The organism is Microvirga subterranea (genome assembly GCF_003350535.1).
In the GTDB taxonomy this organism is placed as follows: Bacteria; Pseudomonadota; Alphaproteobacteria; order Rhizobiales; family Beijerinckiaceae; genus Microvirga; species Microvirga subterranea.
In genome coordinates, this window is sequence record NZ_QQBB01000001.1 from 629942 (window position 1) to 685197 (window position 55256).

The 55256-nt window shown below is 68.7% G+C and carries 58 protein-coding genes and 1 tRNA gene (2 of these 59 running past the window's edge); 26 read left to right on the top strand and 33 right to left on the bottom strand.

Annotated elements, in window-relative coordinates:
* The 4 genes from DES45_RS02955 to DES45_RS02970 all read right to left on the bottom strand — a co-directional run.
* A protein-coding gene (locus DES45_RS02955) for a carbonic anhydrase (protein ID WP_114768461.1) crosses the window boundary here: on the bottom strand, positions 1–368 show its 5' portion. It extends 313 nt beyond the left edge of the window; only the first 368 of its 681 coding nucleotides appear in the window; the start codon lies at positions 366–368; its stop codon lies off the left edge, out of view.
* A gap of 78 nt (positions 369–446) precedes the next feature.
* Positions 447–944: an NUDIX hydrolase gene (locus DES45_RS02960; RefSeq protein WP_245429706.1), complete on the bottom strand. Its 498-nt coding sequence runs from the start codon at positions 942–944 to the stop codon at positions 447–449.
* Complete coding sequence (locus DES45_RS02965; protein WP_114768462.1) at positions 941–1879, bottom strand: threonine/serine dehydratase; 939 nt, start codon at positions 1877–1879, stop codon at positions 941–943. Before DES45_RS02965 ends, DES45_RS02960 begins: the two co-directional genes overlap by 4 nt.
* A complete protein-coding gene (locus DES45_RS02970; protein WP_114768463.1) occupies positions 1876–2613 on the bottom strand; it encodes a DUF429 domain-containing protein in 738 nt (245 codons plus the stop codon). Before DES45_RS02970 ends, DES45_RS02965 begins: the two co-directional genes overlap by 4 nt.
* Positions 2614–2689: 76 nt before the next feature.
* Here DES45_RS02970 and DES45_RS02975 point away from each other — a divergent pair, with 76 nt between their 5' ends.
* Positions 2690–3577: an HpcH/HpaI aldolase/citrate lyase family protein gene (locus tag DES45_RS02975; protein WP_114768464.1), complete on the top strand. Its 888-nt coding sequence runs from the start codon at positions 2690–2692 to the stop codon at positions 3575–3577.
* Positions 3578–3582: 5 nt separating this feature from the next.
* Here DES45_RS02975 and DES45_RS02980 read toward each other — a convergent pair whose 3' ends face one another.
* Genes DES45_RS02980 through DES45_RS02995 form a run of 4 tightly spaced genes read right to left on the bottom strand, consistent with a single transcriptional unit; the run spans position 3583 to position 5986 of the window.
* On the bottom strand, positions 3583–3795 hold the full coding sequence (locus DES45_RS02980) for a Trm112 family protein (RefSeq protein ID WP_114768823.1): 213 nt from the start codon (positions 3793–3795) through the stop codon (positions 3583–3585).
* A gap of 8 nt (positions 3796–3803) precedes the next feature.
* Positions 3804–4475, bottom strand: coding sequence for an LON peptidase substrate-binding domain-containing protein (locus DES45_RS02985; RefSeq protein ID WP_114768465.1), 672 nt, complete (start codon positions 4473–4475; stop codon positions 3804–3806).
* Between the two features lie 27 nt (positions 4476–4502).
* Positions 4503–5408: a thioredoxin gene (gene trxA / locus DES45_RS02990; protein WP_114768466.1), complete on the bottom strand. Its 906-nt coding sequence runs from the start codon at positions 5406–5408 to the stop codon at positions 4503–4505.
* 38 nt (positions 5409–5446) lie between these two features.
* Entirely contained in the window at positions 5447–5986 is a 540-nt protein-coding gene (locus DES45_RS02995; protein WP_114768467.1) for a prolyl-tRNA synthetase associated domain-containing protein, read from the bottom strand.
* A 152-nt stretch (positions 5987–6138) separates the two neighbouring features.
* Here DES45_RS02995 and DES45_RS03000 point away from each other — a divergent pair.
* Positions 6139–6213: transfer RNA gene (locus DES45_RS03000), tRNA-Gly, on the top strand.
* 82 nt (positions 6214–6295) lie between these two features.
* Here DES45_RS03000 and DES45_RS26280 read toward each other — a convergent pair.
* Positions 6296–6664: an excalibur calcium-binding domain-containing protein gene (locus tag DES45_RS26280; protein WP_114768468.1), complete on the bottom strand. Its 369-nt coding sequence runs from the start codon at positions 6662–6664 to the stop codon at positions 6296–6298.
* Between the two features lie 57 nt (positions 6665–6721).
* Complete coding sequence (locus DES45_RS03010) at positions 6722–7288, bottom strand: VUT family protein (protein WP_114768469.1); 567 nt, start codon at positions 7286–7288, stop codon at positions 6722–6724.
* A 119-nt stretch (positions 7289–7407) separates the two neighbouring features.
* On the opposite strand from DES45_RS03010, the gene DES45_RS03015 reads away from it, so the two are divergent.
* On the top strand, positions 7408–9195 hold the full coding sequence (locus tag DES45_RS03015; RefSeq protein WP_114768470.1) for an ABC transporter ATP-binding protein: 1788 nt from the start codon (positions 7408–7410) through the stop codon (positions 9193–9195).
* 130 nt (positions 9196–9325) lie between these two features.
* On the opposite strand, the gene DES45_RS03020 is transcribed toward DES45_RS03015, so the two are convergent.
* The gene (locus tag DES45_RS03020) at positions 9326–10048 is read right to left on the bottom strand and encodes a protein tyrosine phosphatase family protein (protein WP_114768471.1); all 723 of its coding nucleotides are present in this window, start codon (positions 10046–10048) and stop codon (positions 9326–9328) included.
* Positions 10049–10375: 327 nt separating this feature from the next.
* Between DES45_RS03020 and DES45_RS03025 the strand changes: the two genes are divergently transcribed.
* The 9 genes from DES45_RS03025 to DES45_RS03065 all read left to right on the top strand — a co-directional run bounded on the left by DES45_RS03025 (position 10376) and on the right by DES45_RS03065 (position 18217).
* Complete coding sequence (locus DES45_RS03025; RefSeq protein ID WP_114768472.1) at positions 10376–10657, top strand: acyl carrier protein; 282 nt, start codon at positions 10376–10378, stop codon at positions 10655–10657.
* Positions 10658–10787: 130 nt separating this feature from the next.
* Complete coding sequence (locus DES45_RS03030; RefSeq protein WP_114768473.1) at positions 10788–11255, top strand: 3-hydroxyacyl-ACP dehydratase FabZ family protein; 468 nt, start codon at positions 10788–10790, stop codon at positions 11253–11255.
* Positions 11248–12375, top strand: a complete 1128-nt coding sequence (locus tag DES45_RS03035) for a beta-ketoacyl-ACP synthase (RefSeq protein ID WP_114768474.1) — start codon at positions 11248–11250, stop codon at positions 12373–12375. The genes DES45_RS03030 and DES45_RS03035 overlap by 8 nt, the downstream gene beginning before the upstream one ends.
* A 13-nt stretch (positions 12376–12388) precedes the next feature.
* A complete protein-coding gene (locus DES45_RS03040) occupies positions 12389–13663 on the top strand; it encodes a beta-ketoacyl-ACP synthase (RefSeq protein ID WP_114768475.1) in 1275 nt (424 codons plus the stop codon).
* Positions 13664–13829: 166 nt separating this feature from the next.
* Positions 13830–14576: an SDR family oxidoreductase gene (locus DES45_RS03045; protein ID WP_114768476.1), complete on the top strand. Its 747-nt coding sequence runs from the start codon at positions 13830–13832 to the stop codon at positions 14574–14576.
* 26 nt (positions 14577–14602) lie between these two features.
* Positions 14603–15136, top strand: a complete 534-nt coding sequence (locus tag DES45_RS03050; protein ID WP_114768477.1) for an NUDIX hydrolase — start codon at positions 14603–14605, stop codon at positions 15134–15136.
* A gap of 211 nt (positions 15137–15347) precedes the next feature.
* On the top strand, positions 15348–16370 hold the full coding sequence (locus DES45_RS03055) for a zinc-binding dehydrogenase (protein WP_114768478.1): 1023 nt from the start codon (positions 15348–15350) through the stop codon (positions 16368–16370).
* A 109-nt stretch (positions 16371–16479) separates the two neighbouring features.
* On the top strand, positions 16480–17436 hold the full coding sequence (locus DES45_RS03060; RefSeq protein ID WP_281024060.1) for a lipid A biosynthesis lauroyl acyltransferase: 957 nt from the start codon (positions 16480–16482) through the stop codon (positions 17434–17436).
* 40 nt (positions 17437–17476) lie between these two features.
* On the top strand, positions 17477–18217 hold the full coding sequence (locus DES45_RS03065; RefSeq protein ID WP_245429708.1) for a DUF1223 domain-containing protein: 741 nt from the start codon (positions 17477–17479) through the stop codon (positions 18215–18217).
* A gap of 6 nt (positions 18218–18223) precedes the next feature.
* Here DES45_RS03065 and DES45_RS03070 read toward each other — a convergent pair whose 3' ends face one another.
* The 4 genes from DES45_RS03070 to DES45_RS03085 all read right to left on the bottom strand — a co-directional run bounded on the left by DES45_RS03070 (position 18224) and on the right by DES45_RS03085 (position 21217).
* Positions 18224–18832: a TPM domain-containing protein gene (locus tag DES45_RS03070; protein ID WP_114768480.1), complete on the bottom strand. Its 609-nt coding sequence runs from the start codon at positions 18830–18832 to the stop codon at positions 18224–18226.
* Position 18833: 1 nt separating this feature from the next.
* Positions 18834–19589: a TPM domain-containing protein gene (locus tag DES45_RS03075; RefSeq protein WP_425374255.1), complete on the bottom strand. Its 756-nt coding sequence runs from the start codon at positions 19587–19589 to the stop codon at positions 18834–18836.
* Between the two features lie 148 nt (positions 19590–19737).
* On the bottom strand, positions 19738–20340 hold the full coding sequence (locus DES45_RS03080) for a LemA family protein (protein WP_114768482.1): 603 nt from the start codon (positions 20338–20340) through the stop codon (positions 19738–19740).
* Positions 20341–20731: 391 nt separating this feature from the next.
* A complete protein-coding gene (locus DES45_RS03085; RefSeq protein WP_114768483.1) occupies positions 20732–21217 on the bottom strand; it encodes a hypothetical protein in 486 nt (161 codons plus the stop codon).
* Between the two features lie 420 nt (positions 21218–21637).
* Here DES45_RS03085 and DES45_RS03090 point away from each other — a divergent pair, with 420 nt between their 5' ends.
* On the top strand, positions 21638–22168 hold the full coding sequence (locus tag DES45_RS03090) for a DUF421 domain-containing protein (RefSeq protein WP_114768484.1): 531 nt from the start codon (positions 21638–21640) through the stop codon (positions 22166–22168).
* Positions 22169–22183: 15 nt separating this feature from the next.
* Here the strand turns inward: DES45_RS03090 and DES45_RS03095 are convergent, their stop codons facing one another.
* The 4 genes from DES45_RS03095 to DES45_RS03110 all read right to left on the bottom strand — a co-directional run bounded on the left by DES45_RS03095 (position 22184) and on the right by DES45_RS03110 (position 24762).
* Positions 22184–22423, bottom strand: coding sequence for a hypothetical protein (locus DES45_RS03095; RefSeq protein ID WP_114768485.1), 240 nt, complete (start codon positions 22421–22423; stop codon positions 22184–22186).
* Positions 22424–22555: 132 nt separating this feature from the next.
* On the bottom strand, positions 22556–23002 hold the full coding sequence (locus DES45_RS03100; protein WP_170151367.1) for a hypothetical protein: 447 nt from the start codon (positions 23000–23002) through the stop codon (positions 22556–22558).
* A gap of 97 nt (positions 23003–23099) precedes the next feature.
* The gene (gene rlmN, locus DES45_RS03105) at positions 23100–24419 is read right to left on the bottom strand and encodes a dual-specificity RNA methyltransferase RlmN (protein WP_245429712.1); all 1320 of its coding nucleotides are present in this window, start codon (positions 24417–24419) and stop codon (positions 23100–23102) included.
* Positions 24420–24591: 172 nt separating this feature from the next.
* Positions 24592–24762, bottom strand: a complete 171-nt coding sequence (locus DES45_RS03110; RefSeq protein WP_114768487.1) for a CsbD family protein — start codon at positions 24760–24762, stop codon at positions 24592–24594.
* Between the two features lie 262 nt (positions 24763–25024).
* Here DES45_RS03110 and DES45_RS25350 point away from each other — a divergent pair, with 262 nt between their 5' ends.
* Both DES45_RS25350 and DES45_RS03120 read left to right on the top strand, forming a co-directional pair.
* A complete protein-coding gene (locus tag DES45_RS25350; protein ID WP_173949850.1) occupies positions 25025–25609 on the top strand; it encodes a hypothetical protein in 585 nt (194 codons plus the stop codon).
* 80 nt (positions 25610–25689) lie between these two features.
* Positions 25690–25941 carry a hypothetical protein gene (locus tag DES45_RS03120; protein ID WP_114768488.1) on the top strand — a complete coding sequence of 84 codons (252 nt, stop codon included), beginning with the start codon at positions 25690–25692 and terminating at the stop codon, positions 25939–25941.
* Between the two features lie 50 nt (positions 25942–25991).
* Here the strand turns inward: DES45_RS03120 and DES45_RS03125 are convergent, their stop codons facing one another.
* Complete coding sequence (locus tag DES45_RS03125) at positions 25992–26696, bottom strand: invasion associated locus B family protein (protein ID WP_173949849.1); 705 nt, start codon at positions 26694–26696, stop codon at positions 25992–25994.
* 110 nt (positions 26697–26806) lie between these two features.
* Positions 26807–27142, bottom strand: coding sequence for a YkvA family protein (locus DES45_RS03130; RefSeq protein WP_245429751.1), 336 nt, complete (start codon positions 27140–27142; stop codon positions 26807–26809).
* A 123-nt stretch (positions 27143–27265) separates the two neighbouring features.
* On the opposite strand from DES45_RS03130, the gene DES45_RS03135 reads away from it, so the two are divergent.
* On the top strand, positions 27266–28051 hold the full coding sequence (locus DES45_RS03135) for an SDR family NAD(P)-dependent oxidoreductase (protein ID WP_114768490.1): 786 nt from the start codon (positions 27266–27268) through the stop codon (positions 28049–28051).
* A gap of 205 nt (positions 28052–28256) precedes the next feature.
* On the opposite strand, the gene DES45_RS03140 is transcribed toward DES45_RS03135, so the two are convergent.
* From DES45_RS03140 to DES45_RS03170, 7 genes are all read right to left on the bottom strand, one after another.
* Complete coding sequence (locus DES45_RS03140; RefSeq protein WP_173949848.1) at positions 28257–28664, bottom strand: GFA family protein; 408 nt, start codon at positions 28662–28664, stop codon at positions 28257–28259.
* A 1-nt stretch (position 28665) separates the two neighbouring features.
* A complete protein-coding gene (locus DES45_RS03145) occupies positions 28666–28971 on the bottom strand; it encodes a 4a-hydroxytetrahydrobiopterin dehydratase (protein WP_114768491.1) in 306 nt (101 codons plus the stop codon).
* Between the two features lie 76 nt (positions 28972–29047).
* Positions 29048–30061 (bottom strand): YeiH family protein, encoded by a 1014-nt coding sequence (locus tag DES45_RS03150; protein ID WP_114768492.1) that lies wholly within the window; start codon positions 30059–30061, stop codon positions 29048–29050.
* Between the two features lie 72 nt (positions 30062–30133).
* Complete coding sequence (locus DES45_RS03155; protein ID WP_114768493.1) at positions 30134–30727, bottom strand: histidine phosphatase family protein; 594 nt, start codon at positions 30725–30727, stop codon at positions 30134–30136.
* Between the two features lie 165 nt (positions 30728–30892).
* On the bottom strand, positions 30893–31426 hold the full coding sequence (gene thpR, locus DES45_RS03160) for an RNA 2',3'-cyclic phosphodiesterase (protein ID WP_114768494.1): 534 nt from the start codon (positions 31424–31426) through the stop codon (positions 30893–30895).
* A 233-nt stretch (positions 31427–31659) separates the two neighbouring features.
* A complete protein-coding gene (locus DES45_RS03165) occupies positions 31660–32706 on the bottom strand; it encodes an aldo/keto reductase (RefSeq protein WP_114768495.1) in 1047 nt (348 codons plus the stop codon).
* Between the two features lie 63 nt (positions 32707–32769).
* Positions 32770–33432 (bottom strand): arylesterase, encoded by a 663-nt coding sequence (locus DES45_RS03170; RefSeq protein ID WP_114768496.1) that lies wholly within the window; start codon positions 33430–33432, stop codon positions 32770–32772.
* A 75-nt stretch (positions 33433–33507) separates the two neighbouring features.
* Between DES45_RS03170 and DES45_RS03175 the strand changes: the two genes are divergently transcribed.
* The 3 genes from DES45_RS03175 (at position 33508) to DES45_RS03185 (ending at position 37814) form a co-directional block, all read left to right on the top strand.
* Positions 33508–34194, top strand: a complete 687-nt coding sequence (locus DES45_RS03175; RefSeq protein WP_114768497.1) for an ABC transporter ATP-binding protein — start codon at positions 33508–33510, stop codon at positions 34192–34194.
* Positions 34195–34209: 15 nt separating this feature from the next.
* Positions 34210–36798, top strand: coding sequence for an ABC transporter permease (locus tag DES45_RS03180; RefSeq protein WP_114768498.1), 2589 nt, complete (start codon positions 34210–34212; stop codon positions 36796–36798).
* A gap of 233 nt (positions 36799–37031) precedes the next feature.
* Positions 37032–37814: a Bax inhibitor-1/YccA family protein gene (locus DES45_RS03185; RefSeq protein ID WP_114768499.1), complete on the top strand. Its 783-nt coding sequence runs from the start codon at positions 37032–37034 to the stop codon at positions 37812–37814.
* Between the two features lie 58 nt (positions 37815–37872).
* Here the strand turns inward: DES45_RS03185 and DES45_RS03190 are convergent, their stop codons facing one another.
* Entirely contained in the window at positions 37873–39381 is a 1509-nt protein-coding gene (locus DES45_RS03190; RefSeq protein WP_245429713.1) for an MFS transporter, read from the bottom strand.
* Positions 39382–39492: 111 nt separating this feature from the next.
* On the opposite strand from DES45_RS03190, the gene DES45_RS03195 reads away from it, so the two are divergent.
* On the top strand, positions 39493–40029 hold the full coding sequence (locus tag DES45_RS03195; protein WP_114768501.1) for a GNAT family N-acetyltransferase: 537 nt from the start codon (positions 39493–39495) through the stop codon (positions 40027–40029).
* A gap of 92 nt (positions 40030–40121) precedes the next feature.
* Positions 40122–40619 carry a GNAT family N-acetyltransferase gene (locus DES45_RS03200; protein WP_245429715.1) on the top strand — a complete coding sequence of 166 codons (498 nt, stop codon included), beginning with the start codon at positions 40122–40124 and terminating at the stop codon, positions 40617–40619.
* Here the strand turns inward: DES45_RS03200 and DES45_RS03205 are convergent, their stop codons facing one another.
* Positions 40620–40994 (bottom strand): DUF2794 domain-containing protein, encoded by a 375-nt coding sequence (locus DES45_RS03205; protein ID WP_114768502.1) that lies wholly within the window; start codon positions 40992–40994, stop codon positions 40620–40622. It lies immediately after the preceding gene.
* A gap of 468 nt (positions 40995–41462) precedes the next feature.
* On the opposite strand from DES45_RS03205, the gene DES45_RS03210 reads away from it, so the two are divergent.
* The 3 genes from DES45_RS03210 (at position 41463) to DES45_RS25980 (ending at position 49167) form a co-directional block, all read left to right on the top strand.
* A complete protein-coding gene (locus tag DES45_RS03210; RefSeq protein WP_114768503.1) occupies positions 41463–46298 on the top strand; it encodes an NAD-glutamate dehydrogenase in 4836 nt (1611 codons plus the stop codon).
* 77 nt (positions 46299–46375) lie between these two features.
* A complete protein-coding gene (locus DES45_RS03215) occupies positions 46376–47797 on the top strand; it encodes an MFS transporter (RefSeq protein ID WP_114768504.1) in 1422 nt (473 codons plus the stop codon).
* A gap of 74 nt (positions 47798–47871) precedes the next feature.
* Positions 47872–49167: a M10 family metallopeptidase C-terminal domain-containing protein gene (locus tag DES45_RS25980; RefSeq protein ID WP_114768505.1), complete on the top strand. Its 1296-nt coding sequence runs from the start codon at positions 47872–47874 to the stop codon at positions 49165–49167.
* 64 nt (positions 49168–49231) lie between these two features.
* Here the strand turns inward: DES45_RS25980 and DES45_RS03225 are convergent, their stop codons facing one another.
* On the bottom strand, positions 49232–49552 hold the full coding sequence (locus tag DES45_RS03225) for a heavy metal-binding domain-containing protein (protein ID WP_114768506.1): 321 nt from the start codon (positions 49550–49552) through the stop codon (positions 49232–49234).
* Positions 49553–49613: 61 nt separating this feature from the next.
* Entirely contained in the window at positions 49614–50807 is a 1194-nt protein-coding gene (locus DES45_RS03230) for a winged helix-turn-helix domain-containing protein (RefSeq protein ID WP_114768507.1), read from the bottom strand.
* A gap of 299 nt (positions 50808–51106) precedes the next feature.
* Between DES45_RS03230 and DES45_RS03235 the strand changes: the two genes are divergently transcribed.
* Both DES45_RS03235 and DES45_RS03240 read left to right on the top strand, forming a co-directional pair.
* The gene (locus DES45_RS03235; protein WP_114768508.1) at positions 51107–52612 is read left to right on the top strand and encodes a PD40 domain-containing protein; all 1506 of its coding nucleotides are present in this window, start codon (positions 51107–51109) and stop codon (positions 52610–52612) included.
* 152 nt (positions 52613–52764) lie between these two features.
* Positions 52765–55209, top strand: coding sequence for an AI-2E family transporter (locus DES45_RS03240; protein ID WP_114768509.1), 2445 nt, complete (start codon positions 52765–52767; stop codon positions 55207–55209).
* Positions 55210–55213: 4 nt separating this feature from the next.
* Here the strand turns inward: DES45_RS03240 and DES45_RS03245 are convergent, their stop codons facing one another.
* On the bottom strand, positions 55214–55256 hold the final stretch of the coding sequence (locus tag DES45_RS03245; protein WP_114768510.1) for a DUF1772 domain-containing protein. Its footprint extends 443 nt past the window's final position; only the last 43 of its 486 coding nucleotides appear in the window; its start codon lies beyond the right edge, outside the window; its stop codon occupies positions 55214–55216.

The following is a 55256-nucleotide window of genomic DNA, read 5'->3' on the forward strand; positions in this document are numbered from 1 at the left end:
GGCGCGGTGTCGTCCGCGAAGGCCCTGACGCCGCCGCAGCGGGCATGGCCCAGGATGACGATGTGCTTCACCCGCAGGGCCTGGACGGCGAATTCGAGCGCCGCCGAGGTGCCGTGGTATTCGCCGCCGGTCTCGTAGGGCGGCACCAGGTTCGCCACGTTGCGCACCACGAAGAGCTCGCCCGGGCTCGCGTCGAAGATCACCTCCGGCGAGACCCGGCTGTCGCAGCAGCCGATCACCATGATCTCCGGCGACTGCCCTTGCTCGGCGAGCGATTCGTAGCGGCCCTTCTCGCGGGGAAAGCGGTCGCCCAGGAAGGAGCGGTAGCCCTCGGTCAGGCGTGCAGGGAAGGGGCCGGAGTGAGTCATGAGCGTGATCCTCGGTATCCGAAACGATGCAGCAGGCCTTCCTATCGGACCATTCGTCCGGGCTGGCAAGCAGCCTTCTCAGGCAAGAACGATCGGCAGGGACGGGAGTTCGCCGGCCAGGACGCGGCGGGCGAGGCCGATAATCCCGCGCGGCTCCACCACCTCGTCGGCCGCCTCCAGGGCATCGAGGCTCCACCAGCGCACGTCGAGCACCGGGTCGTTTTCGGTTTCGGCCAAGCGGGCCGTGTCTACCGCCGCCGACGGCAGCCGGACGGGAAAGTAGCGCTCCCGCGCGAAAACCACGCGGCGGAACAGGGTCAGGTCGGTCTCGCGCCGGCCGATCCAGGGGCCCGGGACCGTGCCGGCGACGCCGATCTCCTCCTCGAGCTCGCGCACCAGGGCCGCTTCGTGCGTCTCCCCGGGCTCGAGGCCGCCGCCGGGCGTGAACCAGAAGCGGCGCAGGCCCGGCCGGGCCGGGTCCACGTCGCGGGAGGCTTCGTAAGCGATGAGGAGCAGGCGGCCCGCCGGATCGAGGACCAGGCCGCGGGCGGTGTCGCGCGGCGGCAGCCCGCTCACGCCGCCACCTCGGCGAGCCGGGCCAGTTCCACGTTGGCGCCGCACAGCAGCACGCCGACCCGCTCGCCCGCCTTCGGCCTGTAGGCGCCCGACAGCAGGGCCGCGAGCGCCGCCGCGCCGCCGGGCTCCGTGGCGATGCGCCAGTCGCGCCAGAGCAGGCCCTGCGCGTCACGGATGGCGGCGTCCTGCACCAGGGCCACGTGATCCACGGTCTCGCGGCAGATCCCGTAGACGAGATCGCCGATGTTGCGGGCGCCGAGCGAATCGGCCGCGACCGAATCCACATCCACGTCGACGGGCCGGCCGGCTTCCAACGCCGCATGGAGGGCGCGCGAGCCTTCGGGCTCCACGCCCACCACCTTGACCCGGTCCTTCCACCAGCTCGCGATGCCGCTGATGAGCCCGCCGCCACCGACTGCGACCAGAACCGTGTCGAGGGGAGGGGCGTCCTCCTCCCATTCGAGGCCGACCGTGCCCTGGCCGATGACGGTCGACTCGGCCCCGAACGGGTGCACGCGCAGCGCGCCACTCTCGGCCACGTAGAGGTCGCAGGCCTCCTGCGCGTCCGCATAGCGCGCGCCGCCGATCACCACCTCCGCCCCGTGGGAGCGGATGACCGCGATCTTCGCCGGGCTCGAGATCTCGGGCACGAAGATGCACGCCTTGAGGCCCAGTTGCTTCGCCGCATAGGCCACGGCCGCGCCGTGGTTGCCGCCCGACGCCGCCGCGACGCCGGCTTCCGTCACCTTCTGGCTCAGCAGGGTGTTGAAGGCGCCGCGGGTCTTGAACGAGCCCGCATGCTGCAGGAACTCCAGCTTCAGGCTCACCGGGCCGTCATGGCCGAAGGCCGACGGCAGGGTCCAGGCCGGCGTGCGGCGGATGTGCGGGGCGATGCGGGAATGGGCGTCTTGGATGTCGGCGCGGGAGATGATCATCGGGGGCGGTGGGTCCAGATGGCGACGGGCAGGCCGTGGGCGTCACGGCCGGGCGGGTCGGGGAAGGATTGCCCTCCACCTGTCGCCAGATCGAGGGCCACGGTCAACCCCGCAAGCGCATCGATCAGGTCGTCCTCGCCCGCGCCCGGAGGAGGGGTGGCCTCCGTGAGGGCAGACGGGAGACCGGCGGATGCCAGGAGCGCGCGGCGCAGCGCCAAGCCCGGACAATAGAGCCTGCTCTTCACCTTCTTGGGCTCGGTGAGCGGCCGCCGCCCGTTGAGCGACCAGAAGGCGAGCTCCGGGTGCACCTCGAAGAGGCGCGGGACCAGATCGGCCCGGGCGCGCAGCAGGGCGTCGATCTCGCGGATCTTCGGAAACAGGTTGAAGCCCTGGCGCGAGACCTTTCGCGGCGGGTCGGACGTGTCCAGCGCCAGCGCGCAGGCCTCGCCGTAATCGCCCGCATGGACGGCGGCGCGGGAGGGAATCGCGAAGACCGAGGATTGCCGCGCGCCGAGGAGGGGCCGCACGAGCTGCTCGGGCATCCGGCCGGAGCCCGAGATGCGCTCGGGCAGGCCGATCGGCATGTCGACAGCGATGAAAGCAGGCGCCTCCGGGCCGTCCAGGATCTCCGCGATGCTCCGCGCGATGCGCAAGGAAGCCGAGGCTGGCTCGCCCACCCGCATCAGCGCCGCCATCCAGCCTGCCCGGCATCCGTCGATCCCCGCAACCCACATGAAGCCGCCAGCCCCGTCTTTTCGTTTGCGGCGGCAGCATACGGGCCCTTAAATCGGCGCGACAGAGGAGGACAGCATGACCCCGATCCGCCCCCGCCGTAGCGCCCTCTACATGCCGGCCTCCAACGCCCGCGCTCTCGAAAAAGCCCGGACCCTGCCGGCCGACGCGGTGATCTTCGACCTTGAGGACGCCGTCGCGCCGGACAGGAAGGAGCTGGCGCGGGACCAAGCCTGCGCGGCCGTGCGGAACGGCGGCTACGGCGCCCGCGAGGTGGTGATTCGCATCAACGCCCTCGACACCCCCTGGGGCGAGGCGGATCTCGCGGCCGTCGCGCAGGCCGCGCCGGACGCGGTGCTGGTGCCCAAGGTCTCGTCCGCGGAGACCCTCGCGGCCGTCGGCATGCGGCTTCGCCGCCACGGCGCGCCGGAGCGCACCCGGGTCTGGGCCATGATCGAGACGCCGCTCGCCGTGCTGAAGGCGGAGGAGATCGCCAGCTCAGCCCTCGACGTGGATTCGCGCCTCGCCTGCTTCGTGCTCGGCACCAACGACCTCGCCAAGGAGACCCGGGCGCGTCTGCTGCCGACGCGCGCCGCCATGATGCCCTGGCTGATGCAGGTGCTCGCGGCCGCCCGCGCCTACGGGGTCGACGTGCTCGACGGGGTCTACAACGATCTTTCCGACGAGGCGGGTTTCCGGGCCGAATGCGAGCAGGGCCGCGATTGCGGCTTCGACGGCAAGAGCCTCATCCACCCGAACCAGATCGCGGTCGCCAACGAGGTCTTCGGGCCCACACCCGGCGAGGTCGCGGCCGCCCGCGCAATCGTGGAGGTCTTCGAGCGGCCGGAGAACGCCGACAAGGGCGCCGTGGCGGTGGACGGCCGCATGGTCGAGCGGCTCCACGCCGAGATGGCCAAGCGGATGCTGGATCTGGCGGAGGCGATCGAGAAGCTGGGGCGCGGGTAACGCCGTCACTCCGTGAGCTGGCGCGCCTCCTCGGGCAGCATGATCGGGATGCCGTCGCGGATCGGGTAGGCGAGCTTGACCCGGCGGCTGATCAGCTCCTGGCGGACCGGGTCGTAGTCGAGGGATTCCTTGGAGAGCGGGCAGACCAGCAGCTCGAGGAGCTTGGGGTCGATGCGCGTCGCCTCCACGGGCTGCGGCTGGGGCGTGTCGTCGGTCATGGGCAATCCTACTGCATGGTCGAATCGGAGCCGGAGCCGCTGCGGGCCAGCTCGATCTCGGTCAGGGCGATCAGCACCTCGGCGCGCTTCTTGAGGTTCGGGGCCTCGAGCAGGGCCTGCTTCTCGCGCACCCCGAACGGGCTCATCATCGAGAGCGCGTTGACGAGGGCCTCGTTCGGCGCCTCCTCGATACCCTGCCAGTCGACCCGCACATGGGCGGCCTCGACGAAGTCGCGCAGGGCCTTCACGACCCCCGCCCGGTCAACCTCGTTCTCGCCCGCCCGGGCGGTGAAATCGGCCTCGAACGGCTCGAAATCCACCCGGCACTGGCGGTAGAGGGTCGTGGTCGGCATCTCCTCCGCGACGTGGAAGCGCGCGATGCCGACCAGCGTGATCAGGTAGCGGCCGTCGCCGGTCTCGGCGAACTGGGTGATGCGGCCCGCGCAGCCGACTCGATAGAGCCTCGGCACCGTCGCCGAGCCGCCGCCGTCGGCGTCGGGCTGGACCATGCCGATGATCCGGTCGGCCTTGAGGGCGTCATCCACCATCGCCAGGTAGCGCGGCTCGAAGATGTTGAGGGGCATCTGGCCGCGCGGCAGCAGGAGGGCCCCGGGAAGCGGAAAAACCGGAATGACCGCAGGGCAATCCCCAGGTCCTCGGTAAACCGCGTTCATTCCCATGCCGATCTCCCAAACGGTCGAGCGGCGTCAAGCGAACAGGATCGAGGAGAGCCTCCGCCGTCCTGCAACCGTCATCTCGTCCATGGGGCCCCAGGCCTCGAAGAACTGGACGAGTTGCTTGCGTGCGCCGTCCTCGTTCCAATTGCGGTCCCGGCGGATGATTTCAAGGAGGTGATTGGCAGCTTCTTCGCGCCGGTTGCGGGCGTTCAGGGCGATCGCCAGGTCGAACCGGGCCTGGTGGTCGAGCGGGTTGGCCTCGACCTTGCGCTGCAGGTCCGCGATGTCGCCGAGCGACCCCGCCTGCTCGGCAAGCTCGATGGCGGCGCGCGCTCCCAGGATCGCCGGATCCTTCGCCTTGGCGGCGGGCGCGGCGTCGAGCAGGCGCTTGGCGCCGTCAATATCGCCCAGCTCGATGTGCAGCTTGGCCAAAGCCGCGAGCGCGGCGGCGTTTTCGGGATCCTGCGACAGGATTGCGGCGTAGAGCTCGGCCGCGCCGCCCGCGTCGCCCTCCTGCGCGAGGCGGTCGGCCTCGGCCAGGAGCTCCTCGGCGGCGCTCGGGCCCAAGGGGCCGACGAGGCGCTCGATGAAGGCCTTGATCTGGCTCTCGGGCAGGGCGCCCATGAAGCCGTCCACCGGCTGGCCGCGCTGGAACGCGAATACCGCCGGGATTGACTGCACGCCGAGCTGGCCGGCGATCTGCGGATGCTCGTCGATGTTCATCTTGACGAGCTTCACCTTGCCGCCGGCGGCCCGCACGGCCTTCTCCAGCACCGGCGTGAGCTGCTTGCAGGGGCCGCACCAGGGGGCCCAGAAATCGACGAGCACCGGCTGCTTCATGGATTCGGCCAGCACGTCCTGGCGGAACGCGGCGGTGGTCGTGTCCTTCACGAGGTCGTCGGACGGCGTTGCGGGGGAGGGGGTGTCGGAAAGCATGCGATCCTCGAAAGGCAATCGTGACAGGAACTCTCCCTTCACATGGGAGCGGCTTGGCCTTCCGGCAATTCCTGCGGTGGTTCGGGCAGGCGTAGAATCCGGGGCTCGTGCCCCGTCGAGCGGATGAACTTTAGCAGATCCTCGCGCGAAACGCCCGTGGTCATGGAGTTGACCAGCGGGTGAAAGTTCACCCGCTCATGCTCCATGAGGTTGGCGTCCAGGATCATGGTCACCTCGCCCGCCCTGTCGTTGACGATGGCGAACGGCGTCACCGAGCCGGGCTCGACCCCGAGAAGGCTGCGCAGCTGCTCGGCCGACCCGAAGGAGAGGCGGCCCGAGGCCCCGATGGCCTCGTGGGTGCGCTTGAGGTCGATCGCGGTCTCGTCCTTGGCGGTGATCAGGAAGAAGCGCCCCTTCTTGTCCTTCACGAACAGGTTCTTGGAATGGGCGCCGGGGATGCGCGCCTTCACGGGCCGCGATTCGGCCACCGTGAAGACGGGCTCGTGCTCGACCGTGTCGGCCCGGATGCCGAGTGCGGCCAAATGATCCAGAAGGGCTTGCGGCGACAGATGGGACAAGGCGTCGATACCTCCGGTACGGCCCGGGTTCTAGCGAGGGCGGCACCCCGGCTCAAGACGTTCCGGCGAAACTTCCCGCCAAAACCCTCTTGCAATGCGCCGCGAATTGGGGCACATCACGGGCCTCGCAACGACGCACGGCGTCGCGGAGCGCGGGTGTAGCTCAGGGGTAGAGCACAACCTTGCCAAGGTTGGGGTCGAGGGTTCGAATCCCTTCGCCCGCTCCAATTTTCCAAGCACCTCATTGGAAATCCAAAGGCCGCCTCCGGGCGGCTTTTTGCTGTTCTGGGCTCAGGTTGTTCAAGCGTCTTAGTGCGATTTCCAAGTCTCGCAGGATCGGCCGTCGCTATCCTCGTCCTGGTGCGCCCAATATCCAGGATCTCCTCTGTAGGCAGGCGCCAAGCCAATAGCGCGAGCCAGTCCGCAGGACGGGAATGACGCGAGGTGCCTGACGGTCGTCGTGAAGGGCCAGGGACTTAGCGTGACCAGCACAGTGACGACCGCGAAGATTCCGGTCAGGAGCAGGGCCGGCAGCCTAATCTGGCGAAGGAGGGAGCGAAGCCTGCGTGCTCGGTGGAAACGGTCCGAAACGGCTTGGAACCGCCGCTTCAGCTTGCGCAGTTCCTCTTCCGGATCGCGTCCGTCATGGATGCGCCATCCCTTCGGCAAACCCTTCATCCCATCCCTCGCAGAAGGGATTATAACTCAGTTACATTTCGACGCCAGACTGGCGGTCTATGCCCGCACCGGCATGTGGATGCGCTCGTCGCGGCGGCGGATCCAGGCGATGACCGGGATGCTTAGGATCACCATCCAGGCCTTGCCGATGATCTGCGGCAGCAGGAAGTCGAGATTGCCGAAGGCGAGCTGGAGGAAGACGGCGCTGTCGATGGCCAGGCCCACGAGGCTGCTCGCCACCACGGCCAGCACGAGGCCGCGGCGCTGGAGCGGGGTGTAGACCGCGAGATCCGCCAGCTCCGAGAGCAGGAAGGCGGCCGTGGAGGCCACGATCAACGCCCGAGGGGCCACGGCGGCCGACAGAATCGCGCCGGCCAGGATCGCCGCGAGCGCCCACCATTTGCCGAGGCGCCGCTGCACAAGGTCGCGCAGCACCAGGGCGAGGCCCACCACCAGCACGGCGCTGGGCGCCGCGATGCCGGGCGCGACCGGGATCAGGCAGGGTCCGTCGGGCACGCAGACGGTGCCCACGTTCCCGACCATCCAGTTGGCGAGCGGGATGCAGGCCGCGAATCCGATCAGGAAGGCGATGCCTTCGACCTTGCGGCGCGTGTCGAGATCCATAGCGGCGTCCTGTCTGTCCTAACGCCGCACCTGTCAGCACCGATGCATCAAAATTGCAAGCGCGGTTTGCCGCCCCAGGCCGTCCATGCTACCGGGGCGCCGATCTTGGAGCGTCAACGATGGCCCGCAAAAGCCTCCTCAGAGGCGACACCCTGCCGCTGATCCGCCGCCTGTGGCGGGACTGGATGCGTCCGCACGCGAAGGTGCTGATGCTCGTCCTCGTCCTGGTGGCCCTGGTGTCGGGCGCGACCGGGCTCTATCCGGTCCTGATCAAGGCCGCCTTCGACGCTTTCGCGGCCCGGGACGCGACCGCGATCCTGCTCGCGCCCCTCTTCGTGGTCGCCGTCACGTCCGTGAAGGGCTTCTCGCTCCTGGCGCTGACCATCCTGACCAACCGGGTGGTGACGAAGATCGAGGCCGACATGCAGACGGCCCTCTACGGCCACATGATCGACGCCGATATCGCCCAGATCGGCCGCGAGAGCCCGGCGGCCCTGACCCAGCGCTTCACCACCGACTTCCTGTTCATCAAGGAGGCCCTGACACGCCTCTCCACCGTGTTCCTGCGCGAGGTGACCACGATCATCGCGCTCGTCGCCGCCATGATCTGGATCGATCCGGTCCTGACCCTGGTGGCGGGCCTCACGGTGCCGTTCATCGCCTGGCCGATCGAGAAGATCGGCCGCAAGCTGCGCCGGGTGGCGATCTCGACCCAGGAGCAGACCGGCCAGATGGCGAGCCTCATCACCGAGAGCCTCGCCGGCACCCGCATCGCCAAGACCTACAGCCTCGAAGGCTACCTGAAGGGCAAGGCGGCCCGGACATTCGACGAGATCCGCCGTCTCAAGATGAAGGCCGCCAACGCCCGCGGCCGGCTCGATCCGCTGCTGGAGGCCGGGGGCGGCTTCGCGGTCGCGGCCGTGCTGGTGCTGATCGGCCAGCGCATCGTGTCGGGCGGCAGCACGGTGGGGGACTTCACCGGTTTCGTCAGCGCCCTCATCCTGGCCGCGCAGCCGATCCGGGCGCTCGGCAACCTAAACGCCATCGTGCAGGAGGCCGCCGCCGCCTTGCAGCGCACCTTCGACGTGATGGACGAAGCGCCGCAGATCACCGACCGGCCGGGCGCGAAGGCGCTCGTCGTGCAGGGCGGGGAGATCCGCTTCGCCGGTCTCGGCTTTTCCTATGCTCAGGACGGGGCCGCCGCCCTCGACCATGTCGACCTCGTGGTCGAGGCGGGCCGCACCACGGCCCTCGTGGGCCGCTCGGGCTCGGGCAAGTCGACGCTCCTGTCCCTTGTGCCGCGGCTCTACGACGCCACACGGGGCGCCGTGCTGATCGACGGGCAGGACGTGCGCGACGTGACCCTGGCATCCCTGCGCTCCGCCATCGCGGTGGTGAGCCAGGAGGTGGTCCTGTTCGACGACACGGTGCGGGCCAACATCGCCTTCGGACGGCCGGGCGCCACCGAGGCCGAGATCGTGGAGGCCGCGAAAGCGGCGGCCGCGCACGACTTCATCATGCGGATGCCCGAGGGCTACGACACGGTGGTGGGCACCGGCGGCGGACGGCTTTCGGGCGGCGAGCGCCAGCGGGTCTCGCTCGCCCGAGCCTTCCTGAAGGACGCCCCGATCCTGCTCCTCGACGAGGCGACGAGCGCCCTCGATTCGGAATCGGAGCGGCTGGTCCAGGACGCGATCCGGCGGCTCATGCGCGGGCGTACGACGCTCGTGATCGCCCACCGGCTCTCGACCGTGCGCGACGCGGACAAGATCGTCGTGATGGAGGCGGGCCGCGTCGTCGAGACGGGCCCGCACGAGACGCTGATCGGGAAGGGCGGGACCTACGCCCGCCTGCACCGGCTGCAGCTTTCGGAGGACGGGGATCTGCCGACGGCCGTGGCGCGGTAGAGGCGCTTTCCTGTGTCATCCCCGGCGGCCCAAAAGGGCCGGGAAGGGGATCCATCTGCCCGCGTGTTCGTGGATTCCCTTCCCCTGCGAGGGCTTCGCCCTCTCCGGCCGGGAATGACACTGTGGATCGCTACTCCCGCCGCATGATGCGGTCGACCAGGATGTTCGACCAGAAGCCGGGCTTGAAGCTGCGCTCCAGCGTCTCGGGATCGTAGGTGGTCTCGAGCCAGGCCAGGAAGGACATGCCCTTCGCCTCGCCCTCGCGGCGGTAGAGGTCGAAGAAGGCGTCGAGGATGCCGGTCTTCGAGAAGCGGAAATGGCCGTAGCGCACCGAGAGCTGGCGCTGGGCCTCGTCGACGCTGCGCCCCTCGTGGACGATGAGGTAGAGGGCCGCCACGAAGCCGGCCCGGTCGGCTCCCGACTTGCAGTGCATGACGGCCGGGTACTCGATCTTCTCGAAGAACGCCGCCGCCTGGAGCAGGGTCTCCCGGTCCGGCGCCCCGCGGGAGCGGACCACGAACTCGGTCAGGTGGATGCCGAGCCGCTCGCAGGTCTCCTTCTGGAGCTGCCAGGAGCCGTGCTCGCGGCCGCCGCGCAGGTTGACGATGGTGCGGACCCCCTCGGCCTTCAGCCGCGCGATCTGGTGCGGGGCCGGCTGGGCCGAGCGCCACAGGCGCTCCGAGACCCGGTGCTTGTTGAGGTAGATCAGCCGGAAGACCCCGTGGTCGACCAGGAGCATGTTGGCCCAGGCGCGCAGGCGGCCGATCCCGCCCTCCACGGGTCTGTCCCAGCGGGCGATCCGGGCCATGCGCCGGGCATAGCGGATTTCAGGCTTGAGGAACCTGTTGAACACGTCGATCCGATTGCGAGGTCTGCGAAAATACGAAAATCGGGGCATTCCGGCCCCGAGGCCGCCCCTTATTCCCGAAGCCGGCCGATTAATCAACGTTCCCGCCCCCGCGCCTCCGCCGCAGCCGGTCCCGAACCGGCCCGACGCCGCGATTTGCCTCACGAAAAGGCTTAACCAGACGGAATCGTATCAGTTGCCGCACTGCGGCCGGTCGTGTAAGGGGTGCGTTTCGATACAACCCTCCTTGACGACCAGAGCGGCCGGGGATCGGGCCCATCGAGGCCCGGCGGTGCGCACCGTCGAGATACAGCATTGCAGGAGAGCGGCGCCATGTCGTCCACCTATGAGACCGTCGCCGGCATCATTTCCGAGACCGCCGACATCCCGCGCGAGCAGATCACGCCGGAAAGCCACGCCATCGACGATCTGGGCATCGACTCGCTCGCCTTCCTGGACATCGCCTTCGCGATCGACAAGGCCTTCGGAATCAAGCTGCCGCTCGAGCAGTGGACCCAGGAAGTGAACGAGGGCAAGGCGCCGGCCGAGGAGTACTTCGTGCTCAAGAACCTCGTGGCCCGCATCGACGCCCTGGTGGCCGCGAAGAACGCGTAAAAAGACTTAGACGATCCGGCGGGCCGGCCCACAGGGCCGGTTCGGAGAGGCGATCCGCAAAGCCTTGCGGAGATCGGCCCGCTTCCCCGGCCCGGCCGGACATGAACTGGGAATGGCCCGAAGGTTCCGGATGCGCCTCGAATACTTTGAAATGATCGACCGGGTGACGGTCCTCGACCGGGAGACCAAGCGGATCGAGGCCCAATCCACCGTGCCCCAGGAAAGCCCGGTCTTCGAAGGGCATTTCCCGGGCCATCCCCTGGTGCCCGGCGTCCTCCTCACCGAGACCATGGCCCAGGCCTCCGGCTACCTCGTGCTGGGCCTGATGGACTTCACCCACATGCCGTTCCTCATGGCGGTCGACAAGGCGCGCTTCCGCACGTTCGTCGGGCCCGGCACGGTCCTGACCGTCTCGGCCCAGCTCGAGCACGAGGGCTCGGGCTATGCGGTCACCAAGGCGAGGATCGCCGTCGAGGGCAAGGCGATCTGCGACGCGGAGCTGCGGTTCCGCATCATGCCCTTCCCCGAAGGCATGGACGAGCTGATGCGCGCTCAGGGGCGCCGCATCGGGCTTCTGACGGAGAACGCCGATGCGTGACGTGGTGGTGACCGGGATCGGTCTCGTGTCGAGCCTGGGCGAGGGCGCCGAGGCCCATCTGGCGGCGCTCTCCGGCAAGGCCGCCCCGCGGGTCGACCAGGAGACCTTCGCGCCCTATCCGGTCCATCCGGCGGTGGCGCTCGACTGGGACCGGCAGATCGCCAAGAAGTCCGACCAGCGGCAGATGGAGGCCTGGCAGAAGCTCGGCTGCTACGCGGCCGGCCTCGCGCTCGAATCGGCCGGCACCAAGGACGACGCCGCCCTGAAGGGGCGCATGCACCTGATCGTGGCGGCCGGCGGCGGCGAGCGCGACTATGCGGTCGACGGGCAGATCCTCACGGGCCTGCGCACGGCCGAAAACCCGGGCGTGTTCCTCAACGAGCGCCTCATGGGCGACCTGCGCCCGACGCTCTTCCTGGCGCAGCTCTCCAACCTGCTCGCCGGCAACATCTCCATCGTGCACGGCGTCACCGGCGCGTCCCGCACCTTCATGGGCGAGGAATCGAGCGGCGTGGACGCGATCCGCATCGCCCGGGAGCGCATCGCCTCGGGCCAGAACGACATCTTCCTGGTCGGCGGCGCCTACAATGCCGAGCGTCCCGACGTGCTGCTGATCTACGAGATGGGCGGCTTCCTCTGGAAGCATCCGTTCCGGCCGGTGCGCGAGCGCGCCCCGGAGGGCGGCGGCATGATCCTCGGCAGCGGCGCCTGCTTCCTGGTGCTCGAATCCCGCGAGCACGCGGCCGCCCGCGGCGCGACGCCGCTCGCGACCCTGGCGGGGGTCACGTCCGACCGCAGCCGGCGCAAGCCGAGCAGCGTCGACCAGGCGCTTCGGGCGCAGGCGGACCGGCTCGGCGCCCGTCCGGACGTGGTCCTGTCCGGCGCCACCGGCGTGAAAGGCATCACCGAGGACGAGCAGGCGGCCCTCGCGGCGCTCGCGCCGAACGCGGCGATCCATGCCACCGGCGATCTCGTCGGCCATACCATGGAGGCGCAGGCGCCGATCGGCGTGGCTCTCGCGGCGGCCCTCATCGCCGACCGCAAGGCGGACGAGGCGCTCGTCACCTCCGTCGGCCACTGGCGCGGCGAAGGCGCCGTGCGGCTCACCAAGGTTTCCTAAAGGAGCAGACGCCATGGCGCTTCGCGACAAACACGGCCGTCCGCTCGTGGCCGTCACCGGCATGGGCACGGTCACGTCCCTCGGGCAGGGCAAGGAGGACACCTGGGCGGCGCTGACCGCGGGCAAGTCCGGCATCCGCCGCATCAGCCGCTTCCCCATGGAGGGCCTGCGCACCACCATCGCGGGCACGATCGACAGCATCGAGGTCGAGCCCTTCTGCGCCCCGATGCTCTCCGAGCGTCTGGCGATGCTTGCCGCCGAGGAGGCGATCGGGCAGGCCGGGCTGTCCTCGGACGATTTCCCCGGCGCGCTCTTCATCGCCGTGCCGCCGGTCGAGATGGAGTGGCCGCAGCGCGAGGCGCTCGCCAAGGCTTCGGCTGAAACCGGCGAGGTCACCTACAAGGACCTCCTGAGGGCGGCGGCCACGGGCCGGTTCAAGCCCTGGCACGACCTCTTCATCTTCGGCACGGTGGCCGACCGGGTCGCCGACCGCTTCGGCACGCGGGGCTCGCCGATCTCGCTCTCCACCGCCTGCTCGTCGGGGGCCACCGCGATCCAGCTCGGCGTCGAGGCGATCCGCCGGGGCGAGGCCGAGGCCGCGCTCTGCATCGGCACCGACGGCTCGGTGAACCCCGAATCCCTCATCCGCTTCTCGCTCCTCTCCGCGCTTTCGACCCAGAACGAGGTGCCGGAAGGGGCCTCGAAGCCCTTCTCCAAGAACCGCGACGGCTTCGTCATGGGCGAGGGCGGGGCGGCGCTGGTGCTGGAGAACGCCGAGACCGCCAAGGCCCGCGGCGCCAGGATCCTCGGCTACGTGCTCGGCTGCGGCGAGAAGGGCGACGGCTTCCACCGCACCCGCTCCAGCCCGGACGGCATGCCGGCCATCACGGCGATCCGCGAGGCCCTGGCCGATGCCGGCCTCGAGCCGGACGACATCGGCTACATCAACGCCCACGGCACGTCGACGCCGGAAAACGACAAGATGGAGGCCATGAGCTGCACCGCCGTGTTCGGCGAGCGCATGGGCGGCCTGCCGATCTCGTCGAACAAATCGATGATCGGCCATACGCTCACGGCCGCCGGCGCGGTCGAGGCGGTCATGTCGCTGCTCACGCTCGCGAACGGCCGAATCCCGCCGACAATCAACTACGCGGTGCCGGACCCGACCATCCCGCTCGACGTGGTGCCGAACGTGGCCCGCGACGCGACGGTCGATTTCGTTCTCTCCAACTCCTTCGGGTTCGGCGGCCAGAACACCTGCCTGGTGTTCGGGTCCGAGCCCAAGTAACCGGTGTGGATCGGATATCGATCCTGAAACGCGCAGCCTGCCCTCTCCCCCCTTGTGGGGGAGAGTTGGAGAGGGGGGTGCAGCGCTACCTTATGAGAGGGCGTGCCGGCACCCCCACCCCTAGCCCCTCCCCACAAGGGGGAGGGGGATTTTCGGAGTTTTATCGATGACCCGCATTCTCGTCACCGGCGGCGGCAAAGGCGTCGGCGCCGCCATCGTGCGGGCGCTGGCGGCCGCCGGCCACGACGTGGACTTCACCTACCGCTCTTCCGGCGACGCCGCCCTGGCGCTCGCCGAGGAGCTGACGGGCGCCCATCCCGGCTGCGCCGTGAAGGCCCATGCGGTCGACCTCGCCGACAAGACGGCGCTGGAGGCCTTCTGCGAGGCCATCGAGGGCGAGAGCTTCTTCGGCCTCGTGCACAATGCGGGCCAGCCCTACGACGCCCTTGCGGCCATGATGCAGCAGGACAAGGCCGAGGTCGCCATGCAGGTGAACTTCTGGTCGTTGACTCGGATCGCCAAGGCGCTCATGCGCGGGATGATCCGCCAGAAGGCCGGGCGCATCGTCGCCATCGGCTCCGTGGCGGCGCTCCAGGGCAATCCGGGCAACGCGGCCTACGCGGCCTCCAAGGGCGCGCTGATCTCCTATTGCCGCACGCTCGCCGTCGAGACCGCGAAGCGCAATGTGACCGTCAACGTAATCGCGCCGGGCTTCATCGACACGGACATGATGGCGCCATATGCCGCCTATCGCGAGAGCATGGAGAAGCAGATTCCCGCCGGGCGCTTCGCGAAGCCGGAGGAGATCGCAGGGCTTGCGGCCTTCCTCATGAGCGAGCCCGCGGCCTACATCACCGGCACGGTCCTGCCGATCGATGGTGGTCTCACGTCGATGCTGGGCGTGCATCGATAGCGTGGCCCGCCAAAAAGGAGCGCCCGATGCGCTGCGAGACATTGTCGTCCGAGACCATCTACGAGGATCCTTGGACCCGGATCGTGCGTGACGACATCCGTTACGCGGACGGGCATACGGGACGGTACACGGTGGTGGTCAAGCCGCCGGGCGTCAGCGTCATCGTGCTCACGCAGGCCCGCACGGTCGTTCTGACGAAGGAGTTCCGTTACGCATACGGGGACTACAGCATCGAGGCCGTCAGCGGGGCCATAGAGCCCGGCGAGACGCCGCTCGACGCAGCCCGGCGCGAACTGGCGGAGGAAGTCGGCATGATGGCCGGGACGATGACCTCCCTCGGACTGGTCCATCCCTTCACGGCGGGCGTGCATTCTCCAAGCCATCTCTTCCTGGCCGAGGGACTGGGCCCGACCCCGTCCCGCCCCGATCCGGGCGAATACATCGAGCCGGTGGAAATGATGCTGTCCGAGGCTGTCGATGCGGTGATCGCCGGCCAGATCGTCCACGCGCCGACCTGCCTTGCGCTCCTCTTTGCCGAACGACATCTGATCGGCCGCTGACGCGCTGGCTCCGCCCGACCCCGATGCCCTCGCGCGGCCCCGGCCATGCCCGGGAAGGCTCGCGGTGACTTGTCATTCTCCGAGCCGCGCTTTAAGCCGCCGCACAACAGTTTCCTCCGTCATGGCCGGGCCTGTCCCGGCCATCCGCGTCTTGAACCGACCAAGCATGGATCCCCGAAACGCGGGGGTGACGCCGACCATAGGTATCGACATGCGCTCCCTTCAGCTCTTCGGCGACCGTGACCTGCGCCTGACCGAGATGGAACCTCCGCCGCCGCCGGCCGCCGGCGAGGTCCAGATCAGGGTGCGGGCGCTCGCCCTCAACTATCTCGACGTGTGGGGTTTCCGCGGGATGGCCTTCGCCAAGCGCAAGATGCCCCAGGCGGTGGGCGTCGAGGCCTCGGGCGAGATCGCCGCGGTGGGCGAGGGCGTGACCCGGTTCAAGGCGGGCGACCCGGTGACCATGTACGGGGCCGAGACCTGCGGCCACTGCAAGGCCTGCCTCAAGGGCTGGGACAATCTCTGCGAGAACGTCGCCGGCATCATGGGCTTCCACATCGACGGCTTCGCCCGCGAATTCATCAACCGCCCCGAGCGCCTCGTGATCCCGGTGCCGAAGGGTGTCTCCTTCGAGCAGGCGGCCTGCGCGCCCATCGGCTTCGGCACCGTGCAGCACATGCTGTTCGACAACGCGAAGCTGGAGCCCGGCGAGTCGATCCTGGTCCATGCCGGGGGATCGGGCATCGGCACGGCCGCGATCAAGATGGCCAAGGCCATCGGCTGCACGGTCTACACGACGGTGGGCGACGACGAGAAGGGCGAGAAGGCGAAGGCGCTCGGCGCCGACCACGTCATCAACTACCGCACCGAGCGCTTCGAGGGCGAGGTGCGCCGCTTGACCAAGCGGAAAGGCGTCGACGTGGTGTTCGAGCATGTGGGCGCCGACACCTGGAACGGCTCCCTCCTCTGCCTCAAGCGCGGCGGGCGCCTTGTCACCTGCGGCTCGACCTCGGGCGTCTCCACCACCATGAACCTGATGCAGCTCTTCCAGCAGCAGTACCGGATCTTCGGCTCCTTCGGCTGCCGGATCGAGAACATCGCCCAGTCGCTCGACAAGATGGCCCAGGGCATGACCCCGGTGATCGATGCCGTCTTCCCGCTCGACGAGTTCCGACAAGGTCTGGAACGGCTCGAGGGTCGCAAGGTCTTCGGCAAGGTCGTCATCACGTTCTGACGTCGTCGGAACGACAAGCTGCCGCGCGGGCGGGCCTTGACGGCGGGGACGAGTCGCGAAAAAGACCCGTCTCCCGTTGCAAAAGGCTTCCCACGCCAGGATCGATTTCGTGGTTCACGCTTCCAAACGCCCCCGCAGCCTCGCTTCCCGCCTGACCGAAACCCTCATGGTCGGCGTCGTGCGCGGCGTCTTCGCCCTGGCGCGGGCCCTCGGCCCAGAGCGCTCGGCCGCAATCGGGGCGGCGCTCACCCGCACGATCGGCCCCTGGCTGCCGGCGCACAGGACGGCGCTTGCCAACATCCGGGCGGTCTATCCGGACATGCCCGAGAAGGACGTGAAGGCCCTGGCGCTCTCCGCCTGGGACAATCTGGGGCGCGTCGGGGGCGAGTACCCGCATCTCGGCCGGCTCTTCGATTTCGACCCCGACAGCTCCGTGCTGGGCCGCACCGAGGTGGACGGCATCGACCACTTCCTGGCCCTGCGCGACGACGGCCGGCCCGGCATCATCTTCTCGGCCCATCTGGCCAACTGGGAGCTGCCGGCGATCTGCGCGGCCCGGTTCGGGCTCGACACCACGGCGGTCTTCCGCCCCCCCAACGACCCGGCCGTGGCCCGGGTCCTGCACGAGATCCGCAGCGAGACCATGGGCGGGCTCGAGGCCGCGCGCCAGGGAGCGGCCTTCGCCATGCAGGGCGCGCTGGAGAAGGGCGGGCATCTGGGCATGCTCATCGACCAGCACTTCACCCGCGGCGTGGTGGTCAACTTCATGGGCCGCCCGGCCCTGGTGAACCCGATTCTCGGCAAGTTCGCGCGCCGGTTCGACTGCCCGGTGCACGGGGTCCGGGTGATCCGGCTGCCGAATCACCGGTTCCGGCTCCAGCTCACGCCGCCCCTCAACCTGCCGCGGGATCCGGATGGCCAGATCGACGTTCAAGGAGCGATGCAGGAGATGACGTCGGTGGTCGAGAGCTGGGTGCGCGAACATCCGGAGCAATGGCTCTGGATGCACCGCCGCTGGCGCGTCCCTGCGACCGGTCAAGGCCAGCCGGTGCTCAAGGTAAAGTGAGTTTCCCTTGAGGCCGGTTTCGTGTTCGATGGCAGGCATCATGGTGTCACGATCGAAACTGTTCTCTGCGGCCGTCCTCTTCGCTGCGTTCCTGCAGCCGGCCCAGGCCGATCCGCCCCGGGCGGTCGTCGAGCTCTTCACGAGCCAGGGCTGCTCCTCCTGCCCGCCCGCCGACGCCGTGCTGGCCGAACTCGCCCGCGAGCCCGACATCGTCGCCCTGTCGTTCCCGGTGAACTACTGGGATTATCTCGGCTGGAAGGACACGCTCGCCCATAAATCCTTCACGGAGCGCCAGAAGGCCTACGCGCATGCCCGCAGCGACCGGCAGGTCTACACTCCCCAGATGATCATCAACGGCGCCAAGCCCTGCATCGGGTCCGACCGGACCCGGGTCGAGGCCTCGATCCGCGACGCCACCGGCACCCAGGCGAAGCTGCCGCTCGACGTGGACCTCAAGGAGACCAACGACACCGTCACGATCAATGTGCGCGAGACCGACATGGCCGACATGCGCGCCGCCGAGGTCTGGGTGCTGCCGGTCCTGCGCGAGCACACGGTTCCGATCGAGCGCGGCGAGAACCGGGGCAAGACGGTCACCTACGCCAATGTGGTGCGCGGCCTGAAGCGCGTCGGCGAATGGCGGGGCGGCTCGGCCCGGTTCGAGGTGCCCTTGGAGGCCGCCCGCGGCGGCGCCGACGGCTACGTGGTGCTCCTCCAGACATCCGACGAGTCCCGGCCGGGCGTGATCCTCGGCGCCGCCCGGAGCGCGAGCCTCCGGTAATCGAACCTAGAGCAGGATAACCCGGTTCGGCAGCTCGTCGGTGTCGTCGAAGCGCGCCGGCGCGTGATGGGCCAGGATGGCGCCCACCTCCCCGATGGCGGCCACAAGCCCGTCGGCCAGCCGTCCTTCCCGGATCTCGCCCGTAAGCTTCGCGATGATGTCGTGCCAGACCTCCGGCCCGACCCGGTCCGCGATGCCTGAATCGGCCAGGATCTCCGCATGGTGCTCGGCCAGCGCCACATAGATCAGGATGCCGGTCTTGTCCCGGGTGCGGGTGAGCCCGCGGCTCAAGAACTCCCGCGCCGCCGCCTCATGGACCCGGGCGCGCTTCACGGCCGCCGGCACCAGGGCGAAACGCAGAGCCGGCCAGGACAGGAGCAGGGCGAACGCCAGCGCCGCCAGGAGCTGCGCCTGGAAGATGCGCACGGGCGGGAGGTCGGTGAACCAGATCAGCGGCCACGGCACGACGAGGGCGGCGAGCAAGGCCCAGAGAAGCGGAACGGACCGGTAGTGGTTCGCCTGCCCGGCCACCACCACGACGAGCTCGCCCGCGCTCTGGTCCTCCACGTCCCGGATGGCGCTTTCGAGCCGCCCGTGATCCTCTGCAGAGATCATCCTACCAGCTCCCCGAAGCGCCGCCGCCGCCGGACGACCCGCCTCCTCCCGAGAAGCCTCCGCCGGAAAAGCCGCCTCCGCCCGATCCGCCCGACCATCCGCCGCCCCAGCCTCCGCCGGTGGGAATGATCCAGGGTCCGCCCCGCCGCATCCGCCGGGCGCCGCGCGGGCCGCCGCCGCTCATCATGCGCGAGATCACGATGAACAGGATCAGCATGATGACGAAGGCCACCACGGGATCGATGGCGCTGGTCTCGTCCTCGCGGACCTGCGCGCGGCGGTGCCATTCCTCGGCGTCGCCGGTCAGGATGGACAGCATGGCGTCGACGCCCGCATCGATTCCGCCGGCGAAATTGCCCTTCTGGAACTGCGGCGCGACCGCCGTGGTGATGATCACCTTCGACAGGGCATCGGTGAGCGCGCCCTCGAGCCCGTAGCCGACCTCGATGCGCACCTTGCGCTCGTTCGGGGCGACGAGCAGGAGAGCGCCGTTGTTCTTGTCGGCTTGGCCGAGCTTCCACTGCCGGAACAGGCGGTTGCCGTAATCCTCGATGGTGAGCCCGTCGAGGGACGGCACGGTCGCGACCACCACCTGGTCGGTGGTCTTGTCCTCGTGCGCCTTGAGCTTCGCGTCGAGCGCCGCGCGCGCGTCCGGCGTCAGCAGGCCCGCCGCATCCACGACCCGGCCGGTGAGGGGCGGGAAGGATTGGGCGAGGGCCGCAACGGGGACGAGGAGAAGCAGCAGCGCGACGATCAGAAAAAGCGCAGACTTGCCCTCCTCCCCCTTGTGGGGAGGAGTTGGAGGAGGGGGTGTGGGCGCCACCTTCGGTTCTGCGGTGCGCCGGCACCCCCACCCTGTCCCTCCCCACAAGGGGGAGGGGATGGGGTCGAAGGCTTTCATTCGATCAGAACTGCACCTGCGGCGGGCGGTCCGATCCGGCTGTCGCCGCGAAGGTCTCCATCGGCTTCGCGTCGGGATACACGATGGAGGCGATCCAGCGGCCGGGGATGGTGCGCAGCTCCGTGTTGTAGACCCGGACCGCCTCGATGTAGTCGCGCCGGGCGACCGCAATGCGGTTCTCGGTGCCCTCGAGCTGGGACTGCAGGGCCAGGAAGTTGGCGTTCGACTTCAGCTCAGGGTACCGCTCGACCGTCGCGAGCAGGCGGCCGAGCGCTCCGGAAAGCTGGTTCTGCGCCTCCTGGAACTGGCGGAATTTCTCGGGGTCGGTCACGGTCGAGGCGTCGACCTGGATCTGGGTCGCCTTGGCGCGGGCCTCCGTCACCTGGGTCAGCACCTCGCGCTCCTGCTGGGCGAAGCCCTTCACGGTCTCGACGAGGTTGGGAATGAGGTCGGCGCGGCGCTGGTACTGGTTCTGCACCTCGCTCCAGGCGGATTTCGCCCGCTCCTCGTAGGTCGGGACATTGTTGATCCCGCAGGCGGAAAGCCCCAGGGCCAGGACGACGACCGTCAGGGCGGCACGAATCCGTGCGGGCGACAACATTCCCATTCTCGTCTCTCTCTACTCGGTTCGCGCTTCCTGGCTCCAACAAATGGCGCAAGCCCGGCATTTCAACAAGACGCATTTCACTGGCCCGTTGGAGGTGCCTCAGGCACGATCCCGCCGCTTCGCCCCGAGGTGCCCCATGACGTTCCAGGCCTCGGCGCCGGCATCGACCGGCAAACCCCGAGGTGGTGCTGGTCTCGGCCTTCGCGCTCGGGATCCTGGCGACGTCGGCGCGGTCATCGGCCGAACGGTCTAGTCCATCGACCGGCCATCCTGCCGAATTGATCCATCCAGACGAATGATACAAAGTATCAATGCTGGCTAGGGCAATCAGTCAGAGTTCCTCCCGAACTTCGGAAGCCGCATGGGGGCATGGGGCTTCCGCCTTTTTTGTTCAGGGACGCTCGGCGGCCTGGGCGGACCGTCCTGCCCCCTGCCCGGCGATGGCCCAGTAGATCAGGCCCGCCACCGCCCCCGTGAGGCCGAGCACGAGGCTCACATGCAGCTCAAGCGGCGAGCCGATCCTGGCGGCTCCGCGCAGGATCCACGGCACAGAGGCCGTGAGCGCGCCCATGGCGGCCGCGTACCAGATCACGTTGCGAAGCCCCAGCACCTCGCTGACGACCGCCACCAGCAGGGGCGGCAGGACCAGCAGGGTGAAGACCAGCCGCCCGACCGCCAGGAACGCCTCCGTCACGATGGGCTCCGGGTCCTCGGCCGAGAAGACCGCGTCGACGAAGCTCCAGAACCCGACGAAGAGCGTGTCTCCCGTCAGACTCGCCATGACCGGGTCGATCATCGACGCGACCATCAGGAAGAAGCTGCTGGCGCCGATGGCGATGAGCAACGCGAACGGGATGAGCAGAAGCCAGCGGATCATCAAAGGTGCCTTGCGCCGGTCGCTAAGGGGCAGCGTCCGCGGCAGCCGGGAGGCTCCCGCCAGGACAGGACTGCCATTCCATGAAACGACGCCCGAGACAAGCGCACCGACCCGCAGGGGCCCCCTCCTCACTCGGCCGCCTGGCGCGATCCCGTAGGCTTCGGACGCGGCCGGGGCTTCAGATCGATGGTCACGAGCTGTCCGGTTTTGGGATCGAGGATCGTCATGGCCGCCTCCATACGCATACTGTGCCAAGTGAACGCCCGAGCCCCCGCAACGGCTCATGCTCCGCCCCCATCACCTTCCAGCGTGGTTAGTGCATCGTTACCGGCAAGCGCGGCCGCAATGGCGTTCCGGCGCCCGGGCCCTAATTCCCCCGGGAGGCTGCGACACCCGTCCTGGCCGTGAGAAGGAAGCGGCATGGCCATCGATTGGGCGCAACTCCTCGTCCCGGAGCATTCCCTGCTCGAGATCTTCGTGCGCGGCACGGTCACCTATGTCGGGCTGTTCGCGATCCTGCGCTTCTTCCTCAAGCGCCAGTCAGGCGTCATCGGCATCGCCGACCTGCTCGTGATCGTCCTCATCGCGGATGCATCCCAGAACGCCATGGCGGCCGAGTACAAGTCGATCACCGAGGGCGCGCTCCTCGTGCTCACCATCGTGTTCTGGAACTTCGCCCTCGACTGGCTGGGCTACCACTTCCCGTTCTTCCAGCGCTTCACGCGCCCGCCGCCGCTCATGCTCATCAAGGACGGGCAGCTGCTTTTCCGCAACATGCGCCAGGAGATGATCACCAAGGACGAGCTGCTGAGCCAGCTGCGCCAGCAGGGCATCGAGGACCCGGCCAAGGTCAAGAAGGCCTATATCGAGGGCGACGGGCGCATCAGCGTCATCTGCCACGACGGCGGCAATGTCGGCGGCCAGAAGGACGACCCGCGCGCGATCACGTAATCATGAAAGGCGGCGTCAGCAGCCGGTGCAGATGCCCCGCGTGAGGGTCTTCATGCGCTTGTCCCGGGCCCGCTCCAGCGCCTCGGTCTTCTCCCGCGCCGCGTCGGCCATCGCGGCCGACTGCTCGCTCGTATAGGTGGCCCCGGTCCGGGCCTTCGGGACCTGGGGATCGGCCGGGACGGGCCGCCCCTGGGCGTTGGCGGTTGAGGCCGCAGCAAGCAGGACAAGGGCGGACAGGAGGGTCGGGATGCGCATGGGACTGCTCCGGCAGGAGGAATGGTTGGTCGGGATCGATGATAGGCGGGCCAGGTGCCGATCCATCGCGATATTCGGGACACGCCGTGGCTCCGAAGGAGGGGCTTGACCTGCGCTCCAGGTGAAAATGCCCTATCGGAATATCCCTTCGTTCAGCCTCGGACGCAACGCAATGCGCCAGTAGATCCAGCCGCAGATGGCACCGGAGAGCAGGCCCGCGAGAGGAAAGACTCTCAGATCGTCCGGCTCCGCGCCGAACAGCAGAGTGAGAGACAGGCCGCCCAGGATAGCCCCGCCCAGAACGGCGTGGTGCTTCGCATGGAGGGCGACGGCATTGAGTAGAAAGGCCAAAGCTCCGGCGGCGAAGAGGATAGGCAGGCCGAACACCGTAAGGCCAAGGGTGCCGATCACCAGAAACTTGAGGGAGTCGGTGAACTCGTCGAAGAGCGACGGGGCGCCGAAGACGATATCGGCGCCGCTCGATGCGCCGAACAGGACCATCAGGTGGAAGATGAAGAACGAGGCCAGATAAGGAGCTGTAAGGCTCGCTGCGAGAACGCCCCCTATGATGCGCAGCATGATCGTCTCCGACACGACGTCGGAGAACGATATCACGTTATCATATTTCCGGGAAGCGGCCGTCCCTCGTTCGGGGTGCAGTTCGCCGGTTCAGATCCTACTCCCCGTCCCCTAGCGCATAGACGCCTTCGGCCCCGATGCCCTGCTCGAGCATCAGGCGGGCGCGGGCGCGCAGCTTCTCGGTCTCGCTCTTGAGCTGGCCGCAGGCCGCCAGGATGTCGCGGCCGCGCGGGGTGCGCACGGGGGAGGCGTAGCCGGCCCGGAAGACGATCTCGGAGAAACGCTCGATCCGCTCCCAGTCCGAGCACTCGTATTTGGACCCCGGCCAGGGGTTGAACGGGATCAGGTTGATCTTGGCCGGAATGCCCTTGAGGAGCCGCACCAGCTCGCGCGCGTCCGCGTCCGAGTCGTTCACGCCCTTCAGCATCACGTACTCGAAGGTGATGCGGCGGGCGTTCGACAGGCCCGGATAGGCCCGGCAAGCGTCGAGGAGCTGCTTGATGTCGTATTTGCGGTTGATCGGCACCAGCTCGTCGCGCAGCTCGTCCCGCACCGCGTGGAGCGAGATCGCCAGCATCGTGTTGGCTTCGGCCCCGAGCCGCTCCATCTGCGGCACGACCCCGGACGTGGAGACCGTGATGCGGCGGCGGGACAGGGTCAGGCCTTCCCCGTCCGACATGACGTCGATGGCGGCGATCACGTTGTCCGGGTTGTAGAGCGGCTCGCCCATGCCCATGAACACGATGTTCGACACGAAGCGCCCGCCGTCCGTCGGCACGAAGGCGCCCTCGGGCGGCGTCGCGTCCGGCCAGTCGCCGATCATGTCGCGGGCCACGATGAGCTGCGACACGATCTCGGCCGAGGTGAGGTTGCGCACCAGGCGCTGGGTGCCGGTGTGGCAGAACGAGCAGGTGAGCGTGCAGCCGACCTGGCTCGACACGCAGAGCGTGCCGCGGTCGACCTCCGGGATGTAGACGCACTCGATCTCGGCGCCCTTGTCGAAGGGGCCGGTGGAGGGCATGCGGATCAGCCACTTGCGGGTGCCGTCCTTCGAGACCTGCTCGGATACGACCTCGGGGCGGGCAAGCGTATAGGCTTCGGCCAGAGCCGCGCGCAGGCCCTTGCCGACGTTGGTCATCTCGGAAAAGTCGCGGGCGCCGCGGAAGTAGATCCAGTGCCAGAGCTGGGCGACGCGCATCTTGAGCTCGCGCTCGGGCACCCCGATGGCGTGAAGCGAATCCTTCAGCTGCTCGCGGGTGAGGCCGACGAGCGACGCCCCGCCGGGAGCCGCGCCTGCGACCACGGTCAGTTCGGCGGTCTTCTCGATCGCCGCGCCGCCGGCTGCGCGCGCGGCATCGCTGACGGCCAGGGGGGCCGCATGAGGGTTGCGCTTGGCGATGTCGAGCACCGTCGCCATGGGAAAGCATGCCTTCGTTTGAGGGGACGAAGGGCTCATATAATACGATTGCGTCGGAAAAGTGAGGGGGCGGCGTGATTTTCCGCCGCCGGAGAAGCCGAAAGCCTTTCAGGCTCTCCGGGACAGCCCCGCCGGGCGCTCCGGCGGGGCTGCCATCTGGTCCGGGCCGGACCTATTTCTTGAGCGCATCCTTGGCGCTGCCCATGGCGTTCTGGGCCTTGCCCTTGGCCTGGTCCATCTTGCCTTCGGTCTGCATCTTGGTGTCGCCCGTCAGGTCGCCGGCGGCTTGCTTCATCTTGCCGCCCATGCGGGTGGCGGCGCCTTTGGCACGATCTTTGTCCATGGCTCCCTCCTGGGAACGGACGCGGGGGCGCGTCCTCGGGAAAAAGCATCCCGGAGCGCGCCTGTTCCCGTGACATGGCCGCGCATCATGGGCCTGCGGGGATGAGGAGCCTGATCCCGGTTCGGGGCGCGGCACCGGTGCGGCGATGGTGAAACCGGTCAGCCATCCTGATCCGGAACGCGGCCAACGGCTCGACGTTGATTCGGGTGAAAAGGAGGCCGGATGTCGTCCTGTAATGCCGGCCTCCCGTGGGAGAACCGCAATGGTCAACGCACCCTCGTCCCCCGGCAAGCCTGCTTCCTCCGAAGCGGCGAGTCAGTCGGCGAACCGCCCTCCTGATAACGATCTGCCCGAGAACTCGAAGGAGAATCTCGACGCCAAACTCGACCACGCCATCGAGGAAACCTTCCCGACCAGCGACCCCGTCTCGGTCAGCGTCACCAAGGGCACGGCGATCGATTATGATCAGCAGGGACGGCCCATGGAGTCCGGCGGCCGCCAAGCCTCAGGCGGACAGGGCACGGCCGAGGATCTGCTCGGTCAGGCCCAGGAGAGGCTGCGGGATGCGGCCGAGAACGTCTCGGGCATGGCTCGCGACGCCTACGACCGGGGCCGGCACTACGTGCGTCAGACGGCGGAGCGCTACCCGGAGGCCGAGCGCCTGTACCGGGAGGGTCGGCATGCCGTCAGCGACAGGGTGACGGAGAGCCCCTTGCTGGCGATCCTCGCCGCAGGAGCGGCTGGCTACCTGCTGGCCTGGCTCATCCATGGCGGATCGGGAGATCGGGGGACGCGCGTGCCGGATTACGCCAGAACCGGACGGGGCTACAGGCCTGATCGGCGCTGACCGCGCGGGCGAAGCCGGCGCCTGCGCGCCCCGGGAGCGGCCCGCGCCGCCGGATCGAAGCGCATGGGAGCAAGGCAGGAATGGCTCAGGATCCAGAAGCCTCACCTCTCGAGAGCATCGTTGCGCTGGCACACCAGATCGCCGACGAGTGTCCGGCCTGCGCCAGCCGGGCCTCGCAGATCATCATGTGGGCGAGCGAGATCCGGGAGCGGCGGCCCAGCCGTGAGGAATTGGCGGCGCTGGTCGACGCCGTCTGCGAGAACGATCTGTCCGAAGATCGCCGCAAGCTGCTCATCGACGGGCTGCGCGCCCTGGTTCGGTTCGCCGAGTAACGGCTCTCACGGGGAACGCGCCTCGTCGGGTCGACGGGCGCTCGTCCCCGTTACGAGCACTCCTTGCGGGCGCGGTCCAGGGCCTGGTTGAAGCCGCTCAACGAATAGCGGTCGGTGAGCTGGTTGCCGCGGGCGGACAGCGTCTTCACCACCACGCTCCCGCCCCTCGCCATGGTGGCGATGGCCTGGCTCTCCTCGGCCGGATTCTTCAGCCAGGCATTGGTGTCCTTGGTCAGGAGCGCGTAGGACGCCCGGCCGATCGCGGCCTCCGCGGCGCCGTTGTCCTTGGCGGCGAAGCCCAGCACCAGCGCGACCTCGTTCTTCACGTTCTCGGCCGGCCGGAACGACACGAACAGGTAGGCCGGATCGCGATTGAGGTTCTTCGGGAGCCGGTCCTTGGGCTGGCTCAGGGCATAGCAGATCTTCGAGCGGCCGGTCTGGGCCGTGTAGACGTTCCAGTCCGCGTAGGACGCAAGAAGCGACGCGCCGCCCGGGCCCGTCGCCGGCGCGGCCGCGGCTCCTGCAGCCGCACCCGCGGCCGCGCCGGCGCCGGCCTTGGTGGCAGTCGAGGCCTTGGACTTGGGATCGGGTTTCGCAGCCGCCGGCTTCGCGGCCGGTGCCGTCTTCTGCGCGGCAGGCTTGGCGGCCGGCGTGGAGCGCTGCCCCTGGGCGAGAGCGGCAGGCCCGGTTCCGATGATGAAGGCGGCGGAAATGATGCCCGCGGCAAGGCCGCGCTGGAGGAATGTGTCGATCATGGGGCGAGATATACGGCCGAGATGGTTAAGAACTCTTCACCATCTTGGGTAAGCAACCTCGGTCACAAAGACGATGCGTCGAATTGGCCGTGCTTCGGGAGATTCCCGGCTCAGTCCGTCTTCAGCGCGTCCTTCGCCCTGGCCCGGTGCTCGTCCGTGATCGAGCCGGCCACCTGGGTGATGGCGGCGGCCAGGACCGCCGCGTCGTCCGCGAAGCCGATCAGGGGCAGGAAGTCGGCGACCGCATCGGTGGGGAGCAGGAAATACGCGACGGCTCCGAGGAGCACGAGCCGGACCCGGTTCGGGGTCGAGGGGTCCGTGGCGCAGTAGAAGGCCGCCACCAGGTCCTCCGCGAAGGGGATCTTCCCGCCCACGCGGCGCAGCTTGCCCCAGAACTTGCGCGTCAGGCCCTCCTCGTCGCGGAGTTCGGCGCGCATGGCGTCCATCTCGGCCTTGGTGAAAGGCTTCGTGAATGCGTCGCTCATGCGGTCATGCTCCTTCGATAAACTCGCTTCGCCCTCGGGGCGGGATGGCTTAAACAGACCCCATCCTGAGGAGTGAGAAAACCCATGAAGCTCGACGAATCTATGGCAGCCGTCGTGACCGGCGCCGCCTCCGGCCTCGGCGAGGCCACCGCCCGCATGCTGGCCGCGCAGGGCGCGAAGGTCGCGATCCTCGACATGAACGCCGAGCGCGGCGGCGAGGTCGCCCGCGAGATCGGCGGGGTCTTCTGCCGGGCGGACGTGACCGACGAGGCCTCGATCGACGCGGCCCTCGGCCAGGCCCGGGCGGCGCACGGGATCGAGCGCATCCTCGTCAACTGCGCCGGCATCGCGCCGGGCAAGCGCACGGTCACCAAGAAGCGCGACACGGGCGAGCTGATCGCGCACGACGTCGCCTCCTTCCGGCGCGCGGTCGAGATCAACCTCATCGGCACCTATGCGATGATTTCGAAATGCGCCGCCGCCATGGCCGGGCTCGACCCGGTGACCCCGGACGGCGGGCGCGGCGTGATCGTCAACACCGCGTCCGTCGCCGCGCAGGACGGGCAGATCGGGCAGGCGGCCTATTCCGCCTCCAAGGGCGGCGTGCTCGGCCTCACCCTGCCGGTCGCCCGCGACCTCTCGGGCTTCGGCATCCGGGTCATGACGATCATGCCGGGACTGTTCCACACGCCGCTCTTCGAGGGCATCGCGGAGGATTACCGCAAGGCGCTCGAGGCCAACGTGCCGTTCCCGTCCCGCCTCGGCCGGCCGGAGGAATACGCCACCCTGGTCAAGGCGATCATCGAGAACGACATGCTCAACGGCGAGGCGATCCGCCTCGACGGGGCGCTGCGCATGCAGCCGAAATAAGGCTCGGAACGCCGACCGGCCTTATCCTGAGGCTTGCCCCACCCTCACCCTCGTCCCGAGGAGCGGCGTAGCCGCGTCTCGAAGGATGCTTCCAGCGCGCACTGGAGACGCCTCGTCCTTCGAGACGGATTGCTTGCGCAATCCTCCTCAGGATGAGGCTGTGTGAACGCGCTTCGTTCCCCCGCATGAGGGTGTGGGGCAACTCTCAGGACGTCTTCTCGCCTCGGTTCTCCGGGTAGGAGATCAGGTCCGGCGTCCTGACCCAGTGTTCGCGCCGGACCGCCCAGCCTTCGTAGGTGGGGGTGAACAGGTTGGGGGCGTCGAAGGTACCGAGCGTGAGCTCGATCTCGTCAGCCGCATCCAGGTCGAAGACCGGCGAGCCGCAGACAGGGCAGAAGCCGCGCTGGGATTCGGGTGTCGCCGACCACCGCGAGACGTCGCCGCTGACCGTCACCCGGTCGGCCGGGTAGATCACGAAGGCATTGAAGGCGCTGCCGCTGATCTTGCGGCAGGTCATGCAATGGCACAGGCCGACGCGCTTCGGCTCGCCGAGTGCCTCGAAGGTCACCCGGCCGCAGGCGCAGCCTCCCTTCAGGATCCGCATCTCCGTCATGTCATCGCGCCTTGGCGATGCCGGCGGCGAACTGGTCCATGCGCTGGGCCAGCTCCACGTCGCGGCGGGTGAGGCCGTTCGCGTCATGGGTCGAGAGGGTCACGTCGACCTTGTTGTAGACGTTGAACCATTCCGGATGGTGGTTCATCTGCTCGGCCACGAGCGCGACCCGCGCCATCCACCCGAAGGCGGCGTTGAAGTCGTCGAAGACGAAGCGCTTGTGAAGCGCGTCGCGGTCCTCGACCAGGGTCCAGCCGTCGAGAGCGGGGAGGATTTCGGCGCGTTCGCCGTCGCTGAGAGGCTTCATGGGTGAGGGCTTTTCGCGTGGGATCGGTGATCCCTTAGTGATTGGCCTCGCGCGACGTCTTTCAAGCCCCGATGCGTCACGCCACCCCGAGCAGACGGATCAGCCCGAGGCTGATCGCGAGCAGCACCAGCAGCGACAGGGTCACGGCGAGCGTCACCCGCCCGCCGACGCGGCCGAGCACCTTCAGGTCCACGCCGAGCCCCAAAGCCGCCATCGAGACGACGGTGAGGATCGTGGCGAGCGGCATGACGGCCTTCAGCACCATGTCGGGGATGAGGCCCGCCGAGCGCAGGGCCGCGAGAGCAAGAAACCCGATGATGAACCAGGGCACGAAGCGGTTCAGCGAGAAGCCCGGCCGGCTCGCCCCGTCGCGGCCTGCAGCGAGCGAGAGCCCGATCACCACGGGGCCGAGCATCAGGACCCGCACCAGCTTCACCAGGGTGCCGAGCTGGGTGCTGACCATGCCGACCGGCAGGGTGGCGGCGAGCACCTGCGGCACCGCATAGACCGTGAGGCCGGCGAGAACGCCGTACTGCGTCTCCGACAGGCCGAGCACCGGCACGAGCAGGGGAAGGCCCAGGACCACGATCACCCCGAGGATCGCCGTGAAGGCGATGGACGAGGCCACGTCCTCCGCCCTGGCGCCGATCACCGGCGCCACCGCCGCGATGGCGGAGTTTCCGCAGATCGAGTTGCCGCACGCCACCAGCACGGCCATGCGCTTCGGCAGGCCGAGAAGCCGGCACAGGCCGTAGCTCGCCCCGATCGCGACGGCGACCACGACCGCAATGCCGAGGATGAGGCCGGCGCCTGCCTGCATCACGGCCTGGAAGCTGATCGAGGCGCCGAGCAGCATCACGGCCACCTCCAGCAGCATCTTGGCCGAGAAGCCGATGCCGGACGCGAAACGCGCGTCCGGCGTCCAGGCGGTGCGGATCGCCGTGCCGATGAGAATCGCGATCACCAGCGCCTCCAGCCAGGGTCGCCCCGTCCAGGCCTCCTCCAGGTGCTGGAGCCCCATGGCCGCGAGCGCGACAGCACCGCACAGCGCGATGCCGGGCATCAATCGGGCCATGCTGGTGAGGTTCATCGGTGCGGGCGCCTTTTCGCGGGTGATCGGTTCAGGCAGGGGCTAGTCCCCCGCAGCCCGCCTGGCAAGCCTTCAGATGGTGCCGAGCCCGTCCTCGATCGCGCGCCAGTCCTGCCGGATCGCGAAGGTGTCTCGGTCGAATACGAGGAAGCAGCCGCCGCCCGGATGGGACGGACGGCTCTCGCGGCCGATCTCGACCTTCTGGAGATGGGCGGTCAGCAGGGCGCCGACCCCTCCGTGAGACACGATGACGATGTCGCCGGAGGTTTCGTCCTCGCGGGCGACACGGGTCACCGCCGCGACGATGCGCGTCTGCGCGTCGATGGCGCGCTCCCAGCCCCGGATGCTCTCGTGCGGCCGGCCGAAGAATTCCTTCACGACCTCCCAGAACTCCGGCGGCGCGAGATAGCCCGTGGCCGAGCGGTCGTTCTCGCCGAGCGCCTCATCCGTGCCGTAGGCCAGGCCGAGCCGTTCGGCCACGATGGCGGCCCCGTCCATCGCCTTCCGCTCGGTCGAGGCATAGACCGCCGTGACGTCCCGTCCGACGAGCATCCCGGCGAAACGCTCCGCCCGCGTGTGCCCGACCGCGTTGAGGGGCCATTGGGTGATGGGAACGGCCGGGTCGATGACGACTTCGGGATGGGTGAGGAAGATGATGGACGCCATGGCTCACGGTTTAGCCAAGCTTGGCCGGTGCGTCGAGGGGGAGAGCGTGTCTTCCCCGGCGAGCGAAGCGAGGGAAGGGGATCCATTCCCCAGCGCGGCGTTTCATGGGTTCCCTTCCCCTGCGAGGGCTTACGCCCTCTCCGGCCGGGAATGACCCGTAGGGAATTACCCCAGCGGATAGGCCGCCTCGACCACGTAGGGACCGCCGCCGACCGAGTCGCGGGACGAGAACAGGACGAAGCGGCGGGCCGTGAAGGTGAGCCTGGGAAAATGCCCCCTCGTGGCGAAGTAGTCGGCCACATCGATAGGGGAGGAATCCCGCAGGCGCGCCAGGGTCACGTGCGGGGTGAACTTGCGCCGCTCCGGCGGCAGGCCAACCCGGCGGATGAGGCGTTCCTGCTCCTGGTGCATGTCCGTGAGATCGCCGTTGCCGGCGCGGGCGAAGACCACGCGGGGGCGCTCGCCCCCGAAGGTGTCGAGCCCCTCGATCGTGACCGTGAAGGGATCGCGCCGCCGGGTGTCGCCCAGGATCGAGGACACATCTCGCGCCGTGCTGAGATCGATGTCGCCGATGAACCGGAGGGTGATGTGGTAATTCTCGGGATCGATCCAGCGCGCCCCGGGCAGGCCGCCACGATAGCTCGAGAGCTGAAGGCCGATCTCGGCCGGGATCTCGATGCCGGTGAACAGGCGTGGCATACGGCACCTCCTGAGCCTGGCGGACTCCTGATACGCGATCATGGGGGCAGGCGGACCGGCCCCGCAAGATGCAGAATCAGACGATCAACAGTCGCATTTGTTCCCGGGACAACTGTTGCTCTCGCCGTCATGGCCGGGCCTGTCCCGGCCATCCACGCCGGCCTCCGACGCCGGAGCAAAGGCGCGGATCCCCGGGACAAGCCCGGGGATGACGCAGAAGGACGTAACGATGGCTAAGGACAGGGATTGCAGTGCTGCAGGTGGATCGCGTCGATGCGTTCCTCCAGCTCCGGCGTGATCCTCACGTCGATCGACCCGATATCGGCCTTCAGCTGCTCCATCGAGGTGGCGCCGATGATGGTCGCGGCCACGAAGGGACGGGAATTGGCGAAGGCGATCGCCATCTGGGCCGGGTCGAGGCCGAATTCGCGGGCGAGCGCGCCGTATTTGCGGATCGCCGGCTCCGCGCCGGGGGTCTCGTAGCGCTGGCCGCGGTTGAAGAGCGTAGAGCGCGCCCCTGCGGGCCGGGCGCCGTCGAGATACTTGCCGGTGAGATAACCCTGGGCGAGCGGCGAATAGGCCAGCAGGCCCACATCCTCGCGCATGCTCACCTCGGCGAGCGCCACCTCGTAGGTGCGGTTGAGGAGGTTGTAGGCGTTCTGGATCGACTGCACCCGCGGCAGGGACGGGTCGGCCTCCGCGCCTTTCAGGAACGTCATGGCGCCCCAGGCGCTCTCGTTCGAGAGGCCGAGATGGCGGATCTTCCCGGCCTTCACGAGATCGCGCATGATCTCGAGGGTTTCCTGGATCGGGTGGAAGTCCGATTCCTTGTGATGGAAGATCGTCGGGTTGGAGCCCCAGGGCATCGGCCGGTCGGGCCAGTGGATCTGGTAGAGGTCGATGTAGTCCGTCTGGAGCCGCTTGAGGCTCTTGTTCACGGCCTCCTCGATCTGGGCGCGGGAGAGCTCGGCCGGGGAGCCGTCGTCCCGGAACCAGGTGTTCTCCGAGCGGCCGACCACCTTCGACGCCAGGATCACCTTGTCGCGGTTGCCCCGGGCCTTGAACCAGGAGCCGATGATCCGCTCCGTCGAGCCTTGGGTCTCCGCCCGCGGGGGAATGGAATAGAGTTCCGCCGTGTCGAAGAAGTTGATGCCCCGGTCGAGGGCGTAGTCCATCTGCGCGTGGCCCTCGGCCTCCGTGTTCTGCTGGCCCCAGGTCATGGTCCCGAGGCAGATGAGGCTGACATTGAGGTCGGTGCGGCCGAGGCGGCGGTATTCCATGGCAAGGCTCCTCGCGGCGGGGAGCCCGCCGCGTTCAAGGCTTGGGGTGAGCGCGGACGGGCGTCAGCGCTTCGACAGGGTGGCGATAAATTGTTCGACGGTGGGCAGGATGCGCGCGACGATGATCTCGACGCCCTTCGCGGTCGGGTGGATCCCGTCCTGAAGGTTGAGGGACCGCTCGCCGGCGACTCCGTCCAGGAAGAAGGGGTAGAGCACAAGGTCGTGCTTCTTCGCAATGTCCGGATAGAGGCTGTCGAATTTTTGGGCATAGTCGGCGCCCAGATTGCGTGAGGCCAGCATGCCGGCGAGCATCACCGGGATGCCGCGGGCTTTGAGCCGCTCGACGATGCCGTCGATGGCTTTCCTCGGCACGGACGGGTCGACGCCGCGCAGCATGTCGTTGGCGCCGAGCTCGACGATCACGCCGTCCGTGCCGTCCGGCACCGACCAGTCGAGCCGGTCGAGGCCCGCCGAGGCGGTGTCGCCCGAGACGCCCGCATTGGCGACCTCGACATTGTAGCCCTTCGCCTTCAGGGCCCGTTCCAGCACCACCGGGAAAGCCGCCTCCTGGGGCAGGCCATAGCCCGCCGTGAGGCTGTCGCCCAGCGCCACGAGGCGGATCGGCTGGCCTTGCGCCAACGGAGCGTGAGCCGGGACGACCATGGCCGCAAGGACGGCCGCACACGCAAATATGATCGTCATGAACGGGCCGGATTGGCGCTTCATCGATATGCTTCCCATATGTCTTCGAACGGTGCCGGGCTTCTCGGCAGAATTCCACAACAGATCGGGTCATCGGGCATGCAGGACAAGGCCATCGCGCTGCAGGATGTGGATTTGAGTCTCGGACGCGGGGCCGCGCGGGTGCATATCCTGAAAGGAGTCTCCCTCGGGATCGACCGGGGCGAGGCGGTAGGCCTCGTCGGGCCGTCGGGCTCCGGCAAGTCGACGCTCCTGATGACCATGGCGGGCCTGGAGCGGCCCGATTCCGGCCGGGTGATCGTCGACGGCACGGACCTGTCGGGCCTCGACGAGGACGCGCTCGCGCGCTTTCGCGGCCGGCGCATCGGCATCGTGTTCCAGTCCTTCCACCTCGTCCCGACCATGACGGCGCTCGAGAACGTGGCCCTGCCGCTCGAGCTCGCCGGCGAGGACGACGCCTTCGATCGCGCCGAGGCCGAGATGCAGGCGGTGGGCCTCGGCCACCGGCTCCATCATTATCCGGCCCAGCTTTCCGGCGGCGAGCAGCAGCGCGTGGCGATCGCCCGCGCCATCGTGCCGAACCCGGCGATCCTGGTGGCCGACGAGCCGACCGGAAACCTCGACGAGAACACGGGCCAGTCCATCGTGGACCTGCTCTTCGCCCTCAAGCGGGATCGGGGCGCGACCCTGGTGCTCGTGACCCACGACCTCGCCCTCGCCCGGCTCTGCGACCGCACGGTGCGCCTGCGATCCGGCCGGATCGAGGCCGAGGCGGTGACGGCTTAAGGGGGCGGGACCGACATGCACGGCACCATTCCGGCCAAGCCCCGGCGCCAGCCGGGCTCAGGCTCCCGCCTTCCCCTCGTGCTGCGCCTCGCCCTGCGCGAATTGCGCGGCGGGCTCAAAGGCTTCGGCATCTTCCTCGCCTGCATCGCGCTCGGCGTCGCGGCGATCGCGGGCGTCTCCTCCCTGTCGCGCTCGCTCACTGACGGGATCGGCCGCGAGGGCCGCCGAATCCTCGGCGGCGACATGGCCTTCTCGTTGCTCCAGCGGGAGGCCAACGCGCAAGAGAAGGCCTTTCTTGCGTCAAAGGGCCAGGTGAACACCATCGCGTCCATGCGCGCCATGGTGCTGGCCGGCGACAAGGGCTCGGCGCTCGTCGAGCTGAAGGCGGTGGACGCGAACTATCCGACCGTCGGCGCCCTGGAGACCGACCCGCCCATGACCCCGGCCGATCTCTTGGCCCAGCGCGACGGCGCCTTCGGGGCGGCGGCCGATCCGGCCCTGCTGGCGCGCCTCGACCTCAAGGTCGGCGAGCGCGTGAAGGTCGGGGACGCGACGGTCGAGCTGCGCGCCAGCCTCGTGTCGGAACCCGACAAGATCGCGAGCGGCATCGGCTTCGGGCCGCGGCTCCTCGTGTCGGAAGACGCCGTGCGGGCGACAGGCCTGATCCAGCCCGGAAGCCTCGTGCGCTGGACCTACCGGGTGATCCTGCCGCCCAACCTCTCCACCGAGGAGGGGCTCTCGCAGGTCGAGGCGGAGGCCGGGCGTGTGCTGCCGGAGGCGGGCTGGAACGTCCGCACCCGCCTCAACGCCGATCCGCGCTTCGCCCGCAACATCGAGCGCTTCACCCAGTTCCTGACCCTGGTGGGCCTGACCGCTCTGCTCGTCGGCGGCGTCGGCGTCGCCAACGCGGTGCGCGGCTTCGTCGACCGCAAGCGCGCCTCGATCGCGACGCTCAAGAGTCTCGGGGCGCCCGGCGGCCAGGTGGTGCTGCTCTACCTCACGCAGGTGATGATCATCGCCGGCATCGGCATCGCCATCGGACTCCTGGTCGGGGCGGCGCTGCCCTTCATCGTCACGGGCCTGTTCGGCCATCTCCTGCCGATCCCGATCCAGCCGACCATCGCGGTCGCGGAGCTCGGCGTCGCGCTGCTCTACGGCGTGCTCACGGCCCTGGTGTTCGCGCTCGCGCCCTTAGGCAGAGCCCACGACATCCAGGTCTCGGGCCTCTTCCGCGACCAGATAGATCCGGAGCGGCGCTGGCCGCGCAAGCGCTATCTCGCGGCACTGGCGCTCTCCGTCGCGGCCCTGGTGGGGCTTGCGGTGCTGACGGCCTATGATCGGCGCATCGCCCTGATGTTCGTGGCGGCCGCGGCGTGCTCCTTCGTGCTCCTGCGCCTCGTGGCGACCGGCATCATGGCGGTGGCGAAGCGCCTGCCGCGTCCGCGGCGCACCGCCCCGCGCCTCGCGCTCTCCAACATCCACCGGCCGGGCGCGCTCACGCCCTCGCTCGTCCTGTCGCTGGGTCTCGGGATCACGCTCCTCGTGACGCTCTCGGTCATCGACACCAATCTGCGGCAGCAACTGCAGCAGACCCTGCCGGAGCGGGCCCCGAGCTTCTTCTTCCTCGACATCCCCAACGCCCAGGCCGACGCCTTCGAGGACTTCCTCAAGGGCCAGAAGGCCGAGGCCAAGATCGAGCGCGTGCCGATGATGCGGGGCCGCCTCGTGTCCCTGCGCGGCGTCCCGGCGAGCCAGATCAAGGCCGAGGAGGACATCTCCTGGGTGCTGGAGGGCGACCGGGGCATCACCTACGCGAAAGCGGCGCCCGAAGGGTCCAAGGTTGTGGCCGGCGAGTGGTGGCCCGAGGATTACCGCGGCAAGCCGCTCGTGTCCTTCGACCAGCGCATCGCGGAAGGGTTGGGGCTCAAGATCGGCGACGAGATCGTGGTGAACGTGCTCGGCCGCAACATCACGGCCACGATCGCCAACCTGCGCCACGTGGAATGGCGCTCCATGGGCATCAACTTCGTGATGGTGTTCTCGCCCAACACTTTCGCGGGCGCGCCGCACACCCATCTCGCCACCGTCACCTACCCGAACGGTTCGGACGCGGCGAGCGACGCCCGCATCCTGCGCAGCGCCGCCCAAGCCTACCCGATGGTCACGAGCGTGCGCGTGAAGGATGCGCTCGACGCGGTCAACGACGTGGTCTCGCAGCTCGTCATGGCGATCCGGGGCGCGAGCTCCATCGCGCTGATCGCGAGCCTCCTGGTGCTCGCAGGCGCGCTCGCGGCCGGCCACAGGGCCCGGCTCTACGACGCGGTGGTGCTCAAGACCCTCGGGGCCACCCGAGCGCGGCTGCTCTCGGCCTATGCGCTCGAATACGGGCTTCTGGGGCTGGCGACGGCGCTGTTCGGGCTTCTGGCTGGGACGTTCGCGGCCTACTTCATCATCACGCGGGTGATGAACCTGAGCTTCTCGCTCGATCTCTCCGGCGCTCTCCTGGCCTCGGGGCTTTCCGTCCTGGTGGCGGTGGGGCTCGGCCTGGTGGGAACCTGGCGCATCCTGAGTCAAAAGCCGGCCCAATACTTGAGAAATCTTTAACGCCTCTGCCGGGAGGGCCGGACAATACGAAAGCGCCGTCCGGTTCTTCTCGAAGAAAGGCGCAACCAGCAGGAATTCTGCTGGGATCACGAAGACTTGAAGCTTGGCCCTCCCTCTTGCGGAAGATGGCCCGACCTCTCATATTCTGATCGTTGCCGGATTTGCGGCGACCGGGGGCTGATCTTCCAGCCTTCCGAGGGAACAACGACGGGACACCGTGAGAAAGGACTCCGATGCAACCGTATGAGCAAAACCAATACGCCACTGGCACCGGCTTTGCCCGGACGGCGGCTCAGGTCGACCAGGGCCTGCGCGCCTTCATGCTCGGCGTCTACAACAACATGATCCTGGGCCTGGCCATTTCGGCTCTGGTGGCGCTCGGGGTCAACATGCTCGCCACCACGAGCGATCCCTCGATGGCCGCGGCCCGCATGGGCGGCGTCTATCTGACCGAGTTCGGCCGCGTCCTCTACGGCTCGCCCCTGATGTGGGTCGTGGCGCTGGCGCCGCTGGCGTTCATCTTCCTGTTCTCGTTCCGGATGGACCGGATGAGCGCAGCCTCCGCGCGCGGCACCTTCTTCGCTTTTGCTGCCGTGATGGGCGCCTCGCTCTCGACGCTGCTCATCCGCTACACCGGCGCGAGCGTCGTGCAGGTGTTCTTCATCACGGCGGCGGCCTTCGGCTCGCTGTCGCTCTGGGGCTACACCACGAACCGCAGCCTGTCGGGCATGGGCTCGTTCCTGATCATGGGCGTGGTCGGCCTGATCCTGGCCTCGCTCGTGAACATCTTCCTCGTGTCGAGCGCGCTGCAGTTCGCGATCTCGCTGGTCGGCGTGCTGCTCTTCGCGGGCCTCACCGCCTACGACACGCAGAAGCTGAAGGAGATGTACCTGTACGGCAACTTCGACTCCGAGGCGGCCGCTAAGGTGTCGGTGTTCGGCGCCCTGCAGCTCTACCTGGACTTCATCAACATGTTCCAGTTCCTGCTCGCCCTCGTGGGCAACCGCAACGAGTAGGAACGGCGCAGCCTAACGCCTCTCCGAAGCCCCGGCCCACAGGCCGGGGCTTTTCTTTTTACGGGGACGAGACCGGCTCCGGGCCGGCCGGGGGCACCGAGCGGTATCCGAGCCAGGCGCTCGCCACGGCCGCCGCAGCGCAGATCAGGGCCACCAGACCGAACCCTCCGATCATGCCGGTGGCATAGAGGCTCCGCGGCGCACCAGGCGGCAACGCCCCGAAGGTCGCCCGGGCGAAGCCGTCCGCCACCTCCGGCGCAGCCCATGCGGCGGCCTGCCGGAAGCCCAATGTGGCGACGACCCCCAGGCCCGCGACGGCAACGAGCCCCGCGACCCGCGAGACCGCGTTGTTGATGCCCGACGCCACGCCCACGCGATCGCCGGGAGCAGCGTTCATGACCGTGGTCGACAGCGGCGCGACCGTGATGCCCATGCCGAGGCCCATGATCGCCATGACGGGCGCGACGGCCGACCAGTAGTTTCCGTGGAAAACGGCCGGAACGAGGAGGGCAAAGCTCAAGCCCGTCACGACCGGTCCCGCCGTCAGGAGCCTGCGGACTCCGAACCGGTGGGCCATCGCGCCGCCGAGCCGCGATAGAAGCGCCATGACGATGGTGAAGGGCAGGAAGACGGACCCTGCCTCGGTGGCCGAATAGCCGTGGGCCTCGATCAGGACCGTCGGCAGGAAGAACAGGGCGCCGCTGAGCGCGAAATAGAGGAGCAGCGTCAGGGCGTTGACGTTGGCGAACGCCGGAACGCGAAAGAGGTCGAGCGGCATCATCGGGGCGGCGGTCCGTTTCTCGTGAAGGATGAAGACCCCGAGGGCGACCATGCCCGCGACGGTCGCGAGGGCGGCCGTGACCCGGCGGCCCTCCTGTTCGCCCAAAGCCGTCAGGCCATAGGCGAGAAGCCCGAGGGCGATCACCGCGAGGGCGGCGCCGATCCAGTCCATGGGAGCATCGCTCGCCGCAGGGCTGTCGGGGACGCGCCTCCAGCACAGCCATAGCGCCAGCCCGGCGACCGGGAGGTTGATCCAGAAGATCGTCTGCCAGGGGCCGACATCGATCAGCCAGCCGCCGAGGATCGGCCCCAGCGCCGCCGCGATGGCGGAGGCCGCCGCCCAGGTGCCGATGGCCTTCCCGCGCGCCTCCGGCGGGAAATGGGCGCTGATCAGCGCGAGCGAACCCGGCACCAGCAGGGCGCCGCCGATGCCCTGGAAGGCCCGGGCTGCGATCAGCATCCCGGCCGACTGGGACAGGCCGCACCACAGGGACGTCAGACCGAAGCACGCGATGCCGATCATGAAGACTCTTCTCAGCCCGTAGGCGTCGCCGGCCGCGCCGCCGAGCAGCAGGAAGGCCGACAGGGTCAACGCATAGGCGTTGGTGACCCATTGCATCTCGGCGAGCGACGCGTGCAGGCTCTCGCGCATCTGTGGGATCGCGACGGTCACGATCGCGCCGTCGGCGAACACCATGCTGGAGGCCAGGATGGCGGTCCAGACGACGGCGGTTTGCGCCTGGGGTGGGGCGGATCCTTGCGCCTCTTCTGGGCTGAGCTGATTCACGCGCAGGTCTCTCCGACGGCGCGCCATGCTAGCGCCGAACCGAGAGAAAAAGACAGTCTTCCCAATCAGCTCCCACTCCCCTGCGGTTGAAAACTGATCTAGAGAAGGCTCATGAGCCTTCTCGTCCGCCCCTCCGCCGATTCCGATCTCGACGCCATCACGGCGATCTATGCCGATGCGGTCGTGAACGGCACGGCCTCCTTCGAGCTCGATCCGCCCGACAGGGCCGAGATGGCGCGCCGCCGCGCCGCCCTTCTCGACGGCGGCTATCCCTATCTCGTGGCGGAGCGCAGCGGCGAGGTCCTCGGCTATGCCTATGCGGGCGCGTACCGGACGCGCCCCGCCTACCGGTCCACGGTCGAGGATTCGATCTACGTCGCGCCGCGGGCGCAGGGGCAGGGTGTCGGGCGCCTCCTCCTGACGTCTCTCATCGCGGAATGCGAGGCGCGGGATTTCCGCCTGATGGTGGCGGTGATCGGGGACGAGGAATCGCACGGCTCGATCGGGCTGCACCGGAGCATGGGCTTCGCGCTCGCCGGCATCATCAAAGGCATCGGCTACAAGCACGGACGCTGGCTCTCGACGGTGCTGATGCACCGGCCCCTGGGTCCGGGCATGTCGGAGCCGCCGACGCGACCCGTTCCCTAACACCGCTCCGGCATCGACACGGCCGCCATGTGGACCTTGGACGAGGCGCTCTCCGCCGGTAGTCTGCGAGGCTCGGACACCGGAAGGCCCCTGTGACGATCGACCCGATCCCGTTTCCGCCGGCCGATCTCGCGCCGGATGTGCGCTTCGAGCGGCTGCATGCATCGAACGACGCGGATGTCGCCTTCGCGTACGAGGTGAAGCGTGAGGCCATCGGACCGCATGTCGTGCAGCGATGGGGACGGTGGGATCACGAGTTCCAGTGGGCCCTGCACCTGAAACGCTTCGCCGAGCGATGCTTCTTTCGCATCGTGCGGGACGGCCGGGCGGTCGGGACGGTCGCTCTCACTCAGGCAGGCGATCACATCCGCCTCGACGAATTCTACCTTGTGCCGGAACTGCATCGGCAGGGGCTCGGCACCCGGGTGCTTGACCACATCCTCGCGCTCGCGGACGAGGCCGGAATGCCGGTGAGGCTCCAGTATCTCAAATGGAATCCGGTGGGCTCGCTCTATCGGCGGCACGGCTTCCTGCCGGTCGGGGAAACCGACACCCACTTCATGCTGGAGCGCCCGAAGCGGCAGCCCTGATCAGGACACGACCTTCAGCTTCTTGTCGAGCACGTTGAGCACGCGGTCCAGCTCGTGACCACGCTTGAGGATCAGCCCGGATGACACGACGACCGAATAGGCACCCTGCTTTTTGGCGAGCTTCGGGTCCTTCTCGATCCGGTACAGCGGCACCTCCGAGGTGCGTCGGTAGATGGAGAACACGGCCTTGTCGGCCAGGAAGTCGATGGCGTAGTCGCGCCACTCCCCCTCCGCAACCTTGCGGCCGTAGAGATTGAGGATGGTCTGGAGTTCGCCTCTGTTGAAGGAGACCTGTCTCTGCGCGGCGGGGAAGGAGAGGATCTGGGCCGACCCTGTGCCGCCGCGCAACGGCTCTGCGGTGTCACCTTCGTTCATGATCCCTCCTGTGAAGCACGATGCTTCCCTGATAGTGGGTCCGATGCAGCATCGGATCAACCCGTTAACGCTTTCTCGCTCACGGCTTCGTCAGGCGAATCTTATTGTTGCCGCATTCGTGCCCTTACGTAGCCCCACTAGAAATCGACTATTCTAGTGTTGCCTCGACGGCCCGGCTCCTAGACCGCCTCGGACACGTCAGCCCCCCAGCCCTCCGGGTCGTATGGTGGGCCGGGCCACTTCCCAACCGTCGAGAACAACCGCCGCCTTTCACGAGGCGGCTTTCTTTTTGTCCGAACGCCGGAAAACATTCACGACATAAAACTGCTGTCCGCAGGCGTTGCGCGACTTAAACGGTCGTTTGCGTCAAAGACTTAACCGTGCCGCGCGGAGAATGGCAGGCGCCAGTTGCGCGTGCACTCGGACTGTGGCAACGCTCCCAAAACGACCACAGAAGAGGGTGCGCGCATGAAGCTGGAAACGCCGACCAGCGGAGGCGAGTTGACGGCCGAGGCCGTTGCGGTCCTGGAAGCCGGCCACCGGCCCATTCCGTCGACCTTCCTGCAGGATCTGTTCGGGCGCGTGCCGCCGGAGGATCTCGCCTGCTACTCCCCCAAGTCCCTCGCGGATCTCGCAACGGAAGCCTATGAGCATCTCAAGGCGCCGCGCACCGCCGGCACCCCCGACGTCCGGCTGATCGACCTCGAGGTCGAGCGCAACGGGCGCCGCCGGGACGTGACGGTGCTGGAGGTCGTCAACGACAACATGCCGTTCCTGCTCGACTCGACGCTCGCCGAGATCGTCGACGAGGGCTACGACCCGCTGCTCGTCGCCCACCCGATTCTCGCCGTCGAGCGCGATGCGGCCGGCGGCCTCGTGCGGCTCGTGGGCGAGGCCACGGCCTCGTCGCGGATCGGCGTAAAGCGGGAAAGCTTCATCCACATCCATCTGCCGCGCATCGACGACGCGGAGGCCCGCACCCGCCTGATCGAGGCCCTGCAGCGCGTCCACAAGGACGTGAGCCTCGCCGTGCACGACTGGCCCAGCATGCGCGCGCGCGTCACCGAGATCGTGCACAACTACCGGCTCAACCCTCCGCCGCTGCCGGAGGACGAGATCAAGGAGGCGATCGCCTTCCTGGACTGGATCGCCCGCGACAACTTCACCTTCCTGGGCATTCGCGAGTACCGTCTGCCCGAGGGCGACACCGCGGCCGACCCGGTCGAGGGATCGGGGCTCGGCCTCCTGCGCGATCCCGCCATGCGGGTGCTCCGGCGCGGGCGCGAGCTCGTGGCGATCACGCCCGAGATCCGCGCCTTCCTGGCGCGTCCCAAGGCGCTCATCATCACCAAGGCCAACGTGAAGTCGCGCGTCCACCGCCGGGCGCATCTCGACTACATCGGCGTCAAGCTGTTCGACGGCGACGGCCGGCTCCAGGGCGAGCTGCGCATCGTTGGCCTGTTCACGGCGAGCGCCTATACGAGCTCCGCGAGCGAGGTGCCGTACCTGCGCCACAAGGTGGCGAAGGTCATCGCCCGCGCCGGGTTCGACCCATCGAGCTATGCGGGCCGCGGGCTCCTCAACGTGCTCGAGAACTACCCGCGCGACGAGCTGTTCCAGATCGACGAGGAGACCCTCTACGGGTTCGCCATCGAGATCATGAACCTGTCCGAGCGTCCGCGGGTGCGGGCGCTGGCGCGCGCCGACGAGTTCGACCGCTTCGTGTCGGTGCTCGTCTTCGTCCCGAAGGACCGTTACGATACCCAGGCCCGCCGCCGCATCGGCGAGTTCCTGGCCCAGGTCTACGAGGGCCGCGTCTCGGCCTCCTACCCGGCCTATCCGGAAGGCCCGCTCTCGCGCACGCACTTCATCATCGGGCGCGACGAGGGCAAGACGCCCCAGGTCTCCCGCGAGACCCTCGAAACGGGCATCTCCAGCATCGTCCGGACCTGGGCCGACGCCCTGCGCGACCAGCTCGACGACAGCGTCGGCGGCGCCCGGGCCCGCGCGCTCGCGCACCGCTATGCGGACGCCTTCAGCGCCGCCTATCGCGAGGCCTTCGGGGCCGAGCAGGCCATCGCCGACGTGGCGATCCTGGAGCAGCTCTCCGAGGCGCGTCCGCGCGCAGTCGACCTCTATCGCCGCGAGGGCGACGACCAGACCCGCGTCAACCTGAAGGTCTTCTCGCGCAACACCGCCCTGCCGCTCTCCGAACGCGTGCCGCTCCTCGAAAACCTCGGCTTCCGGGTGGTCAACGAGAGGACCTACCGGGTCGTCTCGTCCGGCGTGTCCGGCATGGACCGGGTGTGGCTCCACGACATGACCCTGGAGCGGGCCTCGGGCGGCGCCATCGACATCGACGAGATCCAGGAGCTGATCGAGGCCGCATTGCTCGCCCTGTTCCGGGGCCTGGCGGAATCGGACGGTTTCAACCGCCTCGTGCTGGAGGCTGGGCTCGGCTGGCGCGACGTCGCCATGATGCGGGCGCTCGGCCGCTACCTGCGCCAGGTCATCATCCCCTATGCGCAGGATTATCTCGCCGAGACCCTCGCCCGCCACAGCGCCATCGCCAAGCGGATCGTCGAGCTGTTCTATGCCCGCTTCGACCCGCGCATCGAGGATTCCGAGGCGCGCGCCGCCGCGGAGGCGGAGATCCGCGCCGCGATCGAGGAGGAGCTGAAGGCCGTCACCAGCCTCGACGACGACCGCATCCTGCGGCGCTTCATCAACCTCGTCGAGGCGGCGATCCGCACCAACTTCTTCCAGCTCGAAGGCAACGGCCTGCCGCGCCAGACCATCGCGTTCAAGTTCGAATGCGCCAAGGTCGAGGGCCTGCCGCTGCCCAGGCCACTCTACGAGATCTTCGTCTATTCGCCCCGCGTCGAGGGCGTGCACCTGCGCTACGGCAAGGTCGCCCGCGGCGGCCTGCGCTGGTCGGACCGGCCGCAGGACTTCCGCACGGAGGTTCTCGGCCTCGTCAAGGCGCAGCAGGTGAAGAACGCCGTCATCGTGCCGGTCGGGGCCAAGGGCGGCTTCGTGCCCAAGCGCCTGCCGCCGCCCGGCGACCGGCAGGCCTGGCTCGCGGAGGGCACGGAGAGCTACCGCATCTTCGTGCGCACCCTGCTGCAGCTCACGGACAACATCGTCGGCGACCACATCGTGCCGCCGCCGGACACGGTGCGCCACGACGGGGACGATCCGTATCTCGTGGTCGCGGCCGACAAGGGCACCGCCACCTTCTCGGACATCGCCAACGAGATCTCCCTCGAGAAGGGCCACTGGCTCGGGGACGCCTTCGCGTCCGGCGGCAGCCAGGGCTACGACCACAAGAAGATGGGCATCACGGCCCGCGGCGCCTGGGAGGCGGTGAAGCGCCACTTCCGCGAGATGGACATCGACATCCAGGAGCAGCCCGTCACCGTGGCGGGCGTGGGCGACATGTCGGGCGACGTGTTCGGCAACGGCATGCTGCTGTCGCGCGCGCTCAAGCTCGTGGCCGCCTTCGACCACCGGGACATCTTCCTCGATCCGAACCCGGATCCGGAAACCTCGTACCAGGAGCGCCAGCGCCTGTTCAATCTGCCCCGCTCGAGCTGGCAGGACTACGACAAGGCCCTGATCTCGAAAGGCGGTGGCGTCTTCCCGCGCAGCGCCAAGTCGATCCCGCTCTCGGACGAGGTGCGCGCGCTCCTCGGCCTCGACAAGGCGGCAGCGACCCCGGCCGAGGTGATGAGCGCCATCCTCAAGGCCGATGTGGGCCTGCTCTGGTTCGGCGGCATCGGTACCTATATCCGCGCCTCCACGGAGACCGACGAGCAGGTGGGCGACCGCGCCAACGACGCGATCCGCATCACGGGAGCGGACGTGCGCGCCAGAGTGATCGGCGAGGGCGCGAATCTCGGCGTCACCCAGCGCGGGCGCATCGAGGCGGCGCGTTCGGGCGTCCGCCTCAACACCGACGCCATCGACAACTCGGCCGGCGTGAACACCTCGGACGTCGAGGTGAACATCAAGATCGGCCTGAGCCAGCCGGAGCGGGACGGCCGCCTGAGCCAGGACGACCGCAACGCGCTCCTCGAGGACATGACCGACGAGGTCGCCAAGCTCGTCCTGCGCAACAACTACCTGCAGACCCTCGCCCTTTCGCTCTCCGAGCGGCGCGGGGCCTCCGACATCGGCTTCGCCCGGCGGCTCATGCACATGCTGGAGGCGCAGGGGCGGCTCAACCGGACCGTCGAGTACCTGCCGGACGACGCCGCGCTCACCGAGCGCGCCCGCCGCGGCGAGGGCCTGACCCGGCCGGAGCTCGCCGTGCTGCTCGCCTACGCGAAGCTCTCCCTGCACGACGAGCTTCTCGAGAGCCCGGTGCCGGACGATCCGTATCTCGGCAAGGAGCTCGACCGCTACTTCCCGGCCGAGATGCGCGAGCGCTTCCCCGACGCGATCGCCGGCCACCGCCTGCGCCGCGAGATCATCGCCACGCAGCTCGCCAACGCGATCATCAACCGGGGCGGCGCCACCATGATCGCGCGCCTCGTCGACGAGACAGGCGCGGATGCGCCGACCATCGCGGCCGCCTATGCGGCGACCCGGGATTCCTTCGGCCTCACGGAAATGAACGTCGCCATCGACGCCCTCGACGGCGTGGTGCCGGGCCAGCTCCAGCTTCGCCTCTACGGCGACCTGCAGGACCTGCTCATGAACCGGATCGTCTGGTTCATCCGCCACGTGGACTTCGCCACCCATTCCCTCGATTCCGTGATCGGCACCTACGAGGCCGGAATCGCCGAGGTGGAGCGGGGGCTTTCCGAAACGCTCTCGCCCGACGCGCGCCTCGTGTGGGAGGAGAGGACGCAGGCTCTCGTCCAGCAGGGCACGCCGGAGGACCTGGCGCGCCGCCTCGCGGCCCTGCCGGATCTCGTGGCCGCGCCGGACATCGTCCTGACGGCCCAGCGGACCGGCAAGCCCGTGCGCGACATCGCCCAGACCCACTTTGCCCTGGAGGCGGCCTTCCGGCTCGGATCCCTCATCGGCTTCGCCCGCGAGATCAGCGTCAGCGACTACTTCGACCGCCTGGCCCTCGACCGGGCGATCGACAGCATCGCGTCGGCGCACCGCAACCTCACGGCCGAGGTCGTGTCCCAGAGCGGGGCCGGTCCGGAGGGCGTGCAGGCCTGGAGCGAGAAGCGCGGGGCCGACGTGGCCCGCATCCGCGGCGCCGTCGACGGGATCGTGGCCTCTGGCCTCACCGTGTCCAAGGTGACCGTCGCCGCAAGCCTGCTGGGCGATCTGGCAAAAGGCTGATATGGGCTCGGCTTCCGTTAGGTATTCCTGAGCGTCCCGGCAGCCTGCCGGGGCGGTCGGACGAGGAGCCCCGACCGTTGGACATCCGATCCCCATCCCCCGCGGCCGCGGCGTCGCCCCCGGCCACGGACGCGGCCGGACTCCCGACCGCCAAGGCCGGCCGCGCGGCGATTGCCGGCTGGCTCCTGTTTGACTGGGCCTGCCAGCCCTTCTTCACCCTGGTCACCACCTTCGTGTTCGCACCCTATTTCGCGGCCGCACTCGCGCCCGATCCGGTCGCGGGCCAGAGCCTCTGGGGTTTCGCCACCGCGGCCGCGGGCCTCGTGCTCGCATTCCTGTCGCCGGTCCTCGGCTCGATCGCGGACGCGACCGGTCCCAAGAAGCCCTGGATCGCCGCCTGCGGGCTCGTGCTCTTCGCCGCGTCCTGGGTGCTGTGGCATGCGGCGCCGGGCGCGGCCCACGCGATCCCGATCGCGCTCGCGGGCTTCGCGGTCGGCACCGTGGCGGTCGAGGTGGCGGCGGTGTTCAACAACGCCATGATTCCGCACCTCGTGCCGCCCGAGCGCTTCGGGCGGCTCTCCGGCACCGGCTGGGCCATCGGCTATCTGGGCGGCCTCGTGTCGCTGGTGATCGTGCTGGGATTCCTGGCCGCGAACCCCGAGACCGGAAAGACCTTTCTCGGCATCGCGCCGCTCTTCGGGCTCGATCCGGCGACGCGGGCGGGCGACCGGGTCACGGGGCCGTTCTCGGCCGTGTGGTTCCTGGTCTTCATCCTGCCGCTCTTCCTCTTCACCCCCGACATCGCCCGTTCGACCCTGAGCCCCCGCGCCGCCGTCCGGCACGGGCTCGCGCAGGTGCGCAGCACCCTGGGGGACGCGAAGCGGCATCCCGGCCTCGTGCGCTTCCTCCTGGCCAACATGGTCTACCAGGACGCGCTCGTCGCCCTCTTCGCCTTCGGTGGCATCTACGGGGCGGGCGTGTTCGGCTGGCAGGCGGTGGAACTCGGGGTCTTCGGCATCCTGCTCACGGTGACCGGCACCATCGGGGCCCTCATCGGCGGCCGTCTCGACGACCGGTTCGGGGCGAAGCCCGTGATCCTCGGGGCCATCACGACCCTGGGCCTCGTCTGCGTCGGCGTCCTGTCACTGGGGCCGGACCACATCTTCTTCGTGATCCCGACCGAGCCGGCTCAAGCAGGCGACGGCCTCTACGGCAGCGCCCCGGAAAAGCTCTTCCTCGCCCTCGGCCTCGTCATCGGCTCGGTCGCCGGGCCCATGCAGGCCTCGGCCCGCAGCATGCTGGCGCGCCTCGTGCCGGCCCGGGAGGCCGGGCGCTATTTCGGGCTGCTCGCCCTCTCGGGCAAGGTCACGTCCTTCCTGGCCCCGCTCGCGGTGGCGGTGGCGACGGGCCTGTTCGAAACCCAGGCCGCAGGGCCTGCAGTGCTGATCCTTTTCTTCCTTGTGGGCGGGGGGCTTCTCAGCGGCGTCCGGCGGGTCTGAACCGTTACGAAATCGACACGTGAAATTAATCTTAAATTCCGTATGGTAAGGCTTCCTCGCCCCGGAGCCTTTCCATGACCCGCCCGACCGTCTCCGAGTTCCTCCAGGCCTCCGCCTGGACCTATACCCAGGGTTCCACGCCCGCCTCCAACCCGTTCAAGGCGAACGGCCAGCAGATGACCTCCCTCGACGTCGCGTCCGGCTTCTACGGGGCGGCTTTCCTGAGCGCCTCCGGCCAGGTGATCGTCGCCTTCGAGGGCACGGACATCGGGGACTTCGAGCAGCAGCCCGAATTCGTCGGCGCCCAGATCCTGGCCGACCTAATGATCTATCGCGGCGACAAGCCGCCGGCCTTCGACGACGCGCTCGCCTTCACCAAGGCGGTGATCCAGCAGGCCGCCAAGGCGGGGATCTCCAAGGACAACGTCTTCGTCACCGGCCATTCCCTCGGTGGCGGCGAGGCCGCCTACGTGGCGGCCCAGCTCGGCCTCGGCGGCGCGACCTTCGGCGCGCCGGGCATCGACAACGACCTCGTGCCGTCGGGCGCCGTCTCCCAGCTCACGAACTACGTGGAATGGGGCGATCCGGTCGGGAACTACAGCGCCCCGAGCCTCGTCGAAAGCAATATCCTCTTCAGCAACGACATCGCGCGGTTCGGCCCGGCGCTCTATGTCGGCTCGCCCTATGGGGCGCTCCTGCTCGGCGCGGCTAACAGCCTCCTGGCGCCCGGCGCCAGCGACGCGCAGGAGGCGGCCGCCATCGGTCTCCTGGGCGAGGCGGCCTATCGCTACCACCTGCTCACCCACTACACCGCCGCCCTCAACCCGTTCCTGGTCAACCAGGTCGCCGCCTGGGCGGGAGAGCCCACCCGGGCCGAGTTCACGCAGATCCTGTCGGACGTGATCGCCAATCCCGACAAATACGATGCCGGCCAGCACCTGGGCGACGACGTGATCACCGGCGGCCGGGGCAAGGACACGCTCCTGGGCTTTGCCGGCAACGACCGCATCGCCGGCGGACGCGGGGCCGACAAGCTCTTCGGCGGTGCGGACGCCGATGCCTTCGTGTTCAAGGCGACCGGCGACAGCACGGCCTCGTCCAAGGGCCGGGACACGATCTACGACTTCTCGCGCAAGCAGGGGGACGTGATCGATCTCACCGCCATCGACGCGAGCCGCAGCCTTGCGGGCGACCAGGACTTCACCTTCATCGGCCGCTCGGGCTTCCACGGCGTCGAGGGGGAGCTGCGCTACTCCAAGATCAAGGGCGGCGTGATGCTCCAGGCCGACGTGAACGGCGACGCCAAGGCGGATTTCGCCGTCGTCCTGAAGGGCATCTCGTCCCTGGCGCAGGGCGACTTCCTGCTCTGAGCGCATCGTTTCGGAAAAGTGGATCCGGTTTTCCGCGTCAAACGATGCGCCCCTCAAGAAGCCCTTATTCCAGGGTCACGGCGGTGCCGTTCGCCGTGACCATCATCATGCCCTCGTTGGCGCCGAGCGCGCCGTAGTCGAGCTGCACACCCACGATGGCGTGGGCGCCGAGGCGCTCGGCCTCGTCGATCATCTCCCGCAGGGCCGTGTCGCGTCCGTCGCGCAGCACGCGTTCGTACGAGCCGGAGCGTCCGCCCACCACGTCGCGGATCGACGCGAAGAAGTCGCGGAACACGTTGGCGCCGAAGATCGCCTCGCCCGAGACGATGCCCCGATAGGAGGCGATGCGGCGGCCCTCGACGGTCGGCGTGGTGGTGATGATCATCCGGGTTCTCCTTGGTGGCGCCTCTGATATGGGGCGCCGCGGCCAAGGTGCCATCGCGGGCTCAGATCCTGAGGCGTTTGCGCCAGTCCTTCGGGGCTTCGATGGCGCCGAGGCCGAGCCAGCCGGCCATGAGGCGAAGCTCCTCGCCCAACGGTGACGCGATCGCCTCCGGGGCCACGCCGGCTTCCGGGTGGATGGAGTGCACGAGGAGCCGGCCCGTCGCCCGGTCGGCCTTGAGGTCGAGGCGGGCCACGATGTTTTCGCCCAGCACGAAGGGCAGGCAGTAATAGCCGAACTCGCGCTTCTCGGCCGGGGTGTAGATCTCGATCCGGTAGCGGAAGTCGAACAGGCGCTCCGTGCGGGTGCGCTCCCAGACGATGGGGTCGAAGGGCGAGACCAGCGCCCGCGCCTCGACCCGGCGCGGCAGCTTCGCGGCGGGATCGAGATAGACGGGCCCGGGCCAGCCTTCCACCTCGACGGGCACGAGGTCGCCGTTCTCCACGAGCTCGGGAATGCGCGCCTTCGCGTCGGTGGGCTCGATGCGGAAGTAATCGCGCAGGCAGCGCTCGCTCGCGATGCCGAGCGCCCGGATCGAGAGCCGCAGCAACTCGCGCTGCGCCTCCTCGTCCGAAGGCGTCGGGGCGTTCAGGATGTCGGACGGCAGCACCCGCTCGGGGATGTCGTAGACCCGCTCGAAGCCGCGCCGGGTCGCGGTGGTGACCTCGCCGGCCCAGAACAGCCATTCGAGGGCGCGCTTGCCGTCGCTCCAGCCCCACCAGGAGCCCTGGCCCTTGTGACCGCCGCTGAGCTCGCCCGCGCTCAACGGCCCGCGCGTCTCGATCTCGCGCCTGACCTCCTCGATGAAGGCGCGCTTCTCGCGCCCGAAGCGGGCGAGCCCGCCATACGTGCCCTCGCCCCGGGCCGCCCGGGCCATGCGCCAGCGGAACAGGGGATGCAGGTCGAGCCGGATGAGCGAGGCCTCGTGCCCCCAGTACTCGAAGGCGCCACGCTTCTTCGGGTGATAGGCGGTCTTCTCCAGGAGGTCGCGCTCGTAGGCGCCCAGCCGCGAGAAGAGCGGCATATAATGGGCCCGCACCAGCACGTTCACCGAATCGATCTGGAGCAGGTTCGAGCGCCCGAGCACACGGGTAACGTGGCGTCCGGTCGGGGCGGCGGGCCGGCCTTCGGCGAGGCCCTGCGCGGCCAGCGCGATTCGGCGGGCCTGGGAGCGGGAAAATCGGGTGCGGGCGGTCATGGCGAACGTCGGATGCGGGGCGCCCAGCTAGCGCGATGCGGCGCGGGACCGCAAGGGGCATCGGGTGCCCGTCGTCCATGAAGGGACCCTCGCCGCAAGGGATTATGGGACGTACCTCGACGGGGAGGCGACGGGAGGTCAATCGCCCAAAAGTCAACGGAGGCGGCAGGCAAAAGAGTCGGCCCCTGCGACCTCGGGTTAAGGGAGGTGCAACTACGGCTCGTCGTCCCGGCGCCCTCTGGCCGCCTGCCGATTGCGCCTTCAGTCTGACCCCTTCCCGAAAAAACCTGGAGGCGACGATGGGACGAGCAAAGCACGGGCAGAAGAAGACGGCCCTCTGGGACGCCGACGGCGCGAGGAACGTGGTCGCGGAAGGGGCCGCGGCCGGGACCGAGGTCGGGATCGACGTCGCCGCCTTCATCCGCAAGGGGAAGGGGCCGGTGGTCTACAGCCTGGCCGACGATGCGGGCGGCGCATTCAGGATCGACCCGAAGACCGGAATCGTCACCGTGGCAGACGGCTCCCTGCTCGATTACGAATCGGCCCAGAACCACACCATCAAGGTCAAGGCTACGATCGGGCACAAGGCCGTCTACGGGAATTTCCACATCGGCGTTGCGGACCGGGCCGAGGCGGAGCTGATCTCGGCCACACCCGACGGAAGGGCCGTGGACGGCGACGGCCCCGACCTGTCGGGCGACGGGCGCTACGTGGCCTTCAGGAGCAGTTCCCCGGACCTGATCCCGGGAGACCACGATGGCGGGCTCTCCGACGTGTTCCTGCGCGACCGGCAGACAGGCCTGATCGAGCGGGTCTCCATGAAGGCGGACGGCAGCGCCGATGCGGAGGCGTTCACGCCCGCCATCTCGGCGGACGGACGGTTCGTGGCCTATATCAGCTTCGCGTCCGGCATCGTGGCGGGCGACACGAACGACACCGCCGACGTGTTCGTGTTCGACCGGGTGACGCACACGACGAAGCGCGTCTCGGTCGCGTCGGACGGCGCGCAAGCCAACGACTACAGCGGCGTCAGCGATTTCGCCGAGGCGCCGGCCCTGTCGGCGAACGGCCGCTTCATCGCGTTCGAGAGCAAGGCGTCGAATCTGGTGGCGGGCGACACGAATGGCGGGCACGACATCTTCGTCCACGACCAGCAGACCGGCGCGACCGAACGAGTCTCGGTCGCGCATAACGGCGCTCAATCGAATGGCTGGAGCCACGACCCATCGATCTCGGCCGACGGGCGCTACGTGACCTACATGAGCTTCGCGTCCAACCTAGTGGCCGGCGACGACGGGCAGCACGGCGACGTGTTCCTGTACGACCGGATCGCAGGCACGACCGAGCGCATCTCCGAGACCCGGAGCGGCCAGGGCGGGAGCGACAACAGCGGCGAGGCCGAGATCTCGGCCAACGGCCGTTTCGTGGTCTATTCGAGCTACGCGTCCAATCTCGTGCGCGGGGACACGAACGGCGTCGCGGACATCTTCGTTTTCGACCGGAAGACCGGCGTCACGGAGCGCGTGTCGATCGAGAGCGACGGGACGCAGCTCGCCCGTGGGTCCTTCGACCCCGAGATCTCGGCGGACGGGCGCTACGTCACCTTCGAGAACGAGGCCTCCGACTATGCGGGGCCGATCAACCCCGATCGGCAGGTCTTCGTGTACGACCGGTGCACGGACAAGCTCGCCCGGGTCGAGCGCGGGTTCTTCCCGAACCCTTCGCTCTCCGACGACGGCCAATCGCTCGCCTATGTGGACGAGGGCAGCGTCTTCCTAGCCCAGACGAGGGACCTGTTCATCTGAAGCCGGCGCGAAGAGGCGCATAAGGGAAGGGGAGGGGCACAGCCGGCGGCGTGCCGGGGGCGTCTCCCCTTCCCGGCCCGCAGGCTTGGCCGGATCCAAGGAGCCTCAAGCGGAGTTGTCTTCCGGTCAACCCACCCGGAAGGTGCCGCATCATGGCCGACCCGGCTCCGCCGCCTCTTCAGCCTGCTGCGCCGCCGGCAAGCTCACCCATCCTGACGGCAGGTGGCATCGTCCTGGCGATCGGGGCGCTCTATTTCGGCCGGGACATCTTCATCCCCTTCGCCCTGGCGATCCTCCTGAGCTTCGCCCTCACGCCCCTGGTGAACTGGTTCAGGCGCTTCCGTCTGCCCCGGATCGCCGCGGTGCTCGTCGCCGTGACCCTTGCGTTCATCCTGATCGCCGGCATCGCCTTCGTGGTCGGGCGCCAGCTCATCCAGCTCGCCGACAACCTCCCGGCCTACCAGACCACCATCACCCAGAAGATCCGCTCCCTGCAGCAATCCGCGCCCGGGGGCGGCGTGGTCGAGAAGGTCACCACCACCATCGAGGACCTTGGCAAGGAGATCTCGGGTGACAAGGCGAAGCCCGAGCAGCCGCAGCCCCAGCCCGGGCTCGGGGCGGGACCAGCGCCGCAGGAGCCGGTCACGGTGCGTCTCGAATCCCCGCAGGCCAAGCCGCTCGAGATCATCCAGACCGTCGTCGGCCCGCTGCTCGCACCGCTCGCAACGGCGGGCCTCGTGGTCATTTTCGTGATCTTCGTGCTGCTCGAGCAGGAGGATCTGCGCGACCGCTTCATCAAGCTCGCCGGCGCGGGCGACCTCCAGAAGAGCACGCAGGCGATCAACGACGCGGCCGCCCGCGTCAGCCGCTACCTGCTGATGCAGCTCGTGGTGAACCTGACCTACGGCATTCCGATCGGCATCGCGCTCTACTTCATCGGGGTGCCCAATGCGATCCTGTGGGGGCTGCTCGCGGCCGTCCTGCGGTTCGTTCCCTATCTCGGCCCGTTCCTGGCCGCGCTCTTCCCGGTCGCGCTCGCCATCGCGGTCGATCCCGGCTGGACGATGCTGTTCTGGGTGCTGGGGCTGTTCCTCTTCGCCGAGCTCGTCAGCAACAACGTGGTCGAGCCGTGGCTCTACGGTTCCAGCACCGGCCTGTCGTCGCTCGCGATCATCATGGCGGCGATCTTCTGGACCTCCCTGTGGGGACCGGTCGGGCTGTTTCTCGCCACCCCGCTGACCGTCTGCCTCGTGGTCATCGGCCGCTACGTGCCGCAACTGGAATTCCTGGGCGTCCTCCTCGGCAGCGATCCGGTGCTCGCGCCAGAGGAGCGGCTCTACCAGCGCCTGCTCGCCGGCAACCTGGAGGAGGCGGTGGAAATCGCCGAGGACTACGTCGACGAGTGTTCCTCGCGGGAGTTCTACGACAACGTCGCCATCCCGGCCCTGCGCCTGGCGGAAAATGACCGCCAGCGCAGCACCACCGACACCAACTATCGGCGGCTCGTGGCCGATACGGCGATCTGCGTCGTGCGGGAGGTCGAGGACCATGTGCGGGAGAAGGTTTCTGCGGACAAAGCCGGCGACGGGGCGGGCCCTGCCGGCTCGACTTCCGCGGCGGCGGAGCGGCCGCCGACCGTCCTCTGCGTCGCCGGACGCACCGAGCTCGACCGCGCGGCGGCCGAAATGGCCGCGCAGGCGCTCGACGAGCGCGGCATCGGCACCCGCGTCCTGCCGCCCATTGCCGTCAGCCAGGGCGCCCTCGGGCAGCTCGACCTGCAGGGCGTGGAGGTGGTCTGCCTGTCCTATCTCCATCCGCAGCCGCAGGTTTACGCCCGCTACATCTGCCGCCGCCTGCGCCGCCGGGCGCCGCACGTGAAGCTCGTCGTCTGCTGCTGGAATCTGGCGCCGGCTTCCGGCCAGACCGAGGATCTCAAGAAGCAGATGGCGGCCGATGCGGTCTTCGCATCCCTGGAGGCCTGCGTCGACCAGGTGAACGCCTGGACCGCCCGCCCGGCCCAGCCCGGCGGAGCGCCCCCGGTCCTCCCCGACACGGAGCAGGCGCAGATCGCGGCCCTGCACGATCTCGGCCTGGCATCGGCCAGGAACCGGCAGTTCGACGAGGTGTCGGGTCAGGTCGCAAAGGCGTTCGACGCCCCCATTGCCCTCGTGTCCTTCGTCGACGAGGTGCTCCGGCCGCACCCGGCCGCCCCGGCCGCAGGCGAGGAGGCGCAGGTCGCCCACCAGGCCCCGCACGACGGGGCGCTCGACGCCCACGTGGTCGCGGCCAACGAGGTGCTGGTATCCGAGGATGTGACCAAGGACGACCGCTTCGCCGACGACCCGCTCGTGCTGGAGAAGGGGATCCGGTTCTATGCCGGGGCCCCGTTGCGGACTTCCTCGGGGACGGTCGTCGGGGCCCTGTCAGTGATCGATACCCAGCCGCGCGCGTTCCCGGAGCCGGACCGGCAGCGGCTCCAGGAAATGGCCGATGCGCTGATGGCCCAGATCGAGCGCCGGGCCCAGGAAGGCGAGGCCGGCCCGTCGCGCGTTCCCGAACGGAGCGATCCGTCCAGGGAGGCCGTGAGTTCCGGTTGACCCGTCAGCGCCGGTTTGCCGGTTTTGCGGCCGGAGCGACGGCGAGC

Excerpts from the sequence above, each read along its gene's own strand:
- DES45_RS02965 (WP_114768462.1), bottom strand. The coding sequence starts at position 1,879 with ATGATCATCTCCCGCGCCGACATCCAAGACGCCCATTCCCGCATCGCC.
- DES45_RS02970 (WP_114768463.1), bottom strand. The coding sequence starts at position 2,613 with ATGTGGGTTGCGGGGATCGACGGATGCCGGGCAGGCTGGATGGCGGCG.
- DES45_RS02975 (WP_114768464.1), top strand. The coding sequence starts at position 2,690 with ATGACCCCGATCCGCCCCCGCCGTAGCGCCCTCTACATGCCGGCCTCC.
- DES45_RS02980 (WP_114768823.1), bottom strand. The coding sequence starts at position 3,795 with ATGACCGACGACACGCCCCAGCCGCAGCCCGTGGAGGCGACGCGCATC.
- DES45_RS02985 (WP_114768465.1), bottom strand. The coding sequence starts at position 4,475 with ATGGGAATGAACGCGGTTTACCGAGGACCTGGGGATTGCCCTGCGGTC.
- trxA (WP_114768466.1), bottom strand. The coding sequence starts at position 5,408 with ATGCTTTCCGACACCCCCTCCCCCGCAACGCCGTCCGACGACCTCGTG.
- DES45_RS26280 (WP_114768468.1), bottom strand. The coding sequence starts at position 6,664 with ATGAAGGGTTTGCCGAAGGGATGGCGCATCCATGACGGACGCGATCCG.
- DES45_RS03010 (WP_114768469.1), bottom strand. The coding sequence starts at position 7,288 with ATGGATCTCGACACGCGCCGCAAGGTCGAAGGCATCGCCTTCCTGATC.
- DES45_RS03015 (WP_114768470.1), top strand. The coding sequence starts at position 7,408 with ATGGCCCGCAAAAGCCTCCTCAGAGGCGACACCCTGCCGCTGATCCGC.
- DES45_RS03025 (WP_114768472.1), top strand. The coding sequence starts at position 10,376 with ATGTCGTCCACCTATGAGACCGTCGCCGGCATCATTTCCGAGACCGCC.
- DES45_RS03030 (WP_114768473.1), top strand. The coding sequence starts at position 10,788 with ATGCGCCTCGAATACTTTGAAATGATCGACCGGGTGACGGTCCTCGAC.
- DES45_RS03035 (WP_114768474.1), top strand. The coding sequence starts at position 11,248 with ATGCGTGACGTGGTGGTGACCGGGATCGGTCTCGTGTCGAGCCTGGGC.
- DES45_RS03040 (WP_114768475.1), top strand. The coding sequence starts at position 12,389 with ATGGCGCTTCGCGACAAACACGGCCGTCCGCTCGTGGCCGTCACCGGC.
- DES45_RS03045 (WP_114768476.1), top strand. The coding sequence starts at position 13,830 with ATGACCCGCATTCTCGTCACCGGCGGCGGCAAAGGCGTCGGCGCCGCC.
- DES45_RS03050 (WP_114768477.1), top strand. The coding sequence starts at position 14,603 with ATGCGCTGCGAGACATTGTCGTCCGAGACCATCTACGAGGATCCTTGG.
- DES45_RS03055 (WP_114768478.1), top strand. The coding sequence starts at position 15,348 with ATGCGCTCCCTTCAGCTCTTCGGCGACCGTGACCTGCGCCTGACCGAG.
- DES45_RS03065 (WP_245429708.1), top strand. The coding sequence starts at position 17,477 with ATGGTGTCACGATCGAAACTGTTCTCTGCGGCCGTCCTCTTCGCTGCG.
- DES45_RS03070 (WP_114768480.1), bottom strand. The coding sequence starts at position 18,832 with ATGATCTCTGCAGAGGATCACGGGCGGCTCGAAAGCGCCATCCGGGAC.
- DES45_RS03080 (WP_114768482.1), bottom strand. The coding sequence starts at position 20,340 with ATGGGAATGTTGTCGCCCGCACGGATTCGTGCCGCCCTGACGGTCGTC.
- DES45_RS03085 (WP_114768483.1), bottom strand. The coding sequence starts at position 21,217 with ATGATCCGCTGGCTTCTGCTCATCCCGTTCGCGTTGCTCATCGCCATC.
- DES45_RS03090 (WP_114768484.1), top strand. The coding sequence starts at position 21,638 with ATGGCCATCGATTGGGCGCAACTCCTCGTCCCGGAGCATTCCCTGCTC.
- DES45_RS03095 (WP_114768485.1), bottom strand. The coding sequence starts at position 22,423 with ATGCGCATCCCGACCCTCCTGTCCGCCCTTGTCCTGCTTGCTGCGGCC.
- DES45_RS03100 (WP_170151367.1), bottom strand. The coding sequence starts at position 23,002 with ATGCTGCGCATCATAGGGGGCGTTCTCGCAGCGAGCCTTACAGCTCCT.
- rlmN (WP_245429712.1), bottom strand. The coding sequence starts at position 24,419 with ATGGCGACGGTGCTCGACATCGCCAAGCGCAACCCTCATGCGGCCCCC.
- DES45_RS03110 (WP_114768487.1), bottom strand. The coding sequence starts at position 24,762 with ATGGACAAAGATCGTGCCAAAGGCGCCGCCACCCGCATGGGCGGCAAG.
- DES45_RS25350 (WP_173949850.1), top strand. The coding sequence starts at position 25,025 with ATGGTCAACGCACCCTCGTCCCCCGGCAAGCCTGCTTCCTCCGAAGCG.
- DES45_RS03120 (WP_114768488.1), top strand. The coding sequence starts at position 25,690 with ATGGCTCAGGATCCAGAAGCCTCACCTCTCGAGAGCATCGTTGCGCTG.
- DES45_RS03125 (WP_173949849.1), bottom strand. The coding sequence starts at position 26,696 with ATGATCGACACATTCCTCCAGCGCGGCCTTGCCGCGGGCATCATTTCC.
- DES45_RS03130 (WP_245429751.1), bottom strand. The coding sequence starts at position 27,142 with ATGGACGCCATGCGCGCCGAACTCCGCGACGAGGAGGGCCTGACGCGC.
- DES45_RS03135 (WP_114768490.1), top strand. The coding sequence starts at position 27,266 with ATGAAGCTCGACGAATCTATGGCAGCCGTCGTGACCGGCGCCGCCTCC.
- DES45_RS03140 (WP_173949848.1), bottom strand. The coding sequence starts at position 28,664 with ATGACGGAGATGCGGATCCTGAAGGGAGGCTGCGCCTGCGGCCGGGTG.
- DES45_RS03145 (WP_114768491.1), bottom strand. The coding sequence starts at position 28,971 with ATGAAGCCTCTCAGCGACGGCGAACGCGCCGAAATCCTCCCCGCTCTC.
- DES45_RS03150 (WP_114768492.1), bottom strand. The coding sequence starts at position 30,061 with ATGAACCTCACCAGCATGGCCCGATTGATGCCCGGCATCGCGCTGTGC.
- DES45_RS03155 (WP_114768493.1), bottom strand. The coding sequence starts at position 30,727 with ATGGCGTCCATCATCTTCCTCACCCATCCCGAAGTCGTCATCGACCCG.
- thpR (WP_114768494.1), bottom strand. The coding sequence starts at position 31,426 with ATGCCACGCCTGTTCACCGGCATCGAGATCCCGGCCGAGATCGGCCTT.
- DES45_RS03165 (WP_114768495.1), bottom strand. The coding sequence starts at position 32,706 with ATGGAATACCGCCGCCTCGGCCGCACCGACCTCAATGTCAGCCTCATC.
- DES45_RS03170 (WP_114768496.1), bottom strand. The coding sequence starts at position 33,432 with ATGAAGCGCCAATCCGGCCCGTTCATGACGATCATATTTGCGTGTGCG.
- DES45_RS03175 (WP_114768497.1), top strand. The coding sequence starts at position 33,508 with ATGCAGGACAAGGCCATCGCGCTGCAGGATGTGGATTTGAGTCTCGGA.
- DES45_RS03180 (WP_114768498.1), top strand. The coding sequence starts at position 34,210 with ATGCACGGCACCATTCCGGCCAAGCCCCGGCGCCAGCCGGGCTCAGGC.
- DES45_RS03185 (WP_114768499.1), top strand. The coding sequence starts at position 37,032 with ATGCAACCGTATGAGCAAAACCAATACGCCACTGGCACCGGCTTTGCC.
- DES45_RS03195 (WP_114768501.1), top strand. The coding sequence starts at position 39,493 with ATGAGCCTTCTCGTCCGCCCCTCCGCCGATTCCGATCTCGACGCCATC.
- DES45_RS03205 (WP_114768502.1), bottom strand. The coding sequence starts at position 40,994 with ATGAACGAAGGTGACACCGCAGAGCCGTTGCGCGGCGGCACAGGGTCG.
- DES45_RS03210 (WP_114768503.1), top strand. The coding sequence starts at position 41,463 with ATGAAGCTGGAAACGCCGACCAGCGGAGGCGAGTTGACGGCCGAGGCC.
- DES45_RS25980 (WP_114768505.1), top strand. The coding sequence starts at position 47,872 with ATGACCCGCCCGACCGTCTCCGAGTTCCTCCAGGCCTCCGCCTGGACC.
- DES45_RS03225 (WP_114768506.1), bottom strand. The coding sequence starts at position 49,552 with ATGATCATCACCACCACGCCGACCGTCGAGGGCCGCCGCATCGCCTCC.
- DES45_RS03230 (WP_114768507.1), bottom strand. The coding sequence starts at position 50,807 with ATGACCGCCCGCACCCGATTTTCCCGCTCCCAGGCCCGCCGAATCGCG.
- DES45_RS03235 (WP_114768508.1), top strand. The coding sequence starts at position 51,107 with ATGGGACGAGCAAAGCACGGGCAGAAGAAGACGGCCCTCTGGGACGCC.
- DES45_RS03240 (WP_114768509.1), top strand. The coding sequence starts at position 52,765 with ATGGCCGACCCGGCTCCGCCGCCTCTTCAGCCTGCTGCGCCGCCGGCA.